Annotated in this window: 49 protein-coding genes (1 of these 49 cut by a window edge); 33 read left to right on the top strand and 16 right to left on the bottom strand. The window is 66.0% G+C overall.

The genetic code is table 11. The annotated features are described in order from the left end of the window. From AC1D0O_RS24190 to ppc, 3 genes are all read right to left on the bottom strand, one after another. Positions 1-8,102 carry the 5' portion of a glycoside hydrolase family 94 protein gene (locus tag AC1D0O_RS24190; protein WP_477656029.1) on the bottom strand. The gene continues 79 nt to the left of window position 1, outside the view, so 8,102 of the gene's 8,181 nt are visible here — the first part of the coding sequence; the start codon lies at positions 8,100-8,102; its stop codon lies off the left edge, out of view. Between the two features lie 4 nt (positions 8,103-8,106). Continuing rightward, positions 8,107-8,334 carry a hypothetical protein gene (locus tag AC1D0O_RS24185; protein ID WP_477656028.1) on the bottom strand — a complete coding sequence of 76 codons (228 nt, stop codon included), beginning with the start codon at positions 8,332-8,334 and terminating at the stop codon, positions 8,107-8,109. 788 nt (positions 8,335-9,122) lie between these two features. Then, positions 9,123-12,008: a phosphoenolpyruvate carboxylase gene (ppc, locus tag AC1D0O_RS24180; protein WP_477656027.1), complete on the bottom strand. Its 2,886-nt coding sequence runs from the start codon at positions 12,006-12,008 to the stop codon at positions 9,123-9,125. Positions 12,009-12,088: 80 nt separating this feature from the next. Between ppc and hemC the strand changes: the two genes are divergently transcribed. The 4 genes from hemC to AC1D0O_RS24160 are packed head-to-tail and all read left to right on the top strand — an operon-like array spanning position 12,089 to position 16,391. Next, positions 12,089-13,081, top strand: coding sequence for a hydroxymethylbilane synthase (gene hemC, locus AC1D0O_RS24175; protein WP_477656026.1), 993 nt, complete (start codon positions 12,089-12,091; stop codon positions 13,079-13,081). Continuing rightward, positions 13,081-13,914: a uroporphyrinogen-III synthase gene (locus AC1D0O_RS24170; RefSeq protein ID WP_477656025.1), complete on the top strand. Its 834-nt coding sequence runs from the start codon at positions 13,081-13,083 to the stop codon at positions 13,912-13,914. The genes hemC and AC1D0O_RS24170 overlap by 1 nt, the downstream gene beginning before the upstream one ends. Further along, positions 13,911-15,077, top strand: coding sequence for a uroporphyrinogen-III C-methyltransferase (locus tag AC1D0O_RS24165; protein ID WP_477656024.1), 1,167 nt, complete (start codon positions 13,911-13,913; stop codon positions 15,075-15,077). Before AC1D0O_RS24170 ends, AC1D0O_RS24165 begins: the two co-directional genes overlap by 4 nt. Positions 15,078-15,101: 24 nt before the next feature. Next, positions 15,102-16,391 carry a heme biosynthesis HemY N-terminal domain-containing protein gene (locus tag AC1D0O_RS24160; protein ID WP_477656023.1) on the top strand — a complete coding sequence of 430 codons (1,290 nt, stop codon included), beginning with the start codon at positions 15,102-15,104 and terminating at the stop codon, positions 16,389-16,391. 33 nt (positions 16,392-16,424) lie between these two features. On the opposite strand, the gene AC1D0O_RS24155 is transcribed toward AC1D0O_RS24160, so the two are convergent. From AC1D0O_RS24155 to AC1D0O_RS24110, 10 genes are all read right to left on the bottom strand, one after another. Next, positions 16,425-16,967: a DUF805 domain-containing protein gene (locus tag AC1D0O_RS24155; protein WP_477656022.1), complete on the bottom strand. Its 543-nt coding sequence runs from the start codon at positions 16,965-16,967 to the stop codon at positions 16,425-16,427. A 406-nt stretch (positions 16,968-17,373) separates the two neighbouring features. Then, positions 17,374-18,741: a DUF58 domain-containing protein gene (locus AC1D0O_RS24150; RefSeq protein ID WP_477656021.1), complete on the bottom strand. Its 1,368-nt coding sequence runs from the start codon at positions 18,739-18,741 to the stop codon at positions 17,374-17,376. A gap of 12 nt (positions 18,742-18,753) precedes the next feature. Continuing rightward, positions 18,754-19,749: an AAA family ATPase gene (locus tag AC1D0O_RS24145; protein WP_477656020.1), complete on the bottom strand. Its 996-nt coding sequence runs from the start codon at positions 19,747-19,749 to the stop codon at positions 18,754-18,756. A gap of 15 nt (positions 19,750-19,764) precedes the next feature. After that, on the bottom strand, positions 19,765-20,991 hold the full coding sequence (locus AC1D0O_RS24140; RefSeq protein ID WP_477656019.1) for a DUF4350 domain-containing protein: 1,227 nt from the start codon (positions 20,989-20,991) through the stop codon (positions 19,765-19,767). Next, complete coding sequence (locus tag AC1D0O_RS24135; RefSeq protein WP_477656018.1) at positions 20,988-21,704, bottom strand: DUF4129 domain-containing protein; 717 nt, start codon at positions 21,702-21,704, stop codon at positions 20,988-20,990. Before AC1D0O_RS24135 ends, AC1D0O_RS24140 begins: the two co-directional genes overlap by 4 nt. Positions 21,705-21,781: 77 nt before the next feature. After that, positions 21,782-22,537: a hypothetical protein gene (locus tag AC1D0O_RS24130; protein WP_477656017.1), complete on the bottom strand. Its 756-nt coding sequence runs from the start codon at positions 22,535-22,537 to the stop codon at positions 21,782-21,784. Further along, on the bottom strand, positions 22,527-23,525 hold the full coding sequence (locus AC1D0O_RS24125; protein ID WP_477656016.1) for a stage II sporulation protein M: 999 nt from the start codon (positions 23,523-23,525) through the stop codon (positions 22,527-22,529). Before AC1D0O_RS24125 ends, AC1D0O_RS24130 begins: the two co-directional genes overlap by 11 nt. Beyond that, entirely contained in the window at positions 23,522-24,238 is a 717-nt protein-coding gene (locus tag AC1D0O_RS24120; RefSeq protein WP_477656015.1) for an RDD family protein, read from the bottom strand. The genes AC1D0O_RS24125 and AC1D0O_RS24120 overlap by 4 nt, the downstream gene beginning before the upstream one ends. Before the next feature lie 11 nt (positions 24,239-24,249). Then, positions 24,250-24,759 carry an RDD family protein gene (locus AC1D0O_RS24115; protein ID WP_477656014.1) on the bottom strand — a complete coding sequence of 170 codons (510 nt, stop codon included), beginning with the start codon at positions 24,757-24,759 and terminating at the stop codon, positions 24,250-24,252. Between the two features lie 121 nt (positions 24,760-24,880). Further along, positions 24,881-28,072, bottom strand: coding sequence for an Rne/Rng family ribonuclease (locus AC1D0O_RS24110; protein WP_477656013.1), 3,192 nt, complete (start codon positions 28,070-28,072; stop codon positions 24,881-24,883). Between the two features lie 625 nt (positions 28,073-28,697). Between AC1D0O_RS24110 and AC1D0O_RS24105 the strand changes: the two genes are divergently transcribed. From AC1D0O_RS24105 to AC1D0O_RS24085, 5 genes are all read left to right on the top strand, one after another. Next, complete coding sequence (locus tag AC1D0O_RS24105) at positions 28,698-29,855, top strand: RluA family pseudouridine synthase (protein ID WP_477656012.1); 1,158 nt, start codon at positions 28,698-28,700, stop codon at positions 29,853-29,855. After that, a complete protein-coding gene (locus AC1D0O_RS24100; protein WP_477656011.1) occupies positions 29,852-30,466 on the top strand; it encodes a hypothetical protein in 615 nt (204 codons plus the stop codon). The genes AC1D0O_RS24105 and AC1D0O_RS24100 overlap by 4 nt, the downstream gene beginning before the upstream one ends. A gap of 64 nt (positions 30,467-30,530) precedes the next feature. Continuing rightward, on the top strand, positions 30,531-31,190 hold the full coding sequence (locus AC1D0O_RS24095) for an HAD family hydrolase (RefSeq protein ID WP_477656010.1): 660 nt from the start codon (positions 30,531-30,533) through the stop codon (positions 31,188-31,190). 17 nt (positions 31,191-31,207) lie between these two features. After that, positions 31,208-31,573 carry a Rieske (2Fe-2S) protein gene (locus AC1D0O_RS24090; protein WP_477656009.1) on the top strand — a complete coding sequence of 122 codons (366 nt, stop codon included), beginning with the start codon at positions 31,208-31,210 and terminating at the stop codon, positions 31,571-31,573. A gap of 21 nt (positions 31,574-31,594) precedes the next feature. Further along, positions 31,595-32,653: a S49 family peptidase gene (locus AC1D0O_RS24085; protein ID WP_477656008.1), complete on the top strand. Its 1,059-nt coding sequence runs from the start codon at positions 31,595-31,597 to the stop codon at positions 32,651-32,653. 63 nt (positions 32,654-32,716) lie between these two features. On the opposite strand, the gene AC1D0O_RS24080 is transcribed toward AC1D0O_RS24085, so the two are convergent. Next, on the bottom strand, positions 32,717-33,484 hold the full coding sequence (locus AC1D0O_RS24080; RefSeq protein ID WP_477656007.1) for an SAM-dependent methyltransferase: 768 nt from the start codon (positions 33,482-33,484) through the stop codon (positions 32,717-32,719). Beyond that, positions 33,481-34,101, bottom strand: a complete 621-nt coding sequence (locus AC1D0O_RS24075; RefSeq protein ID WP_477656006.1) for a Maf family nucleotide pyrophosphatase — start codon at positions 34,099-34,101, stop codon at positions 33,481-33,483. The genes AC1D0O_RS24080 and AC1D0O_RS24075 overlap by 4 nt, the downstream gene beginning before the upstream one ends. A gap of 26 nt (positions 34,102-34,127) precedes the next feature. Between AC1D0O_RS24075 and AC1D0O_RS24070 the strand changes: the two genes are divergently transcribed. The 24 genes from AC1D0O_RS24070 to nagZ all read left to right on the top strand — a co-directional run bounded on the left by AC1D0O_RS24070 (position 34,128) and on the right by nagZ (position 56,118). Beyond that, complete coding sequence (locus AC1D0O_RS24070) at positions 34,128-34,679, top strand: YceD family protein (protein WP_477656005.1); 552 nt, start codon at positions 34,128-34,130, stop codon at positions 34,677-34,679. 239 nt (positions 34,680-34,918) lie between these two features. Continuing rightward, positions 34,919-35,101 (top strand): 50S ribosomal protein L32, encoded by a 183-nt coding sequence (gene rpmF, locus AC1D0O_RS24065; RefSeq protein WP_007873878.1) that lies wholly within the window; start codon positions 34,919-34,921, stop codon positions 35,099-35,101. An 85-nt stretch (positions 35,102-35,186) separates the two neighbouring features. Next, on the top strand, positions 35,187-36,302 hold the full coding sequence (plsX, locus tag AC1D0O_RS24060; RefSeq protein ID WP_477656004.1) for a phosphate acyltransferase PlsX: 1,116 nt from the start codon (positions 35,187-35,189) through the stop codon (positions 36,300-36,302). Further along, positions 36,302-37,279, top strand: coding sequence for a beta-ketoacyl-ACP synthase III (locus AC1D0O_RS24055; RefSeq protein WP_477656003.1), 978 nt, complete (start codon positions 36,302-36,304; stop codon positions 37,277-37,279). The genes plsX and AC1D0O_RS24055 overlap by 1 nt, the downstream gene beginning before the upstream one ends. Before the next feature lie 45 nt (positions 37,280-37,324). After that, positions 37,325-38,668, top strand: a complete 1,344-nt coding sequence (locus AC1D0O_RS24050; RefSeq protein WP_477656002.1) for a sialidase family protein — start codon at positions 37,325-37,327, stop codon at positions 38,666-38,668. Beyond that, entirely contained in the window at positions 38,649-39,290 is a 642-nt protein-coding gene (locus AC1D0O_RS24045) for a hypothetical protein (protein ID WP_477656001.1), read from the top strand. Before AC1D0O_RS24050 ends, AC1D0O_RS24045 begins: the two co-directional genes overlap by 20 nt. A 92-nt stretch (positions 39,291-39,382) precedes the next feature. Next, complete coding sequence (fabD, locus tag AC1D0O_RS24040) at positions 39,383-40,333, top strand: ACP S-malonyltransferase (protein ID WP_477656000.1); 951 nt, start codon at positions 39,383-39,385, stop codon at positions 40,331-40,333. Continuing rightward, complete coding sequence (gene fabG / locus AC1D0O_RS24035) at positions 40,330-41,076, top strand: 3-oxoacyl-ACP reductase FabG (protein WP_477655999.1); 747 nt, start codon at positions 40,330-40,332, stop codon at positions 41,074-41,076. Before fabD ends, fabG begins: the two co-directional genes overlap by 4 nt. A gap of 159 nt (positions 41,077-41,235) precedes the next feature. After that, positions 41,236-41,475 carry an acyl carrier protein gene (gene acpP, locus AC1D0O_RS24030; RefSeq protein ID WP_007873885.1) on the top strand — a complete coding sequence of 80 codons (240 nt, stop codon included), beginning with the start codon at positions 41,236-41,238 and terminating at the stop codon, positions 41,473-41,475. Positions 41,476-41,559: 84 nt separating this feature from the next. After that, entirely contained in the window at positions 41,560-42,804 is a 1,245-nt protein-coding gene (gene fabF / locus AC1D0O_RS24025) for a beta-ketoacyl-ACP synthase II (protein ID WP_477655998.1), read from the top strand. Positions 42,805-42,836: 32 nt separating this feature from the next. Further along, on the top strand, positions 42,837-43,379 hold the full coding sequence (locus AC1D0O_RS24020; RefSeq protein ID WP_477655997.1) for a hypothetical protein: 543 nt from the start codon (positions 42,837-42,839) through the stop codon (positions 43,377-43,379). After that, positions 43,376-44,020, top strand: coding sequence for an RNA polymerase sigma factor RpoE (rpoE, locus tag AC1D0O_RS24015; RefSeq protein WP_477655996.1), 645 nt, complete (start codon positions 43,376-43,378; stop codon positions 44,018-44,020). The genes AC1D0O_RS24020 and rpoE overlap by 4 nt, the downstream gene beginning before the upstream one ends. Positions 44,021-44,160: 140 nt before the next feature. After that, the gene (locus tag AC1D0O_RS24010) at positions 44,161-44,745 is read left to right on the top strand and encodes a sigma-E factor negative regulatory protein (protein WP_477655995.1); all 585 of its coding nucleotides are present in this window, start codon (positions 44,161-44,163) and stop codon (positions 44,743-44,745) included. Positions 44,746-44,781: 36 nt separating this feature from the next. Then, positions 44,782-45,792: a MucB/RseB C-terminal domain-containing protein gene (locus tag AC1D0O_RS24005; RefSeq protein WP_477655994.1), complete on the top strand. Its 1,011-nt coding sequence runs from the start codon at positions 44,782-44,784 to the stop codon at positions 45,790-45,792. A gap of 85 nt (positions 45,793-45,877) precedes the next feature. Beyond that, entirely contained in the window at positions 45,878-47,335 is a 1,458-nt protein-coding gene (locus AC1D0O_RS24000) for a DegQ family serine endoprotease (RefSeq protein WP_477655993.1), read from the top strand. A 572-nt stretch (positions 47,336-47,907) separates the two neighbouring features. Next, positions 47,908-49,719: a translation elongation factor 4 gene (gene lepA / locus AC1D0O_RS23995; RefSeq protein ID WP_477655992.1), complete on the top strand. Its 1,812-nt coding sequence runs from the start codon at positions 47,908-47,910 to the stop codon at positions 49,717-49,719. A gap of 11 nt (positions 49,720-49,730) precedes the next feature. Further along, the gene (gene lepB, locus AC1D0O_RS23990) at positions 49,731-50,705 is read left to right on the top strand and encodes a signal peptidase I (RefSeq protein ID WP_477655991.1); all 975 of its coding nucleotides are present in this window, start codon (positions 49,731-49,733) and stop codon (positions 50,703-50,705) included. 65 nt (positions 50,706-50,770) lie between these two features. After that, entirely contained in the window at positions 50,771-51,112 is a 342-nt protein-coding gene (locus tag AC1D0O_RS23985; protein WP_477655990.1) for a DUF4845 domain-containing protein, read from the top strand. After that, positions 51,113-51,814: a ribonuclease III gene (gene rnc, locus AC1D0O_RS23980; protein ID WP_477655989.1), complete on the top strand. Its 702-nt coding sequence runs from the start codon at positions 51,113-51,115 to the stop codon at positions 51,812-51,814. Positions 51,815-51,987: 173 nt separating this feature from the next. Continuing rightward, positions 51,988-52,932, top strand: a complete 945-nt coding sequence (gene era, locus AC1D0O_RS23975) for a GTPase Era (protein ID WP_477656035.1) — start codon at positions 51,988-51,990, stop codon at positions 52,930-52,932. 16 nt (positions 52,933-52,948) lie between these two features. Next, positions 52,949-53,698 carry a DNA repair protein RecO gene (gene recO / locus AC1D0O_RS23970; RefSeq protein WP_477655988.1) on the top strand — a complete coding sequence of 250 codons (750 nt, stop codon included), beginning with the start codon at positions 52,949-52,951 and terminating at the stop codon, positions 53,696-53,698. A gap of 10 nt (positions 53,699-53,708) precedes the next feature. Beyond that, on the top strand, positions 53,709-54,515 hold the full coding sequence (locus tag AC1D0O_RS23965; protein ID WP_477655987.1) for a pyridoxine 5'-phosphate synthase: 807 nt from the start codon (positions 53,709-53,711) through the stop codon (positions 54,513-54,515). 127 nt (positions 54,516-54,642) lie between these two features. Continuing rightward, positions 54,643-55,038: a holo-ACP synthase gene (gene acpS, locus AC1D0O_RS23960; protein WP_477655986.1), complete on the top strand. Its 396-nt coding sequence runs from the start codon at positions 54,643-54,645 to the stop codon at positions 55,036-55,038. Positions 55,039-55,059: 21 nt separating this feature from the next. Continuing rightward, positions 55,060-56,118 carry a beta-N-acetylhexosaminidase gene (nagZ, locus tag AC1D0O_RS23955; protein WP_477655985.1) on the top strand — a complete coding sequence of 353 codons (1,059 nt, stop codon included), beginning with the start codon at positions 55,060-55,062 and terminating at the stop codon, positions 56,116-56,118. Positions 56,119-56,684: 566 nt separating this feature from the next. On the opposite strand, the gene AC1D0O_RS23950 is transcribed toward nagZ, so the two are convergent. After that, positions 56,685-56,926: transposase (locus tag AC1D0O_RS23950; RefSeq protein WP_477652821.1), on the bottom strand; the 242-nt coding region annotated here is incomplete at its 5' end.

Raw genomic sequence — 56,926 nt, 5'->3', positions numbered from 1 at the left:
CGCACCAGCTGCCCGGGCGCGATCATGCGAGCGTCCTGAAAACCGTCTACCGCCGCCGCGCCTTCGCGCTGCCAGCGAATCGTCAGCGCGCGCTCCTGCACCTTGAGGTCGATCTCAAACGACGACCAATGCGCAGGCACACACGGCGACAGCGACAGTTCACCCTGCTGCACGCGCAGGCCCAGGATGTTTTCGATGGCCGCGCGGTGCAGCCAGGCGGCCGAGCCGGTGTACCAGCTCCAACCGCCGCGACCCACATAAGGTGCGCTGCCATAGATGTCGCCGGCCATCACATAGGGCTCCAGCTCGTAGGCGGGGCCGCGCAGGGGGTGTTCGCTGCGGTGGGCGGGGCTCAGTGCCTGGAAACTCTCCCATGCGGCTTCGGCGTCGCCGGTGGCGGCCTGGGCCATCATGGCCCAGACGGCGGCGTGTGAATACTGGCCGCCGTTCTCGCGCACGCCGGGCGGGTAGGCCTGGATGTAGCCGGGGTTGTTGGGCGAATGCTGCAGCGGCGGGGTGAGCAGGCGCAAGAGGCCGACCTCGGGGTCGACCAGCTGTTCATTCATGGCCTGCATGGCGGGCACCGTGAATTCATCGGTGGAGGCGCCGGACAGCACGGCCCAGGCCTGGGCGATCAGGTCGATGCGGCATTCGCTGTTGGCGGCGGAGCCCAGAGGCGCGCCGTTGTCAAAGAAGGCGCGGCGGAACCAGGCGCCGTCCCAGCCGTCTTTGTGCAAGGCGCTGATCCAGCCCTGGCGCGCGGCCAGCCAGCTGTCGACACGGCTGTCGTTGCGCGCGCGGGCCAGCGGCTCGAAGTCCTGCACCACGCGGCACAAAAACCAGGCCAGCCACACCGATTCGCCGCGGCCTTCATGGCCGACGCGGTTCATGCCGTCGTTCCAGTCGCCGGTGCCCATCAGCGGCAGGCCGTGGGCGCCGGTGGCCAGGCTTTTGTCGATGGTGCGCGCGCAGTGCTCGAACAGCGTGGCGCTTTGCGTGCTGGTTTGCGGCGCGTAATAGGCGTCTTCTGCACCTTCGGGAATCGCCGGGCCGTCGATGAAGGCGACCTCTTCGTCGAGGATGGCGGCGTCGCCGGTCACTGCGACATACCAGGCGCAGGCATAGGGCAGCCACAGCAGGTCGTCGGAAAAATGCGTGCGCACGCCTTCGCCGCCGGGCGCGTGCCACCAGTGCTGCACGTCGCCTTCGGGGAACTGGCGCGAGGCGTTGAGCAGGATCTGCCGGCGCAGGCGATCAGGCTCGATGAGGGCGAAGGCCATGGCATCCTGCAGCTGGTCGCGAAAGCCGAAGGCGCCGCCGGCCTGGTAGAAGCCGGCCTTGGACCACAGGCGGGACGCCAGTGTCTGGTAGAGCAGCCAGCGGTTGGCCAGGGCATCGAACAAAGGGTCGGGCGTGCGCACTTGCAGTTTGGCGAGCAGGCCGGACCACCAAGCCTTGACCTCGTCAAGCGTTTGCGCGGTATCACGTGCCTGCCAGTTGCGGGCCAGTTGCTCGGCGGCTGCCGGATCGGCGGCGTGGCCGAGCATGAAGGTCAAGGTCAGGCTCTGGCCCGGTGCAAGCGTGAAGTGGCCCGCCAGCGCAGCGCAGGGGTCTGCGCCTCCCGTGGCGCTGTGGCCCAGCGCGGCGGGAATCACCAGCCGGCCCGCGGCGTCGAAGAACTCGCTTCGATCGCAGGTCCACTGCAGCGGGCCGGGCAAGCCGGCGACGGACAAAAAGGCCGTATTGCCGCCGAAGCCGGCGCGGCTTTCACGTTGCTTGGCGAGCACGGCCGTGAGGGCCGCGTCGTCGGATTTCCAGGCGCGGACGGTGCGGCGGTCGTGGCGCCCCGCGCCCATTTGCCACTCGACCATGGCGAGCGCGCGCAGCCGGCGCGTTTCGCCGCCCWGGTTGTGCAGTTGCAGTTGCACGAGCTTGACGGGCTCGTTGACGTCGGTGAAATACGTGGTCTCCACCTTCAGCGCGCCGTGCAGGGATTCAAAGGCGGAATAGCCCTGGCCGTGGCGCACGCGGCAAGATGCGCCGCTGTCGGCGCAAGCGCTCAAGGGCAGCAGCGCCTGCGTGTCCAGGTCCTGCAGCAGGTAGTGTTCAAAACAGGGGTCGGCCACCGGGTCGTTGGACCAGGGCGTGAGCTGGTGCAACCGGCTGTTGAGCGCCCAGGTGTAGCCGGCGCCGGCTTCAGAGACCTGGAAGCCGAAGGCGGAATTGGCGATGACGTTGACCCAGGGGCGGGGCGGGCGATGGGCTTCGTCCACCACAAACTGGAATTCGCCGGTGGCGGCATCAAAGTGGCCTTGCGGCGCTTGCGCGGCACCGGCGGCGTGGGGCGCGGGCAGCAGGGCCCTGGCGGGCGCGCCGGAGCGCTGCGGGCTGCCGATGGCCTGAAGTGCCGCGGCCTGCTGCCCCAGCGGCCGGCCGTCGGCCACGAGGATGACCCGCGCCAGGCCCGTGAGGGCGGCTTTCTCGGAGGGCACGATCTCCTGCTCGCGCAACAGGAAAAAGCCGCCGGCGTCCCGGCCCGGAAAGCTGTTTTCAGCCTGCTGCAGCGTGCGGTCGCGCAGGGCGAGGATGTCGCGCTGCAGCGGCATCAGGTAGGAGTTGGCCTCGCTGTTGAGAATCACCACGTCGGCGGCCAGGCCGCAAAAACTCCACCAGGGCTGGGCCTGCAGCAGGGAATGCACCAGCGCCATGCCGTTGCTGGAGTGGATGAGCACCAGCACGATGGGCTTGTCGCCGGACAGGCCGAAGCGCCAGAGCTGGCGCTGGTCCACCAGGCCGCGCTCGCCCACCGGGCGGGTGCAGCTGTACATCAGCGCGGTGTTGAGGTCCTGCAGCGCGGCGTTTTCCTCGGGGTCCACACCGAGGTCGCGCAGCCGCACCTGGGCCAGCGTGGCGGCCATGCGGGTGGCGCGTTCCACGTGCATGGGCTGCAGGTATTTGTCAATGCGGGCGGCCAGTTCGTCGGTGTTGGGCGCGGCGGCGGTGGCAAAGCTGAGCCTTGCCATGCCGCCGGCCGGGATGCGGATGCGCACGCGCAGCCCGGCGACCGGGTCCAGTCCGTTGATGGGCGCGCCGCCTTCGCCGTGGATCTGCGTTTGCAGCGCGGGCTCCGCGGGGCCGCGGTTGCGCCCCAGGAAGGCACGGCGGTCCGCGATGAAGTCGATGGACCGCACGTTGGCCTCGGAGTCCGCCAGGAAGTGCGCCACCGCCATGGCCGGGTCGCCTTGCAGCCGGGCCTTGCGCGCCAGCAGCAGGGCGCGCCACTCGGCATGCCACTGGGTCTCGATGAACAGATTGGAGAACGCCGGATGGGCTTCGTCGGCGCGCGGGTCGGTCAGCACGGCCTCAAAACATGACACGACGTCCAGCGTGATATCGGCGCTGGAGACGTTGTGCAGCGTGACGGTGCGTATTTCGGTGTCGTCTTCGGGGCTGACCAGCACGGTGGTACGCATTTCCAGCTGGTCCGATGCCGCATCAAACTGCACGCGGTCGGCCAGGAAGGTGGCCTTGTAGCGCCAGTCCGGGTGCGGCGCGGGATGCAGCGTGAGGGATGAGAGCCGGTCTTGCCCCGCCGGGCGCAGGTAAATGAAGGTGCCGCAGGCATCGCGCAACAGGTCGTCGCGCCAGCGGGAAATGTTCCAGGTCTTGTCGCCACTGCGCCAGCGGCTGACGCCGGCGCCGTTGGCGCGCAGGGCCACGCTGTAGCGCCCGTTCGACAGCAGTTGGGTGGGCTGCCATCCGGGCGCGGCGGGGTCCAGCTCGCGCGAGTGGTAAAGCTGGGCCCGGGCCGCGTCGTCCGGCTCGGGCAGGGCGCGGGGATCGGCGCTTTCAATGATCTGGCGCGGCGTCTTTTCATGCAGCAGCGATTCAAAGGCCTGCATCAGCGGCGCCGAGGAGAACCAGCGCCGCGGTGCTTCATCGCACAGCACGTTGCACAGCGCCACGAGCGACATGCCCTGGTGGTGCGCCATGAAGGTGTTGACCAGGCTCAGGGCCTGCGCGCCGGGTTGCCGCGCGACGGTGAAGTCCAGCGCGTCGGCAAACCCGTATTCGCCGCGCGCCCCCCATTGGTCGAGCTGGCGCAGGTTGGCCACCGCCTGCTGCGGATCAAACTGGGTGGCCATCACGCTGGCATAGGGTGCGACCACGCGGTCCGTGGGCGGCGTGCGGCGCAGGGCCAGGCGCGGCACGCCGAAGGGCGAGTACTGGAAGGCCAGCGTGTGGTCCTGGGCGAAATAGGCCGATTCCGAGACGCCCCAGGGCAGGCCCTGGGATTCGCCGTAGGCCTGCTGCTCCTTGACCGCGGCCAGGCCGGAGACATGCAGCAGGCCTTCGTCGGGCTCCATCATCACCAGCGAGGGCATGAGGTATTCAAACATGGAGCCCGACCAGGATTTGAGGCCGGGCGTGACGCCGACCGTGAGGAAGGCGCGGCCCAGCGCCTGCCAGTGGCGCCGGGGCACGTCGCCTTTGGCGATCGCCAGGAAGCTGGTGAGGCGCGACTCCGATGCCATCAGGTCGTAAAAGCTCGCGTCCAGCGCCTGCTCATGCACGCGCAGGCCGATGTGAAAGAGGTGGCGCTTGGTGCTGTAAAGGCCGCTGAAGTCCATGGCCATGCACAGTTTTTCGCAGCGCTCGCCGAGCGCCATCAAGCGGGCGGCTTCAGCCGGCCCGGTGCCCGCCTGGGCCGCCAGCTGGCGAAGGGACTGCGCCACCGCCAGCAGGTGGCCGGCGAGGTTGCCGCTGTCTACGGTGGAGACATAGGCCGGCAGCAGCACCTGCAGCGTGCGCGTTTCATACCAGTTGAAGAGATGGCCGTTGTGCTTGGGCAGGGCTTCCACCGTGTCCAGCGTAGCGGCCAGCCGCCTGGCCATTTCGGTGCCGGTGATCCAGCCGAATTCGCGCGCGCAGGCCACGGCCATCAGGTACAGGCCGATGTTGGTGGGCGAGGTGCGGTGGGCCAGCGTGGGCTCGGGCTCCATCTGCAGGTTGTCGGGCGGCAGGTGCTGGTCTTCGGGGCCGACCACGTGCTCGAAGAAGCGCCAGGTCTGGCGCGCGAGCTTGAGCAGGTAGTCGCGGTCGGCGGCGTTCAGCGCGCCGTGCGGCGCGGGCGCGGCCGGCTTGCTGCCCCACCAGGCGACCACGGGCGCCAGTGCCCACAACAGGAAGAGCGCGGGGCCGGCTACCGGATGGGGGCTCCAGGCCGCTGCCACGGCGAGCGCGGCGCAGGCGGCGGATACGGCGGCGTGGCCGCGCACAAAGGTGCCCAGTGTGTATTGCGCCGAGGCCTGCGCCTGGGCGGCGGTGGTCCACTGCAGCAGGCGCCGGCGGCTGAAGGCCATGCGCCAGAGGGCCCTCGCCACGGCGTCAGCCATGAGGGCGGCCTGCACCGCCAGCTGGCTGAACTGCCAGGCCGCCTGCGCCAGGGCGCGCCCCACATCGCGCATGCCGACGTCAAAAAAGTGCAGCCAGGCGATGCCGCGGCGCGTGGGAATCAACCCCGCCAGTGCGCCCATCAGCGGGCCGGCCAGGAAGGCCAGGAAACTCAGGGCCAAGGCGGTGCCCAGCGGCAGCGCGCCGGTGAAGACCACCCAGGCCAGCAGGGCCAGGCACGCCGGCGCGATCAGCGAGCGGCGCAGGTTGTCGGCCATGCGCCACAAGCCCAGGGCATCTATGCCGAAGGCGGCGGGGCGCAGCATCAGCGGCAGCAGCTGCCAGTCGCCGCGCGTCCAGCGATGCGCGCGCGAGGCCGCCACGCCGGCGTGGTGCGGGTGGTCTTCCATCAGCACCACGTCGCCCGCATAGCCGCAGCGCGCGACGCTGCCTTCGAGCAGGTCGTGGCTCAGGACGGCGCCTTCGGGCAGCCGGCGGTCCAGCACGGCGTGCACGGCCTCGACATGCAGCAGGCCTTTGCCGGTGAAATTGCCCATGCCGAACACGTCCTGGTAGAGGTCTGAGGTGCCGCTGCTGTAAGGGTCCAGCCCGCGCTGGCCGGCAAAGAGGGTATGGAATACCGACCGCTCGTGGTGCGCCGACAGCGGCGTGGCCACGCGGGGCTGCAGGATGCCGTAGCCGGCGGTCACACGCCGGGTTTTGCGGTCGATATGCGGGGTGTTGAGCGGATGCGCGGCAATTGACACGAGTTCGCGCAGCGACCCCGCGGGCAGGGTGGTGTCGCTGTCCAGTGTGACCACGTAGCGTGTGCCTTCGGCCAGCCGCGTGTCGGCGCCGACGGGCAGGAAGCCGGGGCCGGAGCGCTGCGCCAGGTGGCGCAGCAGCATCTCGAGCTTGCCGCGCTTGCGCTCCCAGCCAATCCAGCGGCGCTCGCCGGCCGACCAGGTGCGCGGGCGGTGCAGCAGCACAAAACGGGCGGGCGCGCCCTGGGCCACGGGGTAGGCCGTGTTCAGGGCACGCAGCCTGGCCAGCGCGTCATCCAGCAGGGGCTGGTCACCAGGTGTGCGTTCGGTGTCGGCGTCGGCCCAGTCGGTGAGCAGGGCGAATTGCGCGTTGGCCTCCCGGCTGGCCAGCCAGTGCAGATGCAGGCGGTGCGCCAGTTCGCCGTTGGCTTCAATCGACGACAGCATGGAAGGGATCACCACCAGCACGCGGTGCTCGGGCGGAATGCCGGCGCTGAAGTCCAGGCGCGCCAGCGGCTGTATGCGGGTGGATTCGGCAATCAGGCGATGCATCAGCGCGACGACGGCTTCGGAGGTCGGCCAGGCCATGAGGAAAACCGCCACCCAGGCGGGCCAGGGCAGCAGCAGCACGGTCAGCGGATGAAGCGCCCAGGTGAGCAGCGCGGCGGTGCCGGCGGCCCAGGCGGCCGCGAACAGGGGCAGGCGCCAGGCGCGCGGCGTTTCGGAGGCGGGCAAAGCCTTGCGCGGGCCGGCCGCGGGGCGCAGTGCGGCTTCAAGCAGCGGGCGGCCCGGGCCTATCAGGTAGTAGCCCGCGGTGCGCGCGACCATGGAGTTGTTGGGCTGGCGTGCCGCGGCCAGAACGGCTTCGGCGACGGCGCGCTCGGATTTTCCGCTTTGTTGCGCCAGCCGCTCCATGGCGCGTGTGATCTGCTGGCGCGTCATCTCGCTTTCGCGTGAGAAGCTGGGCAAACGGCGCAGTACCTGCAGGGAATGGCTGACGGGCTCGATCAGCTCGACCCATTCGACCTGTCCGATCAGCCGCAGGGTGGTGATGATGTTGCTGACGGTCAGGTTGGCTGCCACCTGCACGGTTTGCCCGTCGCCGATCATGCCCAGGGCGTCGGTGCAGTGCCGTTCCGTCCAGCGGACCAGCAGGAGTGCCGGATGCAATTCGGGTTCGGTGCGCTCGACGGGCATGCGCTGCCACAGCTGGGTGAGGTAGCTGCGCTCCAGGCCGTGGGCCTGCATGAGCGCCAGCAGCTCGTCGAGGTCGCGCAGGCTCAGCGCGTCGGCTTTGTCCCAGGCGGCGTGGGCCACCTCGCGCGCGACCTTGTTCCAGGCGATACGGTCGGCCATGCGGCGCAGGTTCTCCAGCAGCACCACGCGCAGGGTGGTGGGCAGGGCCCAGAGTTCGCCGAGGTTGAGCTCGCTGACCTCCTGGTAGGCGTGCAGGAAGGCGGTGAACAGCACCGGGTCCAGCACGCTGTCGGTGTGCGCCACGTAGGCCCAGGCGATGCCGTAGACGCGCGGCAGGCCCTGCAGGGGTTTGTCCGCCAGCTTGGGCAGGTCGGCGTAATAGCGATGCGGCACGCCCTCCTGGATCTGCTGCAGCTGCGCCTCGACCAGGTGGAAGTTGTCGAGCAGCCATTCGGCCGCGGGCGTGACGTAATGGCCGCTGAGCGAGGTCAGCGCGATGTAGTCGTAGGCCAGGCGTATGGCGGCGATGTTCTCCTGCACGCGCGGGAAGAACGGCGGGCCGCTGTGCTCGCTGCCGGCGGGCAGCACGGGCTGCGCGGCGGCCAGGCTGCGGCCGTGCTCTTCAAAACGCTGGGCGCCGAACAGTTCGGCGCGTATGGGCTGCTGTATGTCACTGCGGCGCGTGGCAAGAAGTTGCCGGGCGTAGGCGCTTAAGGTGTCCAGCCGTTCGAGGACAGCCGTAGTCACTCGCTCAGGCTATGGCAAAAAGGCCGAGGCAGAGCGCCACGATGAGCGCGACCGTCACGATGCGCGGCGACATCACGGAATGCGCGGATTGCAGGCCGGTCTGGAGCGTGAAGAAACGGCCGCGCGAATGCGCGCACTGGTCCATGTGCGACGCCAGGTCGGCGGCGTCGGTGGAAACAAAATCGGTGTGAAGGGCCGACGGCCTGTCGGCCATGATCTCCAGGGTGGTCATGATTTTGCGCTCCGGGGTGGGGAGCACGGCGACGCGGGATGCCGCATCGCGCCGTGCTGTCTCCATCCTAGGGAGCGCGGCCCGGCGGCGCCATCGGAAGAGGCTGGAGTTGGTCTAGGACAAAGCCTACAGTGGGGGTTTTTGGGCGCCTTTGCGGCCCGCCAACCCGGTGCGCCCTTTGCTGAATCCTGCTGGCCGGGGGTTGCCCGGCGGCAAGTAACTTTCTTTTGCTTCGCCAAAAGAAAGTCACCAAAGAAAAGGCGACCCGCAGTCTGGGTCCCTACGCTTCGCTTCGGGCAACCTGCGGTGCTCGAGCCAAGCGGGGTCCGGCTAAACTCGCCTTCGGCTCAAACAACGCCGGCCCTGATCCGCTTGTCTCTGCGCTCCTCGGCCCAGCCAGGACGGGGCAATCGGGAGCGGGAGCGGGGATAAAAATACAAAGAACAAACCAAGACAAACAAGGACTCGCCGTGGCGAGTCCTTGTTTCTTCAGGTATTCGGTATTTGGATTTGGTATTCCTTCCCCACCCCTTGTGGATGCGCCGAGGAGCGGAGGTCCAGACGGATCAGGGATCGCGTTGTTTGAGCCGAAGGCGAGTTTAGCGAGACCCCGTCTGGACCGAGCACCGCAGGTTGCCCGCAGCGAAGCGCAGGGACGCAGCAACCAGGGTCGCCTTTTCTTTTGCTTACTTTTCTTTTGGCGAAGCAAAAGAAAAGTGAGTAGCCGCCGGGCTACCCCCGGCCAGCAACACTCAGCAGTGAGCACACCGCCGGAGCAAGACCGGCCCTTACCCCGTATTCCGCAAGCCGGCCGCAATGCCATTAATCGAAATATGAATCCCCGTCTGTACCCGCTGGTCAGCCTGACCAGCCCGATACCGCCGCACCAACTCAACCTGCAAATGGTGCAACGGATCGATGTAGGGAAAGCGATGGCGGATCGATCGCTGTAGCGCGGCGTTGCCGGCCAGGCGCTGCTTTTCGCCGGTGATCAGGCCCAGCGCTTCGGCCGTGAGGTGCCATTCGGCCTCGATGGCGCTGAAGATTTTTTTGCGCAGGCGCGCGTCGCCCACCAGTTCGGAATAGCGCGAGGCCAGCGCCAGGTCGCTCTTGGCCAGCACCATGTCCATGTTGCTGAGCAGGGTGCGAAAGAAGGGCCACTGCTTGTACATCTTCTGCAGCAGGGCCAGCGCTTCCTTGCGCGCGGCGGGTGTGCCGCCTTCGTTCAGCATCTGCGCGATGGCCGAGCCGAAGCCGTACCAGCCGGGCAGGGTGAGGCGGCACTGGCCCCAGCTGAAACCCCAGGGAATGGCGCGCAGGTCTTCGATCTTTTGCGAGGCCTTGCGCGAGGCCGGGCGCGAGCCGATGTTGAGCTCTGCGATTTCGCGTATCGGCGTGGCGCTGAAGAAATATTCGGTGAAGCCGGGGGTGTCGTAAACCAGCGCGCGGTAGGCCGCCATGCTGGCTTCCGACAAACCGGCCGCGGCCTGCAAAAAGGCCTTGGTCGCCGGTTTGGTCGGCTGCAGCAGCGTGGCTTCCAGCGTGGCGGCGACCAGGGTTTCCAGGTTGCGCCGGCCGATCTCGGGATTCGCGTATTTGGAGCCTATGACCTCGCCCTGTTCGGTCAGGCGTATCTGCCCGCGCACCGTGCCGGGCGGCTGGGCCAGGATGGCCTGGTAGCTGGGGCCGCCGCCGCGGCCTACCGTGCCGCCGCGGCCGTGGAACATGCGCAGCTGGATGTTGTGCGAGTTGGCCAGCACGTCGAACAGTTCGACCAGCGCGATCTCGGCGCGGTAGAGCTCCCAGTTGCTGGTGAAAATGCCGCCGTCCTTGTTGCTGTCGGAGTAGCCGAGCATGATGTCCTGCTCGGCGCCGCTGCGCTTGACCAGCTGGGCGATGCCGGGCAGCGCGTAGAACTCGCGCATGATGGGCGCGGCATTGCGCAGGTCTTCGATGGTTTCGAACAGCGGCACCACGATCAGATCGTTGGTGGCGTTGCCGTCGAGGGTGCCGTGCATCAGGCCGACTTCTTTTTGCAGCAGCAGCACCTCGAGCAAATCGCTCACGGTTTCGGTGTGGCTGATGATGTAGTGGCGTATCGCCTCCTTGCCGAAACGCGCGCGCGCCGTGCGGGCGGCTTCGAAAATCGCCAGTTCGCTTTGCGCGTGGGCCGAGTAGTCGCTGCCGACCACGCGCAGCGGCCGCGCGTCGTTGAGCAGGCCCACCAGCAGCACGCGCTTGGCGGCTTCATCGAGCTTGGCATAGTGCGCTTCGATGCGCGCGACGGCCAGCAATTCGGCCACCACTTCCTCGTGCTTGTCGGAGCTCTGGCGCAGATCGACGGTGGCCAGGTGAAAGCCGAAGACCTCGACCGCGCGTATCAGCGGGTGCAGGCGCTGGGCGACGATGGCTTCGCCGTGGTGGGCCCGGAGCGAGGTTTCTACTGTGCGCAAATCGGCCAGGAAGTCCTCGGACTTCAGGTAGGCGTTTTGCGGCGCGACGGCATGGCGCGCGGCCTCGCCGCCGGTCAGGTCTTTCAGGGTCGCGGCCAGTCGGGCGTAGACGCCGGTCAGCGCGCGGCGGTAGGGTTCGTCCTTGCGGTGCTCGCTGGTGTCGGGCGAGCTTTCGGCGAGGGCGCGCATTTCGGGGCTGAAGTCGACCAGCATGGCCGACTGCGAGAGTTCGCCGCCCAGGAAGTGGACCTCGGTCAGGTAGTGGCGCAGCGCCACTTCGGCTTGCCGGCCCAGCGCGTAGTTGAGGGTCTCGGCGCTGACGTTGGGGTTGCCGTCGCGGTCGCCGCCTATCCACTGGCCCATGCGCAAAAAGCTGTGCACCGGCTGGTTGCCGAGTTCACGCTCGAGGTTGGCGTAGAGCTTGGGGATCTCACGCAGGAAGGTGGCTTCGTAATAGCTCAGCGCGTTCTCGATTTCGTCGGCCACGGTGAGCTTGGAAAAACGCAGCAGCCGGGTTTGCCACAGCTGCATCACGCGGGCGCGCAGCTGCGCCTCGTTGGCGGCCAGCTCGCGCGGCGTGAGGGCGTCCTTGGCGGCGTTGTGGGCCAGCGCCAGGGCCTTGATGTCGTCGCGCGCGGTCAGCAGCTGGGCGATGTCGCGCTCGGCGTCGAGGATGCTTTTGCGCTGCACTTCGGTGGGGTGGGCGGTGAGCACCGGCGAGACGAAGCTGTGCGCCAGCGTGTTGGAGATCGTGCGGGTCGAGATGCCGGCCCAGCGCAGCCGGGCCAGCGCGACCTCGATGCTGCCTTCCTGGGTGTCGCCGGCGCGCTCGTGCACGGCGCGGCGGCGTATGTGGTGGCGGTCTTCGGCCAGGTTGGCCAGGTGGCTGAAGTAGGTGAAGGCGCGGATCACGCTGACGGTCTGGTCGCCCGACAGGCCCTTGAGCAGCTTCTTGAGCGCCTTGTCGGCTTCGGGGTCGGCATCGCGCCGGAAGGTGACCGACAGTTTGCGCACCTGCTCGATCAGCTCGTAGGCGGCGACGCCTTCCTGTTCGCGGATCACATCGCCGAGGATGCGGCCCAGCAGGCGAATATCTTCAACCAGCGGGCGCTCGTTGTCCCGTGAACGGGTAGAGGCCTTGGGAACGGCGGTGGCTGCGCCGTCCCTGGCGCCCTCACCGGCGTGTTGTTGTAGCTTCTTGGCGCGCGCGGAAGTGACCATCTCTACCCTCTAGTTCTTGATCCTCGCATGCTAGCATTCACTTCCCCCCAAGTATTACCAGCAGGTTACGAGTGTCCGCAGTGTCTGAATCCAAGTCCCCTGATATCAAGAAGGTGGTCATCGCCACGCGCGAGAGCCGCCTGGCCCTGTGGCAGGCCGAGCATGTGAAGGCGCTGCTGCAGGCGCGCCTGGGCTGGCAGGTCGAACTGCTGGGCATGACGACCCAGGGCGACCAGATCCTGGATCGCTCGCTGAGCAAGGTCGGCGGCAAGGGCCTGTTCGTCAAGGAACTCGAGGTGGCGCTCAGCGAAGGCCGGGCCGACATCGCCGTGCATTCGCTGAAAGACGTGCCCATGGACCTGCCAGAGGGCTTTGCGCTGGCCTGCGTGCTGGAGCGCGAGGACCCGCGCGATGCTTTTGTCTCTAATCAATTCGCCACGCTGGCCGATCTGCCGCAGGGCGCGGTGGTGGGCACCTCCAGCCTGCGCCGGCTGGTGCTGCTCAAGGCCTTGCGGCCCGACCTGGTGATACAGCCGCTGCGCGGCAACCTCGATACGCGCCTGCGCAAGCTCGACGAAGGCCAGTACCACGCCATCGTGCTGGCGGCCGCGGGCCTCAAGCGCCTGGGCCTGGAATCGCGCATACGCGCCACTTTTGAACCGGCCCAGATGCTGCCCGCCGCGGGCCAGGGCGCATTGGGCATTGAAGTGCGCGCCGACCGTGCCGACCTGCTGGCCTCGCTGGCCGCGCTGGCGCATATGCCGACCTGGCTGGCCGTGACGGCCGAGCGCACGGTGTCGCGCGCCATGGGCGGCAGCTGCTCCATGCCGCTGGCGGCCTTCACGCCGGGCGCGGCGGCGGGCGATGCGATGCAGCTCAATGCCGCCTGGGGCGACCCGGCCACAGCCGAGGCGCCCACCCAGGCCGGCGCCGGCCCGCTGGCGCCGCTGGTGCAGGTGAATCGGACCGCCCAGGTGCGCAATTTCGCCGAGGCCGAGGCCCTGGGTGAAGCCGTGGCGGCGCAATTGCGCGCGGGCGGCGCCGTGTGGGCCGGCAAGGGCCCGGACGCCTGATGCCGCGGATGCCGGCGCCTGCGGCCGGTGCGGCCCCCGTCATCGTGACGCGGCCGGCGGCCGATGCGCAACACTGGGTGGAGCAACTGCGGCAGGAGGGCTTCGCGGCCGAAGCCCTGCCGCTCATAGCCATCGCCCCTGCATCCGACAGCGCCGCGCTGGCCCAGGCGCGGCAGGCGCTGGGCGGCTATGCGGCCTGCATGTTCGTCAGCGGCAATGCGGTCGAGTATTTTTTCAAAGTCCCTCTGGCAAGTGCTGAAGGCCTGCCGCCCTCCCTGCGGCTGATGGCGCCCGGGCCGGGCACCGTGGCGGCCCTGCTGGCGGCGGGCGTGCCAGCCGCGCAGGTCGATGCGCCGGACGATTCCGCCGGGCAGTTTGACTCTGAAGCCCTGTGGGCTGTGGTCGGTGAGCGTGACTGGCGGGGCCGGCGTGTGCTGGTGGTGCGCGGCGAAAGCCCCGATGCCGCGGGCGGCGCGGTATCGTCGGGACGCGACTGGATCGCCCGCCAGTGGGAAGCCGCTGGCGCGCAGGTGGATTTTGTCGGCGTGTACCAGCGCAGAGCCCCTCAACTCAGCGACCGGCAGATTGAGCGCGCGCGCGCCGCCAGCGCGGACGGCTCGGTCTGGCTGTTCAGCAGTTCGGAAGCGCTGGCCAACCTCATGCGCCTGCCGGCGCTGGCCGGCGTCGACTGGCGCAAGGCCCGCGCGGTGGCCACGCATCCGCGGATTGAGGAGGCCGTGCGGGCCGCCGGCTGGGGTGTTGTTGTGGCGTCACGTCCCGCCCTGAAGGACATCAGGGACACATTGGCCTCGATAGAATCCCTTTATCCATGAGCGATCCCCACACAGCCCAGCCCAGCCCCTCCACGCCCGACAACCAGCCTGTGCTGGAGCGCGCGCTGGTCGTGGCTGAACCGCCGATCGTGGCCCCCGACGTCTGGCTGGTGCCCCGCAAGTGGGCGCTGGGGGTAGGCGTGCTGGCGGCCGGCGGCCTGCTGGTCAGCGGCCTGCTGTGGCAAAAGCTCGGCAATATCCAGGAAGAACTGGCGCGCCGCAGCATGGATTCGGGCACGCAGTCCATCGAAGCGCGCGCCCTGGCGCGCCAGGCCCAGGAAGCCGCCCGCGAGCTCTCGGCGCGGCTGGCGATCCAGGAAACCCGCATCAGCGAGGTCAGCCTGCAGCGCACCCAGCTTGAAGAATTGATGCAGAGCCTGTCGCGCTCGCGCGACGAAAACCTGGTGGTGGACGTCGAGTCCGCGCTGCGCCTGGCGCAGCAGCAGGCCCAGCTCACGGGCAGCGCCGAGCCGCTGCTGGCAGCCCTCAAGTCGGCCGACCAGCGCCTGGCGCGCGCCGCCCAGCCGCGCCTGAACCCTTTGCAGCGCGCCATCGCCCGCGACATGGACCGCATCAAGGCCGCGACGCTGACCGACGTGCCGGTGCTGATGCTCAAGCTCGACGAACTCGCCCGCATGGCCGACGAGCTGCCGGTGGCCAATGCCATGGTGGCCAACAATTCCCTGCGTGCGGCGCCGGCCCTGAGCGCGCCGGTACACGCCCCCGCCGTGCGCCCTGGTGCCAGCGCCCCGGCGGCCGACAAGCCTTCGATGGGCCTGTTCGACAAAGTTTCGTTCGACGCCTGGTCGCAGCGCACGCTGGACAACCTGCGCGAAGAGGGGCGCAAGCTGCTGCGCGTGAGCCGCATCGAGCAGCCCGAGGCGGCGCTGCTGTCGCCCGAGCAGTCTTTCTTCCTGCGCGAAAACCTCAAGCTGCGCCTGCTCAATGCGCGCCTGGCACTGCTGTCGCGCCAGACCGATTCGGTGCGCGCCGACCTTGCCAGCGCCGGCGCCTGGCTGGGCAAGTATTTCGACCCCAGCTCGCGCAAGACACAGGCCGCGGCCCAGTTGCTGGCCCAGGTGCAGGGGCAGCTCAAGACCAGTGAGCTGCCGCGCCTTGACGAAACCATGGCCGCGCTGGCCACGGCGGCCGCGGGCCGCTGATTTCCCTAAAGGCAGGACACACGCATGCGCGCCGCTCTCTGGCTACTGGCCCTTTTTGGCGTGGCGGTTGCCGTGGCGCTGTTCGCGGGCAACAACCAGGCGGTGGTGACCATTTTCTGGCCGCCGCACCGGGTCGACATTTCCTTCAATCTGATGGTGCTGCTGCTGGCCGGCCTTTTCTTCGTGCTGTACCTGGCGTTGCGCGCGGTGTCGGCGGTGTTCTCGCTGCCGGCCGAGGCGCGGCGCTGGCGCGCCCAGCAAAAAGAGCGCGCGATGTACGGTGCCCTGATGGATTCGCTGGCCCACCTGCTGGCCGGGCGCTACATACGCTCCACAAAATCGGCGCAAAACGCGCTGGCGCAGGAAAAAAGCCTGCGCCCGCTGGCCGACCACTACGGCCACGTGACAGGCCACAGCGCCAGCCGCGGCAGCCAGCTGCGCGCGCTGGCCCACCTGCTGGTGGCCGAGGCCGCGCAGTCCCTGCAGAACAAGGGCCTGCGCGACCAGCACCTGCACCAGGCACTGCAAAGCTCGGCCCCGCGCCACGCGCAGGAAGTGCGCGAGGGCGTGCAGTTCCGCGCGGCGCGCTGGGCGCTGGACGACCGCGATGCCGGCGCCGCGCTCGACTGGCTGGCCCAGCTGCCGCAGGGCGCATCGCGCCGCACACTGGCCCTGCGCATGAAGCTGCGCGCCTCGCGGCATGCGCGGCGGACTTCGCAGGCGCTGGAAACGGCGCGCCTGCTGGCCAAGCACCGCGCGTTTTCGCAGGCGGCGGCGCAAAGCATCGTCCGCGGCCTGGCGCTGGAGTTGCTCAACGACGCGCACGACCCGGCGCAGCTGCAGCAGGCCTGGTTCTCACTCGACGAGGGTGAGCGGGCCATGCCCGAGCTGGTGGTGCATGCCGCGTCGCGCCTGATGGCGCTGCACGGCGAGCCGGAACTGGCGCGCGCCTGGCTGCTTCAGGTCTGGGACGCGATGATGCAGCCGCGCTCGGATATCGGCGACAACCTGCGCATCAAGCTGATCAGCGTGCTGGAAGCCGGCCTGGATTCGCTGGATGCGGCCTGGCTGGCGCGCATCGAGGCGGCGCAGCTGAGCCGCCCGCGCGACGCCAACCTGCAGTACCTGGCGGGCATGGCCTGCCTGAACCGCCAGCTCTGGGGCAAGGCCCGGCAACTGCTGTCGCAGGCCGCCCCGGCCCTGCAGGACGTCACGCTGCACCGCAATGCCTGGCGTGCGCTGGCCTTGCTGGCCGAGCAGCGCGAAGACGAAGCCGCGGCCGCCCAGGCCTACAAGCGCGCCGCGCAGATCTGAAAACAGTTTCCGGCGCGCGCGCTTGCGGCAGGTTTAAGGCTTGACCACCTGGGCCGCCTTGGCCCGCTGCGTGTAACCCTGGTAAGCCGGCAAGGCAACGGCGGCGATGATGCCGACCACCATGATGACGGGGAAGGCCAGACCGCCGATCTTGACCATCGTGGTGTTGGGCGGCGGGGGGGCGCCGAAGCGGTTGCCGCCCTTGGTGCCCGGGTTCAAAAGCCAGATCAGTCCCACAAAGGGAATCAGGGCCAGGATCGCCGTCCAGCCGGTCCATCCCATGTCGTGGCTGCGCTGTATCGTCATCAGCACGATGAAGATGAAATAGGGGATGACCGCCAGCATGCCGAGCACGACGGCTGCCTTGGGGAAACCGAGGGCGCCGGCGATAAAGCCCAGCACGGCGGCGGCCGCTACCATGAGAATGTAGCTGCCCAGGTTGTAGGCCAGGTAGCGCAGCCGGCCGACCCGCCCCTTGGCGGAAAACAGCTTGACGGGCTGCACGCCCGCTTCATCGTCATAAACGTCCGCCACCACGGCCTTGGGCGCTGCATACGGGTTCACTGCTTCAGACATCTCATCCCTCCTGTTGTTAAGACCCGAAGGATAACCGTTGCCGGGGTTGTAGTGGCCTCAGTGGAAGCCCTCAGAACCTGTTCACGGCCTAAACGAGGCCGCGCAAGCCCCTTCTCGGGATGGGATGCAAGGCGCGGTGCGCCAGCCCATAGCACGGCTATGGGCAAGCGCCGCAACGCCGCAGACCGCCCGAGAAGGCACTTGCCCTCCGGGTTGGGGTGACGCAAACGCGGTCGCGTTTGCATCCCCGTTGGGGCAGCCGCACGACGCCCAGCCGGCCGGCTGGGCGGTCGGGCGATTGAGCCACCCAGGCCCTTGCATGGGCATTAGCCCATGCGGCGTTCCCGGTCGGCTCACTCATCCCGATTGCACCCCAACGCGGCCCCGTTTAGGCCGTGAACAGGTTCTATAGCAGCCCGGCGCGCTTGACCGCGTGGTAGCGGTTGACCAGCGAAACGGCCAGTTGCGCCGGCTCCACATCCATGGAGAGCGGGTCCTGGCCGACCACGCGCGCGAAGGCGTCGCGCCGCGACTGCGCGAACAGGTGGGCGGCCGCCACGTCCACCGCGTCCGCGGGGGTGGACAGGGCCTGGCCGGCGATGCGGCCCAGCACGCGCTCGCGCAGGCTGGCCACCAGCACCAGGTGCTGGCGGCGCAGCAGCTTGATCGCGGGGCGCAGTTCAGCCGCGTCCTCGTCGCGGAAGTTGGTGAGCACTATGACCAGCGCGCGCCGGCGCTGTACGCGCAGCAGTTCCTGCGCGGCCAGCAGGTAGTCCGAATGCATGGCGCCGGGCTGGATATCGTGCAGGCGGTTCATGAGGGCGTTGAGTGTGGCCGCGCCCTTGCGCGGCGCGAAGTCGCGGCGCTGCCCGGGCACGCCGCCGAAGGTCATCGCGCCGACCTCGTCGCCCTCCTTGAGGGCGACATAGCTCAGCAGCATCAGCGCGTTGAGGGCCTCGTCGAAATGGCTGCTGCCCTGGCCGTCCTGCTCGGGCCCGCCTTCATCGGCGCGCATGCGGCGGCCGCAGTCGAGCAGGAAGAACACACACTGGTCGCGGTCGTCCTGGAATTCGCGCACGATGGGCCGCTGGTGGCGCAGCGTGGCTTTCCAGTCGATGTGGCGCAGCGAATCGCCGGTCTTGTAGTCGGCCAGCTGGCGGAAATCGGTGCCCAGCCCGCGCTGCACATAGGTCTTGATGCCGATCTGGGCCAGACGCCGGTCGCCGGAAAGCCAGGCGTAGCGCGCCAACGCGGCGAAGTTGGGATACACGCGCAGCTTGCCGGGCTGGCCCAGCGGCTGCTGCACTTCAAAGCAGCCGCCGCGGCTGCGCCAGCGCAGCTGGGTGATGCCGAACAGGGCCACGCCGCGTTCGCGCGCGGTCACCGTGTAGCGAAGTTCGGCGCGCGAGGCCGGCGGGATGCGCAGGGACTGCGGCAGGCCCTCGAAGGCAAAGCGCGGGTCAACCTCGTCGAACACGGTGACGGCCCAGGCGCGCGGGCCTTCGTTGACCAGCACCAGCGTGAGCACGGTCGGCACGCCCAGCGAAAAAGCCCCGGGCAAGGTGCGCTCTATGCGCAGCGGCGCCTGCCGCCACAGGCGCAGGCTGCGCCAGAGGTCGAACAAGGCCCAGGCCAGCGCCGGCAGCAGCACGGCGCCGGCCAGCATGGCCACCGTGCCCACCGGCAGGCCGGCAAGCAGGGCCAGGGAAGCGGCCACGGCGGCGCCGGCCAGCGCCTGGACCGTGCCTGCCGTGGGAATCACCAGCCAGCGCATGCGATGCGGCCTTTAGAGGCGGGGCGCCTGCACGCTGCCCTGGGCGCTGCGCAGCAGGTCGTCCACGCTGAGGCCTTCGAGCTGCGCGTCGGGCGAGATCATCACGCGATGGCGCAGCGCCGGCAGGGTCTGGCGCGCCACGTCGTCGGGCGTGATGAAGTCGCGCCCGGCCATCAGCGCGCCGGCGCGCGCGGCGCGCACCAGCGCCATGGTGCCGCGCGGCCCCGCGCCGGACGAGAGGCCGGGCCAGTCGCGCGTGGCGCGGGCGATGCGGACCGCGTAGTCGATCACCTGTTCATGCGCCTGCACCAGGCTGGCCAGGCGCTGCAGTTCCAGCACCTGCACGTCGTCCAGGCAAGGCCTGACGGCGTCCAGCGGCAGCTGGTTGCCGGCGCGCTGGCCGGTGGTGAGCTGCACCACGGCTTTTTCTTCGGCATGGCTGGGAAAGGCGATGTTGATCTTGAGCAGGAAACGATCCAGCTGCGCCTCGGGCAGGGGGTAGGTGCCTTCGGTGTCTATCGGGTTTTGCGTGGCCATCACCATGAAGGGGCGCGGCAGCGGCATGGCCCGGCCTTCCAGCGTGACCTGGTATTCCTGCATCACCTCAAGCAGCGCGCTCTGCGTCTTGGCCGGCGCGCGGTTGATTTCATCGGCCAGCAGCAGGTGGGTGAAGACCGGCCCCTGGTGCACGCGCAGCGTGCCTATGCCGGATTCGCCGCGGGTCGACGGGTCCAGCACCGAATGGCCGGTGATGTCCGAGGGCATCAGGTCGGGCGTGAACTGCACGCGCGCATAACGCAGGCTCATGGCCTGCGCGAGTGCGCGCGCCAGCAGCGTCTTGCCGAGCCCGGGCACGCCCTCGATCAGCACGTGGCCGGACGCGACCAGCGCCACCAAGGTCTGGTCGACGGCTTCCTTCTGGCCGACCACGGCCTTGCCGACTTCGTGGCGCAGGGTCTGCAGCCATTCGGCCGCGCGTATCAGTTCTTCGTTGGGAATTGATGACATGGTGGTTTCTCGGGTTCAGGGTGAAGAGGCGGATGAAGAAGCGGATGAAGGAGCCGGTGATGCGGCGGGTTCGCGCGCATCGAGCCGCCGGCGGGCGGTTTCTATCAGTTCGAGGTCGGCGGCCAGCGCGCCGCGGTTGCGCGCCCTGTCGGCCTGCGCGCGTTCCAGCACCTGCGCGTCCAGGCCGGTGGCGCGCGCGATCTCCTGGGTGCGGCGCGCCGGGTCCAGCTGCGAAAAGCGCGGCAGCTGCCGCGCGGCCGACGCGTGCAGCGCGCGGAGCTGGGCCGCATGCAGGGCTTTGGGCCCGTGCATATGCAGGAAGCGCGCTGTGCCGCGCACCTGCTCGGCCATGGAGCGCCGGTGGGCGGGGGCCGAAGGCGCCAGCGGGCCGAAGCGCACGCCGGCGCGCCACAGGGCCAGCGCCAGGGCCAGCAGGCCCAGCAGCAACGCCGCCCAGGCCTGGTGCCAGAGCCAGGGCGCGAAGGGCTCCCTGGCCTCTTCGGCGACAAACCAGAACTCGGCACCGGGGCGCGCCTGCAGCGCCGCGGCCGCCAGCAGGGCGTTGTCGGCGCGCAGCAGGTTGCTGTTGTTCAGCAGGCCCCAGCCGCCGAGTACGGTGACCGTGCCCTGGCCGACCTGCACGCGCACGGCCTCGGTGCCGGCCATGCCCTGGAGCGCCCACAGCGGCGCGGCCTGCCGGTTCACCGGCAGGTACTGGGAGCTGAAGTAAGCGCCGCAGGCGCGAAACACCCGGCTGTCGCCGTAACTGGACGTGACGTCGGCGGGTTCCTCGAGCGCGCGGCAATCCGTGTCCTTGGCGGGCTTGCCCAAGGGGCGCGGCGGCATCGCGGGCGGCTCAAACTTGAGGGGGCGTTGCTCCGTAACGGGCAGCCAGCCCTTCAGCGATTCGTGGCCGGCCAGGAAGCCGGGGATCACCAGGTGTCCACCTTGCGCCACCCATGCGCGCAGGCGCTGGCTGCGCTCGGGAAACAGGTCCCAGTTGCGCGACACCAGCACCAGCCGCGCCTGCGGCGGCGGCATGGCGTCCAGGCTTGTGCGCCGCACGACTTTCGCCCCCAGGGCGCCCAGCAGTTTTTCGGTGGCGTACAGCGAGTTGGTGAGGGCCTCACCCTTGGCCGGCGTGGGGACGTCGACGTCGATCCATTCGGTGGCCGACATCAGCCAGACGCCGCCGGCCAGCAGCAGCACGCCGAGCAGGATGAGGATCAGCCGGTCCCTCATGGCGCCGCCTTCGCCGGCCCGGCCGGTGCGCCCAGCCGCGCGTCAAATTCGTCGCACAGCGCCAGCACGCCGGCGGTGGGCGGCAGGCGGCCGCCGTAGGCCGCCAGCTGCCAGGCAGCCACCAGCCGCGAAAAGAATTCCAGCGACATGGGTGCCAGCCGCCCCTGGCTGAGCGCCACGCATTCGCCCTCGGTGCTGGCATGGCGTATGGGCACCTCGTGCAGATGCACCAGGCGCGACAGCGCACCGCGGTACAGCAGCGACAGCGCGGGCCGCCGCTGGCCGCGCTGCCAGAGCGAGGCGACTTCGGATCCCACGTCGTCGGGCAGGCTTTCGGGGCGTATGTCCAGGCTGCCGATGTGGCTGGGCAGGGGCGCCATGCGGTGGCGGCCGCCGCCGGCCCGCACCTTCACCCAGCGCCGTATGCCCACCACCAGCCAGGCTAGAGCCAGCGCGCCCAGCGCCCACACCAGCAGGCGCGCGCCTTCGGACACCGTGGTCACAAAATCCTTGAGCCAGCCGAAGCTGTCGCGCTCCTTCTTTTTGTCTTCGGGCTTTTTCTCCCGGTCCTTGAAGCTCAAGGTTTTTTCTTTCTTGCTGCCGGGCAGATTGGGATCGGCGCGAACCCGGTCGGCGGCCGACTGCACCTGCTGGCGCGAGGGCGCTTCGCCCGGCGCCGCGGCGGGTGGATTGGCCCACGAGGGCATGCCCATGGCACAGCCCGCCAGCACGGCGCAGGCTGCGGCCCGCCGCCAGAGGGCGCATCTTGCGGCAGCGTGACGCGCGGCAGTCAAGGGCTGCCCCCGGCCGGCGCGGGCGTGAAGGCGCGGCGAAATTCCTGCTCGATGTCCCAGGCTTCGAGTTCGACGCGGCGGTTCAGGTACATCGCGAAGCCGGCCGCCACGAAGAAGGGCTCGACCAGGCCGACGGCGAAGGCGTAGACCAGGGCGAGGCTGAGGCTTTGCAGTGTGGACTCGGAAGCGATCAGCCAACGCCAGAGTTCAGAGAGGGTGCCTTCGGGCGCGAACCAGAACAGGATGGAGAGAAGGGCGAACTCCAGCGCGATCTCGACGTTGGAAAAAATCAGCTGCATGCCGGCGCCCGCACCGCGCCGCCCGCGCAGCAGCTGGTCGCGCCGCTTGCGCCTGGCGCCGCCGCGCTGGCCTTCGAGCTGGTCCACGGCCTGCGTGTAGGAGCGCCAGGGCGACAGCCGCCGCCACAGCAGCGTGCGCAGCAATTGCCCGCCCCACACCTGGGCGCGTTGCTCCCAGAGGTCTTTCCAGCGCGTGGACTGGCCGAACACCGCGCGCGACAGGATGAACAGCAGGCTGCGGTCGAACCAGGGCTTGAGGCAGAAGATCAACAGGCCGGGCAGCCAGTAGGCGAACTCGATGGTGCACAGCACCAGCGCGATGACCACCACATACATGGGCAGGAAGGTGCGCCAGATGGAGCCGGCGTGGCGGCGCACCAGCGCGACGCCGAGGTCGGCGGCCTCGGCCATGGGCCGCGGCCGCAGCGCGACGGCCAGCGCATCAACCTGCATGGCGCTGCCCTTCGCCCGCGGGCGCGGCGCCTGCGCGCGGCCGTCCCTGCCAGCCCAGGTAGGCGAACACCAGGGCCCAGCAGGCCGCGCCGGCGCCGTATTTCACGGCGGGGGTGACCCAGCGCGCCGAGGACCAGAAGGCTTCGACGGCGGCGGCGATCAGCAGCAGGCCGATGACACCGTAGACCACCACGATGGCGTGGCGGGCGGCCAGCCGCAGCGCCTCGAGCCGCGTGTGCCGGCCCGGCGCGATCAGCGCATAGCCCAGGCGCAGCCCCGCCGCGCCGGCGAGCACGATGGCGGTCAGCTCGAAGGCGCCGTGGGTGACGACGAAGGAGCAGAAGTTTTGCCCGTGGCCGGAGGCGATCAGGTAGCCGCCGACGGCGCCTATCTGCACGCCGTTGAACAGCAGCACGGCGGCGCTGCCGACGCCGCCGAAGATGCCGGCCGCAAAGCAGCGAAAGCCGATGCCGATGTTGTGCATGACGTAAAAGCCGAACATCTGCCAGTCGCCGCTGGCGTCCCGGTTGCGCCCGAAGGACTTGGCGCTGTCGCTGTACATGCTGTCGAAGTTCTGCACCTGGGCCGCGTCCAGCAGGTGCAGGATGAAGCCCGGATCGCGATAGGTGGCCAGGCCCGCGGCGAGCAGCGGCACCACGAACAGCAGGGCCGACACCAGCAGGTAGGCCCGGTGCGCGCGCACCGCCTGCGGGAAGTCGACCAGCACCAGCCACCCGAGGCGCGCCAGGCCGTAGTCGTGGCGCCGGTAGATCAGCCGGTGGGCGCTTTGCGTCAGGGTCTCCAGCCGTTGCGTCAGGTGCACGGGATAGGCGCGGGCCTGCGCCAGCGCCAGGTGTTCGCAGACGCGGCGGTAAAGCGTGGCCAGCCGCGCGCCGTCGAACTTGCGCTCGGTTTCGGCGACGCCGATGACGGTTTCGAGTTCAGTCCAGAGCGGCGCATAGGCCGCTTCAAATTGCAGAGGTGTCATCGCTTCGCGTCCCCTTCGCGACGGCCCATCAGCCATTGCGCCACGCCCAGCAGGCGTTGCGTGGCGCTGCTGCCCGGCACGCCTGTGCCCAACACCGGCTCGGCCAGGGCGGCAAGCTCGCCGAGGCGCTCGGGCGTCAGTCGCGTGGCGCGGCCAGCCCAGGCGAGCACCGAGGCCTGCTCGGCGGCGGACAGCGGCCGCGCGGGCGCCTGCGGCGGCGACAAGGGCACCTCGCCGTGCAGCTTGACGGCATCGGTGAAAACAACCAGCGTGCCGGCGGCCAGGTCGCCCAGGCGTTTGCTGTCATTGCGCCAGAGCATGGACACCAGGCCGGCGCCGAACAGCGCGGGCATGAAATCGGCGGCACGCAACAGGTTGCGGGTCAGCGAAGCGGCGGGCGTCACCGGCAGGCCCGAATCCATCACCACGCGCAGTCCCATGGCCCGCTTGCCGGGGGTGGCGGCCGCGCGGGTTAGCTCGAACACCACGGGATAAAACCATTCGAGGCCAAAGTACGCGAGCAGCAGCACTGCCACCCCGGCCTTGCCCATCACGCCGACCGTGATGGCCACGGCGATGAACAGGCAGCCGCGTATGGCCAGGTCGATCAGGTAGGCCAGCCCGCGCGCGACGATGCCGGCGGGCCGCAGGGACAGGGTGATGCCCTCCGGCGTTTCGGCCGTGTAAAGCGTGTCAAGGCGCGCGGTGGCCACAGGCTGGGGTCTCAGGCCTTGATGACGATGGTGTCGGCGATCTCGTCGTGCAGGCAGCGGCGGGACTTGCGAAAGATCATCAGGCAGTCGATCAGCGAATAAATCCAGACCACGACCATGATGAGGGTGGCCACGAAGCCCGCGCCGTAGCGCAGGGCCAGGCGTGTAGGGGAAACGGCTTCGCCCGAAGGCCTGGTAATGCGTATCTTGAGCAGGACCTTGCCAATCGTCTGGCCGCGCGTCGCGAGCAGGTAGCCGTTGAGCAACAGGAAGACCAGGGTGCCGACGGCCATGCTCAACGGGTTGAAGGACCACGCGCCGACTCCTTGCATGGCCCAGGGGTTGTACGGGGTCATCAGCGACACCAGCCAGAGCACCAGGCTCTGGAAGAGCGTGTCGAGGATCACGGCGCCAAGCCGTTCAACGCGGCTGGCCAGCTGCGGGCCCTGGTTCGCGTCGGCCACGTCTTCCACCACGGCCTGCGGCGGTGCGTAGCGCGCATCGTGCGTTGGGTTGTCCATCGTCTTCCCCCCTTTGTCGTTTTGTTGGACTGATTCTAGGGCCAGTTTCGGGGCATAAAAAAAGCCCGCATGCGCGGGCTTTTTCAGGGGGTGGCCGCCGAGGCGGCCGGGGTCGGGGCGTTTACTGGCCCGCCGACTTTTCGAAGGGCAGGGACATCGCGCCCAGGTCGCGTTTGGTCTCGACCAGCACCAGCGGGCCTTCGTCGGCCACAACCAGCGGCGGGCGCTCGCGCGGCACGTGCACGGCCTTGGTTTCGGCGGCGATGGCGGCCTTGACCTCGGCGATCTTGGCCGCGTCGGAATTCACCCACTGCAGGCCTGAGGACTGGGCCACCTGGGCCAGCTCATCCAGGGGAAGCGCATAGGACTGGACCTTGGGCAGGCTGATGCCAGCGGGCGTTGGTGCCGGTGCCGCGGCCTGGACCGGTGCGGGCGCCGGGGCGGCCACGACAGGTGCTGGCGCGGGCGCCGGTACGGCAACGGCCACGGGTGCCATGTAGGCGGGGGCCGGTGCCGTTGCGGGCACAAAGGGCGCTGCAGGCGTCACCGCGGCTGCGGGTGCCGCATAGTCGGCGGCTGCCGGGGCGCGCTCTTCAGGAGCCTGGGGCTGCTGGCGGGGCTGGGAAAAACCGGCCGGGGCTGCGTCCACGCCGCCTTCGGCGGGCTGCTGCTCGGTGCGCTCGCCGTTTTCACCGCGTTCGCGGCGATCCCGGTCGCGGCCGTAGCGGTCGCGGCTGCGGCGCTCGCGCGGCTGGCGCTGTTCGTCGCCCTGGCCGTTGGCCGCGGGGGCGATCACATTGCCGGCTTCATCGAGCAGAGGTGCTGCTGCGGGCGCGTCGGGGTTGAAGCCTGCCGCGCCTTCGGCGGGGGCGTTCTGGCCTTCGGCGCCTTCGGGGCGGTCTGCGCCGCGGCGCTCGCCACGGCGGCCGTTGCGGTCACCGCGTTCACGGCGGCCTTCACCACGTTCTCCGCGGTCAGCACGCGGCTCGCGGTTGCCCTGGCGCTCGCCGTCCTGGGGTGCGCGTTCCTGGCGTGCTTCGCCGATGTCACCTCCCATGGCGGCTGCCATGGCGGCCTGGTTGGCCAGTGCGAGGTCCTGCTCGACGGCGTCGCGCTGGATGCGTTCACCGCGCTCACCACGTTCGCCGCTGCGTTCACCGCCGCGCTCGCCGCGTTCACGGCGGTTGCGGCCGCCTTCGCGGCCTTCACGGTTGGGGGTGTCGCCGCGCGGCTGGTCGGCTGCGCCCTCGGCGCGGGCTTCACCGGCTGGGCGTTCCTGGCGGCCTTCGGCATTGCGCTCACGGCGCTCGCCGCCGCGGCCTTCACCACGTTCGCCACGGCCTTCGGGGCGTGCTTCGCGGCCTTCGCTACGGCCTTCAGCGCCGCGGCCCTCGCCACGTCCTTCGCTGCGGCCGCGGCCACCGCGCCGGCCGTCACGGCCGCCGCGCTCGCCACCACGGTCCGAACGCTCGCCGCGCTCGCCGCCGCGGCCTTCAGCGCCACGGCCTTCGCGCCGGCCTTCGCCGCGCTCGTCTTTTTTCACTTCCTTGGCCGCAGGCGCCGGTGCTTCGGCGCCGCCGAACAGGCCCTTGATCCAGCCGAAGAAGCCTTTTTCAGCAGGCGCTGCCGGAGCCACGGGTGCGGGGCGGGCGGCGGCCTTGGGCGCCGCGTGCGGCACGGCTTCGGGCTTGGGCGGGGCCACGGGGGCGGGCGCATCGGGCAACACGCCCTTGATGATGGGCTCCTGCTTGTTGTGCTTTTCCTGGCTGCGGCGCGTGACGGTGGTCGGGTCCTCAATTTCGTCGGCCATCTTGTAGCTGGCGGCGATGTTGTCCAGGCGCGGGTCGTCGTGCTTCAGGCGTTCCAGGCGGTAGTTGGGGGTTTCCAGCGTCTTGTTGGGCACCAGCAGCACGTTGATGCGCTGCTTGACCTCGATCTTGGCGATTTCGGAGCGCTTTTCGTTGAGCAGGAAGGAGGCCACGTCGACCGGGACCTGGCACAGCACCGAGGCCGTGCTGTCCTTGAGGGACTCTTCCTGGATGATGCGCAGGATCTGCAGCGCCGAGCTCTCGGTGTCGCGGATGTGGCCGGAGCCGCCGCAACGCGGGCAGGGGATCGATGCGCCTTCGGACAGGGCCGGGCGCAGGCGCTGGCGGCTCATTTCCATGAGGCCGAACTTGCTGATGGTGCCGAACTGCACGCGGGCGCGATCCTGTCGCAGCGCGTCGCGCAGGCGGTTTTCGACGTCGCGGCGGTTGCGCGACTCTTCCATGTCGATAAAGTCGATGACGATCAGGCCGCCAAGGTCGCGCAAGCGCATCTGGCGCGCGACTTCATCGGCGGCTTCCAGGTTGGTGCGGGTGGCGGTTTCCTCGATGTCGCCGCCCTTGATGGCGCGGGCCGAGTTGACGTCGACCGAGACCAGGGCCTCGGTGTGGTCGATCACGATGGCGCCGCCGGACGGCAGCTGCACGGTGCGGGCATAGGCCGATTCGATCTGGTGCTCGATCTGGAAGCGGCTGAACAGCGGCGCGTCGTCGCGGTAGCGTTTGACGCGGTGCTCGTGCTCGGGCATCACGTGGGCCATGAACTGCTTGGCCTGCTCGTAGACGTCGTCGGTGTCGAACAGGATGTCGCCGATGTCGCTGTTGAAGTAGTCGCGAATGGCGCGGATCACGAGGCTGGATTCCTGGTAAATCAGGTAAGCGCCCTTGCCGCCCTTGCCGGCGCCGTCAATGGCGGTCCAGAGCTTGAGCAGGTAGTTCAGGTCCCACTGGAGTTCAGGCGCGCTGCGGCCGATGCCGGCGGTGCGGGCGATGATGCTCATGCCGTTGGGGTACTCGAGCTGGTCCATCGCTTCTTTGAGCTCGGCCCGATCGTCGCCCTCGATGCGCCGGCTCACGCCGCCGCCGCGCGGGTTGTTGGGCATCAGGACCACATAGCGGCCGGCCAGGGAGACGAAGGTGGTGAGGGCCGCGCCCTTGTTGCCGCGTTCTTCCTTTTCGACCTGGACCAGCAGTTCCTGGCCTTCCTTGATGACGTCGTTGATGCGCGCCTGGCTGACCGGCACGCCCTGGGCGAAGTACTGCTTGGAGATTTCCTTGAACGGCAGGAAGCCGTGGCGGTCTTCGCCGTAGTCGACGAAGCAGGCTTCCAGCGAGGGCTCGACGCGCGTGACGACGGCCTTGTAGATGTTGCCCTTGCGCTGTTCGCGCCCTTCGATTTCAATTTCGTAGTCGAGGAGTTTTTGTCCGTCGACGATCGCCAGGCGGCGTTCTTCAGCCTGAGTGGCGTTTACCAGCATCCGTTTCATGGGTAGCCTTCCTTATCGTTCTTCGTTTTGATGTCATGTCTGAAACATCAATCACATGCCCAAAATGGGCCAACGACGCCGGAGGGACGCAGTGCGAACGTGGAGGAATTGCCGGAGAGCTTTTGACAGCGCGCGGCCGACCGAAATGAATCGGTCAGCGACGTGGTCTGGGCGTAGGCGCGTGGATGGAGCGAGCAGGGGTCAAACGGGTGGGTGCCGCGCAAAACGCGGCTGCTTGCGCCCACTGGACAAGGGCCGGCGGCTGATTCATGCCGAATGCGGGGCTCACGAATGTCGTGAGGCGCCGCAGGCATATATAAATCAGACTGACCAGTGTTGTCATCAGAGGGCTACCCGTTAAAGGACTTGTTCTCGGCTGGATCCGCGTGCAGCCTGTTGTTCGTGACTTGGGCTGCACACATGGTATTCCGTAGTTGTGTTCGCAAAACGTCGACTCGTCTACCGTGCAAAGACGCTCGCCGCGAGGTGCCTGGCACTCGTCGCTTGCGGGCAATTGCCGGCGTGGGCATCGACCTTCCAGCGAGGCTGCTTGTTCGCCTTTTCAGGGCCGGGGACTTGCGTGGACTAAACTCCAGGCAAATCAACCACTTACAGCGCATCGCTAGTGAAACACATTATAGGGTCAGCAAAGGGCTTGGCAAGGAAACCCGGGAAAACACCGGTATGGGCGTCCGCGGCCATGTCTGCACCTGCCACCCCGGCGGCGCCCATTCCCCGGGCAGCAGCCCCGGCAGCGCCCCAGGCCACGCTGGTGACCGTGGACGAGGACTACGCTGGCCAGCGGCTGGACAATTTCCTGATCCGCCAGCTCAAGGGCGTGCCCAAAACCCATGTCTACCGCATCATCCGCAGCGGCGAGGTCCGGGTGAACAAGGGAAGGGCGCAGGCCGATACGCGTGTGGAAGCCGGCGACGTGGTGCGCCTGCCGCCGGTGCGCACCTCGGAGCGGGCCGGGCAGAAGGCCGAGGCCATGGCGCAGGAAATTGCCCGCCACGGCGCCAGTTCCACCACGGGCGGCTATGCGCCGTCCCGCGAATTCCCCATCCTGTTTGAAGACGACTTCGTGCTGGCCATCGACAAACCGGCCGGCGTGGCGGTGCACGGCGGCAGCGGCGTGAGTTTCGGCGTGATCGAACAGCTGCGCATGGCGCGGCCGGAGGCCGACTTCCTGGAGCTGGTGCACCGGCTGGACCGCGAAACCAGCGGTATTTTGCTGGTCGCCAAGCGGCGCATGGCGCTCAAGCTGCTGCAGGAGCAGTTCCGCGAGCGCGAAACCGACAAGGTCTACCTGGCACTGGCCGGCGGCGCCTGGCCGGCCAACCACCGTGTGATCGACAAGGCGCTGCACAAGTATTTACTGCCTGATGGCGAGCGGCGCGTGAAGGTGGTGGACAACGACCATCCCGACGGCATGCGCTCGGTGACGCTGGTCAAGGTCAAGGCGGCGGTTCCGGCCAGCCCGCTGGCCCCCGCCACGCCCTTCACCTTGCTGGAGGTGACCATCAAGACCGGCCGCACGCACCAGATCCGCGTGCACCTGGCCAATGAAGGCCACCCGATCGCCGGCGACGACAAATACGGCGATTTTGAGCTGAACCGGGCGCTGCAGAAAACCGCGGCCGGCGCGGTGCCGCTCAAACGCATGTTCCTGCATGCCTGGAGCCTGAAGTTCAACCATCCCAAGCTGCGCAAGGTGGTGCACCTGCAGGCGCCCCTGCCGCCCGAGCTGCAGCAGTTTTTGCCGGCGCCGGTTTCCACATGATTCACGATGCTCCTGAAGCGCTTGATTCAAAGAGTGCGGCCAGGCTTACCAAGGGGAAGTTCAGCGGCCTGGCCGGGACGGTGCTGATGTTCGTCCTTGCCGGTCCCGCTCTGTACGGTGTGGCCTATTACCTGGTGGCGGGTGGCTTGGGGCGCGGCGAGTTCCGCTGGAGTGAGGCGCCCTCGCTGATGTTCTGGCCGCTTCTGATGGAGTTCCTGTTTTTGGTGTCGTTCGGGAATCTTGAATCCTTGTTCCAGATTTCGCTCCCTACCGTGTTGGCCGCCGTGGCTTTCTGGCTGCTGAACAAGAAGCTGATGCCTTCCTTGAGCGCCATGTCGGCCTTCCGTTTTGTTTTGTCCAGGTCGGCGGCCTGCCTGGTGGTGTGTGTGTGCGCGTTTGTGGCCTTGAATCCGTCGACAGTGACGCAAGGGTGGGACGCGCTGTATTTTTACAATCCCCGTGTCCGGTCTCCGTACGACGACTCGGAATGGGGATTTCTTGACAGCTATGGGCCGCTTTTCCACCTGACCTTGCTCGGCTTGGCAGGCACCCTGCTCGGTGCAATTTACGGGCTCTCGTCGTGGTGCTTCCGTAAACGTCAGGACAACTGAGGCAGGCATCCCCATGTTTGTCCATGCGCGCGCATAGGCCGGCCTTCCCTAAGACAATATCCCCATGCAAACCCGAAATTTCGACCTGATCGCCTTTGACTGGGACGGCACGCTGTTTGATTCGACCAGCATCATCGTGCGCTGCATCCAGGCCGCGGTGCGCGACGTGGGCGGCACGGTGCCGACCGACAAGGAGGCCGGTTACGTCATAGGCCTGGGCCTGATGCAGGCCCTGGCCCATGCCGCGCCCGACGTGCCGCCAGAAAAGTACCCGCAGCTCGGCGAGCGTTACCGCCACCATTACGCCGCGCACTACGACGACCTGAGCCTGTTTGGCGGCGTGCTGCCCCTGCTCGACGCGCTGAAGGCGCGCGGCCACCTGCTCGCGGTGGCCACCGGCAAGTCGCGCCGCGGCCTCGACGAGGTGCTGCGCACGGTGGAACTCAAGGGCATGTTCGACGGTTCCCGCACCGCCGACGAGACGGCCGGCAAACCCGACCCGTTGATGCTGCATGAGTTGATGGCGGAATTCGGTGTCGCGCCCGAGCGCGTGCTCATGGTGGGCGACACCACCCACGACCTGCAGATGGCGCTCAATGCAGGCTGCCCCAGCGTGGGCGTGAGCTACGGCGCGCATGAGCCCGACACCTTCGCGGTGCTGGCGCCGCGCCATGTGGCGCATTCGGTGCCGGAACTGCACGACTGGTTGCTGGCCCATGGTTGATCTCGGGCGTTAAGGCCATGGACGAACGGCTAGCCCTGTGCAACAGCCGGGACCTGCTCGAAGGCGGGCTGGCGGTTCCCTTCGATGTGGTCTACGCGGGACAGACCTGCCGCGCTTTCGCCGTGCGTTTTGAAGGCATGGTCCATGCCTACCTCAACCGCTGCAGCCACGTCGCGATGGAGTTGGACTGGCAGCCCAACCGCGTGTTCGACGACCAGGGCCAGTGGCTGCTGTGCGCCAGCCACGGCGCCGCCTACCGTCCCGACACCGGCCAATGCGCGGGCGGGCCCTGCCAGGGCGGCCTGATCAAAATACAGCTTTCCGAGGCGGAGGGGGTTGTTTATTGGCATTCTGCTTACAACCTTAAACCGCTACAGTTCTAATACCTCTCTAAACTAACGCCCATGAACGACCCCCATCGCCCCGACCCTCCCATGGACTCTGATTCGCTGCGCGAGTCGGATTTCCGGCCCAACCAGCCGGAGTCCGTTCCGCCTTACGCCCAAACCAAAAAATCCGCCGCCGACCCTTCCGCCACTCCCGGCTGGGAACGCGCCACACTGGAAAAATTGGCTTTCGCCGCGCTCAACGAGCAAAAGGCCACGCGCCGCTGGAAGACTTTTGTGCGCCTGGCCTGGCTGGCTTTCTTTGTCGCGCTGGTCTGGATGGCACTGCACCGCGGCACGCCCGCCAGCGACGCGACGGTTCCGCACACCGCCGTGGTGGAAATCAAGGGCGAGATCGCCGCTGGCGCCGACGCCAGCGCCGAGTTCGTCAATGCGGCCTTGCGCGCGGCCTTTGAAGACGAAGGCGCCAAGGCCGTCGTGCTGCTGATCAATTCCCCCGGCGGCAGCCCCGTGCAGGCCGGCATGATGAACGACGAAATCCTGCGCCTGAAGGCCAAGCACAAGAAGCCGGTCTATGCCGTGGTCGAAGAGACCTGCGCTTCCGCAGCCTATTACATCGCCGTTTCGGCCGACAAGATCTATGTCGACAAGGCCAGCATCGTCGGCAGCATAGGCGTGCTGATGGACGGCTTCGGCTTCACCGGCCTGATGGACAAGCTGGGCGTGGAGCGCCGCCTGCTGACCGCCGGCGAGAACAAGGGCTTTCTGGACCCGTTCAGCCCGCAAAATGAAAAGCAGCGCGTGTTTGCCCAGGCCATGCTGGACCAGATCCACCAGCAGTTCATCGCGGTGGTGAAGGCCGGCCGCGGCAAGCGCCTGAAAGAAACGCCTGAAATGTTCAGCGGCCTGTTCTGGAGCGGCCAGCAGGCCGTGGAACTGGGCCTGGCCGACCAGCTCGGCAACCTCGACTACGTCGCGCGCGAAGTGGTCAAGACCGACGAGATCATCGACTACACGCGCCGCGACAACGTCGCCGAGCGCCTGGCCAAGAAGTTCGGCGCCGCCATGGGCGAGGGCGCGATGAAGGCCTTCAAGGCGATTCCTGCACTGCGCTGAGCCATCGAAACCCCGTTAAAAAGCCCGCATTACGCGGGCTTTTTGATTGGCGAGAGGCTCTTTTTAACGGCCTATGCCGAACACGGTCGGCAAGTCCAGCGGCGCCTGGGGTTTGTCGCGCTTCCAGGCGCTGACCTGCGCGCTGCGCGACCAGCCGGCGCCCAGGGTCAGGCCACAGCTCAGTGCCAGCCGGGTGTTGCCCTGCAAAGTTTGCAGCAGCGACTGGAGCAGGGCGGCGTTGCGATAAGGTGTCTCGATGAAGAGTTGGGTCTGGCCGGATTTCAGGGCCAGCGACTCCAGCTCGCGTATGCGCTGCACGCGCTCGGCCGGCGTTTGCGGCACATAGCCGGCAAAGGCAAAGCTCTGGCCGTTGAGGCCGCTGGCGGCCAGCGCCAGCATCAGCGACATCGGGCCCGTGAGCGGCACGACTTCCAGTCCCAGGTCATGCGCGGCGCGCACCACCGACGATCCCGGGTCGGCGATTGCCGGCATGCCGGCTTCGCTGACGAGGCCCATGTCGCGGCCGTCCAGGGCGGCCGCCAGCAGCGGGCGCGCGTCGAAGTTGCCACTGTGGTCGCCTTTTTTATGCACCTCGCGCGGCAGTTCCTGGATCTGCTGCGACTGCAGCGGCGCGCTGAGCGGCTGCAGCGCGTCGATGCGCTTGAGGTAGGCGCGCGTGCTTTTGGCGTTCTCGCAGATCCAGCAGGTCAGTTGAGATGCTCTCTGCAGCGTCTGCAACGGCATGACGTCCTGCAGCGGCGCCTGCGTGTCGCAGCCGAAATCGAGCGGCGCGGGCACCAGGTAGAGCTTGCCCTTTGCTGCGGCGCTCATGGCCGGCCTCCCGACAGCAGCTTGACGCCGGCCGCCTGGATCATTCGGCAGGTGCGTATCAGCGGCAGGCCGACCAGGGCCGTCGGGTCGTCGTTGTCGATGGACTCCAGCAGCGCGATGCCCAGTCCCTCGCTCTTGGCGCTACCCGCGCAGTCGTAAGGCTGCTCGATGCGCAGGTAGTTTTCGATCTCCTCGTCGCTCAGGTCGCGGAACTTGACCTTCACGGGGGCCAGGCTTTGCGCCTCATAGCCGCTTTCGAGGCACACCACGGCCACGGCGGTCTGGAAAATCACGGTGCGCCCGCGCATGCGGCGCAGTTGTTCGACGGCATTTTCATGGGTACCCGGTTTGCCCAGCGGCTCGCCGGCCAGGTCGGCCACCTGGTCAGAGCCGATGACGACGGCGCCCGGGAAGGCTGCTGCTACCGCGCGGGCCTTGGCCAGGGCCAGGCGCTCGGCCAGCGCGCTCGGCGCTTCACCGGGCTGCGGGGTTTCGTCCACGTCGGGCGCGGCGACTTCAAACGGGATGTGCAGCCGCTCCAGCAATTCGCGGCGGTAGCGTGAGGTGGAACCGAGGACGAGAGGGCGGTTTGTGGCGGGAGCGGAGGCAAGGGTCATGCCTCGATTCTCTTACACTGCATCCTATGTCCAGATCCCTTCAGCCCAGCCGGCTCAACATGAAAGCGTTCGCCCAGGAGGGCGTGGCGCTCACTGAAACCACTCCGCTACAAAATATGGAGCGCCTTGCCGAGGAAACGCAAGGGCTGCAGGCCGATTCGACGGTGCAGTGGGAGGCGCTCGGCGAGTTGCGCCCGCGCACCGGCGCGGACGACGAGGTGTGGCTGCACCTGCAGGCCCGAGCCACCGTCCCGCTGACCTGCCAGCGCTGCATGGGCGTTGTGGAGACGCCGGTGGAGGTCGACCAGTGGTACCGTTTTGTCGCCAGCGAAGATATTGCCATGGCCGAAGACGACCAGTCCGAAGAGGATTTGCTGGTGATGGAGCCCCAGTTCAACCTGCTCGCCGTGCTGGAGGACGAGTTGCTGATGGCCTTGCCCCTGGTGCCCATGCACGAGGAATGCCCGGTCGCGCCAAAGCTGAAGGCGGGTGACATTGCGGAGCCGGATGAAGCCGGCGAGCCCGAGAAAAAGCCCAACCCGTTTGCCGTACTGGCGCAGCTTAAAACCAAAAAATAGTAATTTGGTATTACATATTCGGGCGACAAACCCCTTGAATAGGCCGACATTTCACGCGCAGCAAGGTGGTGTAGTGAAAATGACGCCGCATCAAGCTATAATCAAAGGCTTCGCGTACCAATGCGGTGAATACGGTGACATGGCGCCCAGGCTGCCATCGACCGATATTCAGGTCCAGCTGTCTGAACTCGGAATTTGGTGCGTAATTTACCAACCTTACACCCCATCAGGAGCGGATCATGGCCGTCCAGCAAAACAAAAAGTCACCTTCCAAGCGCGGTATGCACCGTTCGCACAACGCACTCACCGTGCCAGGCATTGCCGTGGAATCCACCACCGGCGAAACCCACCTGCGCCACCACATCAGCCCCACCGGTTTCTACCGTGGCCGCAAGGTGCTGAAAACCAAATCCGAAGCGTAATTTCACGCTTTGAGCATGGGCCCGCACTCATCCTGCGGGCCTTTCTTTTGTCTGAACTCCTCATTTTGACTGCACCGGTCGCCTCATGATCAGGATCGCTGTCGATGCCATGGGCGGCGATATCGGCCCCGCCGTGACGCTACCAGCCAGCCTGGCGTTTCTGGACGACCACCCGGATGCCGCCGTGGTGCTGGTGGGCCAGCCTGAAACCCTCGCGACGCACCCGCTGCACGCGCGGCTCCAGGCTCATCCACGCTGCCAGATCGTCCCGGCCAGCGAGATCGTCACCATGGACGATCCGATCGAGATCGCTCTTCGGCGCAAGAAGAATTCCTCGATGCGGGTCGCAATCAACCAGGTCAAGGAAGGCGCGGCTCAGGCGGCGGTGTCGGCCGGCAATACCGGCGCCCTGATGGCGATTGCCCGCTACGTCCTCAAGACCCTGGAAGGCATAGACCGCCCTGCCATCGCCACCCAGTTGCCCAATGCCCTGGGCGGCGCCACCACGGTGCTGGACCTGGGTGCCAATGTCGATTGCACCGAAGAGCACCTGCTGCAATTTGCAGTGATGGGCTCTGCCCTGGTAGCCGCCATCACCACCAATCCCACGCCTAGCGTCGGGCTGCTCAATATCGGCGAAGAGGCGATAAAGGGCAGCGAAATGATTAAAAAAGCCGGTGAATTGCTGCGATCTGCTTCGAATTCCGGTGATCTGAATTTTTATGGGAATGTCGAGGGCAACGATATTTTCAAGGGAACGACGGATATTGTTGTCTGTGATGGCTTTGTCGGCAATGTGGCCCTCAAGGCCAGTGAGGGCCTGGCCAGCATGATTGGCGGCTTCATGAAGATCGAGTTCTCCCGCAATATCTTCACCAAAATTTCGGCCATCATCGCTTATCCGGTTCTAAATGCCTTTAAAAACCGAGTTGACCACAGGCGCTACAACGGTGCGGCGCTACTCGGCCTGCAAGGCCTGGTCTTCAAGAGCCACGGCTCGGCCGATGCCTTCGCGTTCGAGAGGGCGCTGAATCGGGCTTATGATGCGGCTCGGAACAATTTGCTTGAGAGAGTCCGCGAACGTATTGCCCATGCGGCCCCTTTGCTGGCTGCGGCGCAGGCGGCACCTTCCGCCGATACGCCGACCGAGGCCTTCTCAATGCCAGTTGACTCAGCAGTTTCAACATCGGCCACTCATTAATGACCCGTTATTCACGCATCACCGGCACCGGTAGTTATTTGCCGCCGCGCCGACTGACCAACGCCGAACTGGCCGCCGATCTGGCCACCCGAGGCGTGGAAACTTCCGACGAATGGATTGTGGAGCGCACCGGCATCCGGGCCCGCCACTTCGCCGCGCCCGACGTGACCAGCAGCGACCTAGGCGTCGAAGCGGCAAAAAATGCCCTGCAGGCCGCCGGCCTTCAAGCATCCGACATCGACCTCATCATCGTGGCCACTTCGACGCCCGACATGGTGTTTCCGTCCGCCGCCTGCATTTTGCAGAACAAGCTCGGCATTGCCGGCTGCGCGGCCTTTGATGTGCAGGCCGTGTGCAGCGGCTTTGTTTATGCACTGACGGTGGCCGACGCCATGATACGCACCGGTTCGGCCAGCAAGGCCCTGGTGATAGGCGCGGAAGTGTTCTCGCGCATCCTGGATTTTTCGGACCGCACCACCTGCGTGCTGTTCGGCGACGGCGCCGGCGCCGTGGTGCTCGAAGCTTCGGAGACACCCGGCATTCTCGCCAGCGACCTGCATGCAGACGGCAAGCACGTCGGCATCCTCTGCGTGCCCGGCAATGTCTCGGGTGGCCAGATCCTCGGCGACCCCCTGCTCAAGATGGACGGCCAGGCCGTGTTCAAGCTGGCCGTGGGCGTGCTCGAAAGCGCGGCGCGCGCCACGCTGGCCAAGGCCAACATGACCGACACCGACATCGACTGGCTGATTCCGCACCAGGCCAATATCCGCATCATGCAGAGCACGGCCAAAAAACTGAAGATGCCGCTTGAGAAACTGGTGGTCACCGTCGACCAGCACGGCAACACCTCCGCCGCCTCCATCCCGCTCGCGCTGGATGCGGCGGTGCGCAGCGGCAAGATCCAAAAAGGCGACACCCTCATGCTCGAAGGCGTGGGCGGTGGCTTTACCTGGGGTGCGGTGCTTCTCAACTACTGAGCGGCTCCGCTCCCTATCCGCCAGCTTCAAAGACAGGGTGGGCAATTGAATTTCAAATCGTCCGATATATTGGAGCGCCTCGCAGCCGCCTTGCTGGTGCTGGCTTTCGCCTTAGCCGGATGGAAAATCCTGCAGCGGCCGCCGGCTTCTCCGTTTGTGTCGGTTTCCGCGATTAAGGCTCCACCACGCACAGTCCCGCCGGCGCAGCAGCGCTCGCCGGACGGCCGTTTCCGTTTTGATGCGCAGTTCGTTTCATCTTCCCCCGGCAAGGCCGTGCATGCGGCGTCCCTCGTGGAACTGAGCGACGGGCGCTTGCGGGCGGTCTGGTTCTCGGGCTCGCGTGAAGGCGCCGGGGACGTCACCATCCAGAGCGCTGTCACGGACGCAACCGGTTTGCGCTGGAGCGCGGAGAGCACCCTGTTTGACCGGAAAACCCTCCAGCAAGGCCTGTGGCGCTATGTCAAGAAGCTGGGCAACCCAGTGATCGCCCGCGCGCCCGACGGCTCGCTAACGTTGTGGATGGTCAATGTTTCTTTGGGCGGGTGGGCCGGCAGTTCCATTACCTGGGCGCGCTCCACTGACGAAGGTTCGACCTGGAGCTCGCCGCGTCGTCTGGTGACCTCGCCCTTCCTGAATATCAGCACGCTGGTCAAGGGTGCGCCCATCAGCTTCGAAAACGGCGAAACCGGCTTACCTGTGTACCACGAGTTCCTCACCAAATTAGGCGAAGTCCTGCGTGTCAATGCCATGGGGCAAGTGATCGACAAAATTCGCATTCCCGGCAGCCATACCAGCCTGCAGCCGGTTATTCTGGTTTCAGGGCCGCAAAAGGCGCAGGTCTATATGCGCTCGGGCAATGCCAGAGCGATGACTTCAGACACCATCGATGCTGGCAAGACTTGGTCGTCAACCCATGCCAGCGCCTGGCCCAACCCCGACTCCGCTTTGGCTGGCGTCGTGACGAACACCGGAACGCAATGGCTGGCTCTGAACCCGCTACCCCGGAACCGCGAAATCCTGGCCTTGCTCCAAACGGGGACAGGTGGCTCGTTTGACGGCGTGGCGCCATGGGTCGTGGAGTCGTCCATCAATCCAGAGGTTCGCATGTCTATTGGTGACTACGAGCGCCTGCTGACACAGGAACTTAAGGCCCGCGGCGCCCGGGATGATGAAGCCCAGGCTTATGTGGCCAGCGCCCGGCGCCAGGAGTGCTGGGGCCAAAGCTGCTCCCAGGAGTTTTCCTATCCCTACATGCTGCAAAGCCGCGACGGCTACCTGCACCTGATCTACACCTGGCACCGTACGCGTATCAAGCATGTGCGGCTGGATCCCCTGCAAACCCTTGAGTCCGCGCAAGCGGCGCCCGGCCATGTTCCCTCCGGCAAATGATCTGATCGCCTTGCTCGGCATCAACCTGGTGCTCAGCGCCGGCTGCCTGCGCCTGCTGAGCTGGCGGCGTGGCGTTACGCCGTGGACCAAAGTTGTGACCGCAGCGGTGTTTGTGCTGCTATGGTGCCCGGTGGGGCCCGCTCGTTTGCCGCTTGTGGCCTATGTACGCGGCATCAGCTCGGACTTGAGCGTTTCCCTGGTGGCCATCGCCTGCCTGGGCATGTACCAGCGGCTGCGCGGTCTCCCACTGGTGGCTCGCCGCGAGCGCTTGGCGGTAAGTTTTGTTTTCGCTGCCGCCGCTTTGTTCCTGTATCCCCTGGCTCTGGGCTGGGGCGACTGGGATGCCTACCGGCTGGGCTGGGGCTCGTGGGCGCTATGGGCGGCGCTCCTGGTCTTGTCGCTGGCGTGCTGGGTCCAAGGTTTTCGGCTGTTGCCCGCGCTGTTGGCCCTGGCACTGCTGGCCTGGGTGGCTGGTGCGATGGAGTCGACCAACCTGTGGGATTACCTTATGGACCCCTGGCTGGCCGTTGCGGCGATTCACCAGTGCGTCAAGTCGGCGATTGGCTGGGGGCTTGCGCGGCTGCGGGGTACGAACCGCGGCGCCATGGCGTCCTCAGCCTGATCCGCTGCACTTCAAAAAATGGCTGCTCATCTTCTTAAAATGCGGGCGGATGCTTTTCAGCGATCCAAGAATTCGACCCATGGAGTAATCATTTGAAATCGTTTGCTATTGTTTTTCCCGGCCAGGGCTCGCAGTCGGTCGGCATGTTGGACGCCTGGGGCGACCATCCTGTGGTCGCACAGACGCTGGCCGAAGCCTCCGAGGCGCTGGGCGAGGATGTCGGCCGGCTGACCAAGGAAGGCCCCAAGGAGGCGCTGGCGCTGACCACCAACACGCAGCCCGTGATGCTGGTCGCCGGGGTGGCGGCTTACCGCGCCTGGATGGCCGAGACCGGTGCCGCGCCGGCGGCCGTGGCGGGCCACTCGCTGGGCGAATACTCCGCGCTGGTGGCCTCCGGCGTGCTGACGCTCGCGCAGGCCGCGCCGCTGGTGCGCTTTCGCGCGCAGGCCATGCAAGACGCCGTGCCTGTCGGCGTGGGCGCGATGGCTGCCATCCTGGGCATGGAAGCCTCCAAAGTGATCGAGGGCTGCGCCGAGGCCGCGCGCAGCTTCGGCGCCAACACCTCCGAAGTGGTGGAAGCCGTCAATTTCAACGATCCGATGCAGACCGTCATCGCGGGCAGCAAGGCCGCGGTCGAGAAAGCCTGCGAGGTGCTCAAGGCCAACGGCGCCAAGCGCGCCTTGCCTCTGCCGGTGTCGGCGCCTTTCCATTCCAGCCTGATGAAGCCCGCGGCCGAGAAGCTGCGCGAGAAGCTGGCCGCCGTCGATTTCGCGGCGCCGCAAATCCCGGTCATCAACAACATCGAAGTGGCCGTCGAGACCGACGCGGAGCGCATTCGCGCGGCGCTCTACGGTCAGGCCTTCGGTCCGGTGCGCTGGGTGGAGTGCGTGCAGGCCATCAAGGCGCGCGGCCTCACGACGCTGGTCGAATGCGGGCCGGGCAAGGTGCTGGCCGGCATGGCCAAAAGAATCGATCCCGAGTTGACGGGTGTCGCCCTGTTTGATCCCGCCTCGCTGGCGGAAGTGAAGGAGTTACTGGCATGAGTGAAGTCAAGTTTGAAGGCCAGGTCGCGCTGGTCACCGGTGCCTCGCGTGGAATCGGTGCAGCCATCGCACTCGAATTGGCCCAGAAAGGCCTCAAGGTCATAGGCACCGCGACCAGCGACGAAGGGGCGGCCAAGATCGGCCAGGCCCTCGCGGCCTTTCCGGGCTGCGCCGGCAAAAACCTGAACGTGAACGACGTTACCGCCGCCGAAGCGCTGATCGAGGCCATCGTCAAGGAGCACGGCGGCCTGCAGGTGCTGGTCAACAACGCCGGCATCACGCGCGACATGCTCGCGATGCGCCTCAAGGACGACGATTGGGACGCGGTGCTGGATACCAATCTCAAGGCTGTGTTCCGCATGAGCCGCGCGGTGATGCGCACCATGATGAAGCAGCGCTACGGCCGCATCATCAGCATCACCTCGGTGGTCGGCGCCTCGGGCAACGCGGGCCAGTCCAATTACGCGGCCGCCAAGGCCGGCGTGGCCGGCATGACGCGCGCGCTGGCGCGCGAACTGGGTTCGCGCAACATCACCGTCAATTGCGTGGCGCCCGGCTTTATCGAGACCGACATGACGGCCGGCCTGCCCGAAGAACAGCAAAAAGCGCTGCTGGGGCAGATTCCGCTGGGCCATCTCGGCAAGCCGCAAGACATTGCGCACGCTGTGGCCTTTGTGGCCAGCCCGCAGGCGGCTTACATTACCGGCCAGGAGATTCACGTCAACGGCGGTATGTATATGTAGCCCTTGGAGCCGTCAACCTGGGGTTTCATGAAAACCGCGGGTTGACAGTGGTAAAACACGGGAAATCGAAGCCGGTTTTTATCCGTCCGGCGCGGTGCTTAGGGAAACGACTCTAACGCGGTAAAATCACGGATTAATTTACAACCCTCAGAGGGAACTATGAGCGATATCGAAGCACGTGTTAAGAAAATCATTGCCGAACAACTCGGCGTGGAAGAAGGCCAGGTCACCAATGAAAAAGCCTTTGTGGCCGACTTGGGCGCAGACTCCCTTGACACCGTAGAACTGGTTATGGCTCTGGAAGACGAGTTCGGCATTGAGATTCCCGACGAAGACGCCGAGAAGATCACCACCGTCCAGAACGCGATTGACTACGCGAACACCCATCAAAAGGCCTGAGGCCGCAGGTTTTCGCCTGTGACTCTGCCGTCATCAAGCCTGAAAAGCCACAGGGCCTTTTCAGGTTCTTTTCAGGATTTCTGAATGAGCCGTCGTCGTGTCGTCGTGACAGGTCTGGGTTGCGTCAGCCCGGTAGGTAATACCGTGGCCGAGTCCTGGGCCAATCTTCTTGCCGGGAATCCCGGCATTGATCTGGTCACCGGGTTTGATGCCAGCAACCTCGCCTGCAAATTCGCCGGCGAGGTCAAGGGTTTCAACATCGCGGATTACATCCCCGAAAAAGAAGCCCGGCACATGGACCGCTTCATCCACCTGGGACTGGCCGCGGCCTTCCAGGCGGTGGCCGACAGCGGTTTGCCGACCGGCGAAGCGCTGGGCGACGAAATGGCCACGCGCATCGGCTGCAATATCGGCTCGGGCATTGGCGGTCTGCCCATGATCGAGCAGATGCATACCGAGCTGGTCAACCGCGGTCCGCGCCGGATTTCACCGTTTTTTGTACCTGCCTCGATCATCAACATGATCTCCGGGCATGTGTCCATCAAGTTCGGATTCAAGGGCCCCAACATCGCGGTCGTCACGGCCTGCACCACCGGCCTTCACGCGATCGGCCTGTCGGCCCGCATGATCGAATACGGTGATTGCGACGTGATGGTGGCCGGTGGCGCGGAGTCCTGCGTGTCTCCCCTGGGCATAGGCGGCTTCGCGGCCGCCCGCGCCCTGTCCACCCGCAACGAAGACCCGAAAACAGCCTCGCGCCCTTGGGATAAAGACCGTGATGGTTTTGTGCTGGGCGAGGGCGGCGGCGTGCTGGTGCTCGAAGAGTACGAACACGCCAAGGCGCGCGGCGCCAGAATTTACGCCGAGCTGACCGGCTTCGGCATGAGCGCCGACGCGTACCACATGACCGCCCCCGACGTCGACGGCCCGCGCCGCTCGATGGTGATGGCCTTGAAGAACGCCGGTGTCAACGCCGACGACGTCCAGTACCTCAACGCGCATGGCACGTCCACGCCACTGGGGGACCTGAACGAAACCAATGCCATCAAGGCAGCCTTCGGCGGTCACGCCAAGGACCTGGTGGTCAGTTCTACCAAGTCCATGACCGGCCACCTGCTGGGTGGGGCGGGCGGCATCGAATCGGTGTTTACCGTGCTCTCGCTGTATCACCAGAAGATCCCGCCGACCATCAACATCTTCAACCAGGATCCCGAGTGCGATCTCGATTACTGCGCCAATACCGCGCGTGACGCCAAGATAGAGCTCGCCGTCAAAAACAACTTCGGTTTTGGCGGTACCAACGGCACGCTGGTTTTCAAGCGCGCCTGATTTCCCGCACGCCTCGCAAGCCAAGCAAGCCCTTGACCACACACAACGCCCCTCCGGTTGTTTATCCGTTGGGGCGTTCGCGTTTCCTGGGCGCGCTTTTGCTGTGCCTGTGGCTTTGCGGCCTGTTCCTGACACTGGCCTGGTTTCTCCAGGGTGGCAGGCCACTCGATTGGCGTATCGCGCTGGCGCTTGTTTTTGTGCTTGGCGCCGGCGCCGCGGCCTATACCGGCTGGCGCAACGCTCCGGCGGGCCAACTCGCCTGGGACGGCGAGGTCTGGCGCTGGGAAAGTCCGGGCTACCAGGCCGGCGTCGCCGAGTACCGGCTGTCGGTGCTGGCTGATTTCCAGCATGCCATGCTGCTGCGGCTCGAAAACCAGGCCCATGCCTGTTTGTGGCTCTGGATGGAGCGGCGCAGCATGCCCGAGCGCTGGCTGGACCTGCGCAGGGCGGTTTTTTCGCCGCACAAGGCGGCCGCTATGCCTTGGCAGCACGATTCACTGCGAATGGATGGGGCACCGGCTGTGGCAGTATCGGGGGCTATGCACTCCATTGACGGCACGCCAAACCTTCCATGAGCGCTGACCTGCCACCATTGCCGGCGGAGCAAGCCATCGACAGCGACGCCATGCTGGTCGAGCGCACCGTCGCGGGTGACCAGAAAGCCTATGAGCTCCTGGTCATCAAATACCAGCGGCGCATCCAGCGCCTGATAGGACGCATGGTTCGCGACGTGGACCTGGTGGAAGACATCGCCCAGGAGACGTTTATCCGGGCCTACCGGGCCCTGGCGCAATTCAGGGGCGAGGCCCAGTTTTACACTTGGCTGTACCGGATCGCCGTGAATACCGCGAAAAAAGCCCTGATGGACCTCAAACGGGATCCGACCGTTTCCGAAAATTCCTTCAAATCGGGCCAAAGCGAGGAAAGCGATGAAACTTCCCCGCTGGAAAACGAACTAACAAGCTCGGAAACGCCGGAAGCCGTGCTGGCCAGCAAGGAAATCGCCGAAATTATCAATGCCGCCATGGAAGCCTTGCCGGAGGAACTCCGCCAGGCCATCACCCTGCGTGAAATCGAAGGCTTGAGCTACGAAGAGATTTCCGAGGCCATGGATTGCCCCATAGGCACGGTGCGGTCCCGGATTTTCAGGGCGCGTGAAGCGATTTCGCAGAAGGTGAAACCCCTGCTGGAAAACCAGAGCGGCAAGCGCTGGTGAGGCCGCAGCACCCAGGAGCCAACCATGAAGCCACGAAGCAAACCAGGTATTTTCAGCCCGTCACCACGGCAGCCCCGCTACCCCCGAGCACCACGGACACCACGAACATCATGAAACCGTCTATGCAAACCAGCGAACTCATGTCCGCACTGGCCGATGGCCAGCTGGACGGGGAAGACTTTGCGGCCGCGCTGCATGCCAGCCGGCACGATGATTCGGCCGTGGCCTGCTGGGATACCTATCACCTGATCGGCGATGCGTTGCGATCCCCTTCGCAGGGCCTGCGCGGCGTGGATACGGCATTTTTGAGTCGCCTGAACCAGCGCCTGGCGCAAGAAGCCTCGCCGGGTGCACCGTCCCGTCCGTCCCAGCCGGCCGTCCACGATGTGCCTTTGGTACTGCCTCCTCACCGCAGCCAGGCTTCCAACGACGGGGAATTCCGCTGGAAGCTGGTGGCGGGTTTCGCATCGCTCGCGGCGGTGTCCGCCATAGCGTGGAACGCCGCCGGCCTGCTGTCGCCCCCCGCCGCGCCGCAACTGGCCCAGGCCCCCGCCTCCTCCCAGCAGGTGGTGGTCGCTTCGCCGCAAGGCCTCATGGTTCGCGATGCGCGGCTTGAAGAACTGCTGGCCGCGCACAAGCAACTGGGCGGCACCTCGGCCCTGCAGGAGCCCTCGGGCTTCCTGCGCAATGCCACTTTTGAGACCCCTCGCAATGCCGGGCGCTGAACGCGCGCTGCGCCGCGACCGGGCTTTGGCGACACCATGAACCTCAAGCTTCTTCGTCTTCTCGCCCTGGCAGGATTTACGCTGCCGGCCATGGGGCACGTGGCGGCGCAGGCCTCGCCTCCCGCGGCATCGGCCGTGGAATCCCGCAGCATCAACGACTGGCTGATGCGCATGCACGAGGCCTCCAGGAAGCGTTCCTATATCGGCACCTTTGTGGTCTCGTCGGGCGGCGCCATGTCCAGCGCCAAGATCTGGCATGTCTGCGAAGGCGACCAGCAGATGGAACGGGTCGAAACGCTGACCGGCGCGCCGCGCTCCATCTTCCGCCACAACGACCAGGTGGTCACCTTCATGCCCGACCACAAGGTGGTCCGCAGTGAAAAGCGCGAGTCGCTGGGCATGTTTCCGCAACTGCTGCAATCGACCGACAGCCGCATCGCCGATTTCTACAAGGTCAAGCAGGAGGGCACCGATCGCGTGGCCGGCGTCGAAGCCGACATCGTGCTGCTGGTGCCCAAGGACAGCATGCGCTTCGGCTACCGTGTCTGGACCGAGCAGAAAAAAGGCCTGGTCGTGAAGCTGCAGACGCTGGACACCGACGGCAAGGTGCTGGAGCAGGCGGCGTTTTCCGAGTTGCAGCTCGATGCCCCGGTCAAGATGGACAAGCTGCTCCAGATGATGGGCAAGGTCGAGGGCTACCGCGTGGAAAAACCGGTCCTGGTGAAGACCTCCGCGAGTGCCGAGGGCTGGGTGCTGAAGGCGCCGGTGGCGGGTTTCAAGCCCATGAGCTGCTACAAGCGGCCGGTGACGGCCAGCCCGGCGCCCGGCGAGGAGCCCCTGCAATGGATTTTTTCCGACGGCCTGGCCTCGGTCTCCATTTTTGTGGAGCCCTTCGACCGGCAACGCCATGAGCGCGAATCCAGCTTGTCGATGGGTGCCACCCAGACCATCACCCGGCAGCTGGATGCCTACTGGATCACCGTCATGGGCGAAGTCCCCATGGCCACCCTGAAGCTCTTTGCCAACGGCCTGGAGCGCAGGAAATAATATGCCCCTGGCGCTCCTCCGGCGGCCGGCTCTTTCCGGCGGCGGCCTGGAGGCCTGATGACCAATATTTTTGACGAGGCTGACAATGCTTGAACTGAACTGGAAACCCCTGCGCTCCTGCCTGACTGCCGGCCTGGTGGCCGCCGCTGCCGTCGCCACGCTGGTGCCGGCAGCCCCTGCATGGGCGCAAAACCGCACATTGCCCGACTTCACGGATTTGGTGGAGCAGGTAGGCCCGTCGGTGGTCAACATCCGCACCCTGGAAAAGGCCAAGCCTTCCGCCGGCGGAAGCGCCGACGAGCAGATGCTGGAGTTCTTCAAGCGCTTCGGCATTCCGGTTCCGCCCAACATGCCGCGCGCGCCCCGGCCCGACCGCGGCCAGCCCGACGAAGACCAGCCGCGCGGCGTGGGCTCCGGCTTCATCCTGACGGCGGACGGCTTCGTCATGACCAATGCCCACGTGGTGGAAGGTGCCGACGAGGTCCTCGTCACCCTGACGGACAAGCGTGAATTCAAGGCCAAGATCATCGGCGCCGACAAGCGCAGCGACGTGGCCGTGGTCAAGATCGAGGCGACAGGCCTGCCGGCCGTCAAGATCGGCGACATCAACCGCCTCAAGGTGGGTGAATGGGTGATGGCCATCGGCTCGCCCTTCGGCCTTGAAAACACCGTGACCGCGGGCATCGTGAGCGCCAAGCAGCGCGACACCGGCGACTACCTTCCCTTCATCCAGACCGACGTGGCCATCAACCCCGGCAATTCCGGCGGCCCCCTGATCAACATGCGCGGTGAGGTCGTCGGCATCAACAGCCAGATCTATTCGCGCTCCGGTGGCTTCCAGGGCATTTCCTTTTCCATCCCCATCGACGAAGCCGCGCGCGTGTCCGACCAGCTGCGCAGCACCGGCAAGGTGACGCGGGGCCGTATCGGCGTGCAGATCGACCAGGTCACCAAGGAGGTGGCGGAATCCATAGGCCTGGGCAAGGCGCAAGGCGCTCTGGTCCGCGGCGTTGAAGGCGGCGCACCTGCGGAAAAAGCCGGCATCGAGGCCGGCGACATCATCATCAAGTTCGACGGCAAGGCCATCGAGAAATCCAGCGACCTGCCGCGCATGGTCGGCAATGTGAAGCCCGGCACCAAGGCCGTGGTGACCGTCTTCAGGCGCGGCGCGAGCAAGGACCTCTCGGTCACTATCGGCGAAGTCGAGCCTGAAAAACCGGCCAAAAAAGCGTCGGGCCCCGAGCCCAAGCCCCCGGTCGCCGGCGCCGCCCAGGCCCTGGGCCTGGTGGTCAGCGAAGTGAACGACGCGCAGAAGAAGGAACTCAAGATCAAGGGCGGCGTCAAGGTGGACACTGCGGAAGCCGCGGCCTCACGCGCCGGGCTGAAGGAGGGCGACGTGATCGTGGCGATCGCCAATTCCGAAGTCACCAGCGTCAAGGAATTTGAGGCTGCGCTCGCGAAAATCGACAAGACCAAGGCCATCAACGTGCTGTTCCGCCGCGGCGAATGGGCGCAGTACGCTTTGATCCGGCCCTCACGCTAAACCGCAAGCAAACCTGGATGAGGCCCGGCAAAGGCGTCGGGGAGGTCGATGCGGGTCTTCAAGGCCCCCATACCCTGCTGGGATTTGTGGGTTTTGCCGGGGTCCCCAGTCTTTTTTGGGCCTCCAAAAAATATATTTTTGAGAGGGCTCGCTCCTGCTTTTTGTTGGTGACCACTAACAACAAAACGAGGCAAGGACGGTTTTCGGTAGAATATCGGCTTGCCTCTGCGTCTTTTGGATATATCGGGAAGCCCAAAATCCCACTTTCGATCTTAATTTTGGGTAATACCCATCGCTCCACAGATCACCCACAAGTTGTCCAGAGACAAGCAGTTTAAAATTGTGAATAAGTTGTGTATAAGATTCCTGTTGCTAGCCTGCAACGACAAAAATATGGCGATTTCGGGACTGTTCGGCTCTGGCTTTTTGCCTACAATGAAGTTCCAACTATCGCAGTTGCCATAGATTGTTGGTTCAGGGCGCGTCGCAATCGACGCGCCCTTTTTTATGGCCCCTCGCGAATTGAGTCCAATCTCTTCGCAATACTTTCAAGTACTTAGGCGTTCTCGTTGATGAATCACATCAGAAATTTTTCGATCATTGCGCACATCGATCACGGCAAGTCCACCTTGGCCGATCGGCTCATCCAGCGCTGCGGTGGTTTGCAGGACCGCGAGATGAGCGCGCAGGTTCTGGATTCGATGGACATCGAAAAAGAGCGTGGGATAACCATCAAGGCGCAGACCGCCGCGCTCAAATACAAGGCACTCAACGGCGAGGTTTACAACCTCAACCTGATCGACACGCCGGGCCACGTCGACTTCTCATATGAAGTGAGCCGCTCGCTGTCCGCATGCGAGGGCGCGCTGCTGGTGGTGGACGCGAGCCAGGGCGTGGAAGCGCAGACCGTCGCCAACTGCTACACCGCGCTGGACCTCGGCGTCGAAGTCGTGCCGGTGCTCAACAAGATGGACTTGCCGCAGGCCGACCCCGAGAACGCCAAGCAGGAAATCGAGGAAGTGATCGGCATCGACGCGACCGACGCGATTCCCTGCAGCGCCAAGACCGGCATGGGCATCGATGAAATCCTGGAGGCCGTCGTCGCCAGGATTCCGCCGCCCAAGGGAAACCCCGACGGCCCGTTGCGCGCCATGATCATCGACAGCTGGTACGACGCCTACGTGGGTGTGGTCATGCTGGTGCGCGTGGTGGACGGCCGGCTCGCCAAGGGCGACCGTATCAAGCTGATGGCCAGCGAGGCCATGTACAACGCCGAGCAGCTGGGGGTCTTCACCCCGCACACCGAGCCGCGCCAGGCGCTGGAGTCCGGCGAAGTGGGCTTTGTGATTGCCGGCATCAAGGAGCTGCAGGCCGCCCGCGTGGGCGATACCGTCACGCTGATCAAGCCCGGCACGGGCGGCGCGGCTTTCACCGCCGCCGAGGCACTGCCCGGTTTCAAGGAGATCCAGCCCGCCGTGTTTGCCGGCCTGTACCCGTCCGAGGCCAGCGAGTACGAGTCCCTGCGCGACGCGCTCGAAAAGCTCAAGCTCAACGATGCCTCCCTGCACTATGAACCGGAAGTCAGCGAAGCCCTGGGTTTCGGCTTTCGCTGCGGCTTCCTGGGCCTGCTGCACATGGAGATCGTCCAGGAGCGGCTGGAACGGGAGTTTGACCAGGACCTGATCACCACGGCGCCCAGCGTTGTCTATGAGGTGCTCAAGTCCGACGGCGAGACCATCAAGGTCGAGAACCCGTCCAAAATCCCGGACGCCGGGAAAGTCAACGAGATCCGCGAGCCCATCGTCACCGTGCACTTATATATGCCGCAGGACTACGTGGGCGCCGTCATGACGCTGGCCAACCAGAAGCGCGGCATCCAGCTGAACATGGCCTACCACGGCAAGCAGGTCATGCTGACCTATGAGATGCCGCTGGGCGAGATCGTCCTGGACTTTTTCGACAAGCTCAAATCCGTCTCCCGTGGCTACGCGTCCATGGACTACGAATTCAAGGAATTCCGGGCCTCCGACGTGGTGAAGGTCGATATCCTGCTCAACGGCGAAAAGGTGGATGCGCTGTCCATCATCGTCCACCGCAGCCAGTCGGCCTACCGCGGGCGGGCGGTGGTGGCCAAGATGCGCGAGATCATTTCGCGCCAGCAGTTCGACGTCGCGATCCAGGCGGCCATCGGGGCCAACATTATTGCGCGTGAGACAATCAAGGCACTGCGCAAAAACGTGATCGCCAAGTGCTACGGCGGCGATATTTCACGCAAGCGCAAACTCCTAGAGAAACAAAAAGCGGGTAAAAAACGCATGAAACAAATCGGTTCCGTTGAAGTACCCCAGGAAGCTTTCCTGGCCATTTTGCAGGTGGAAGACTGATGCGCGGCGCAATGAGCACGATCACGGCCGTGGTGCTGGCGGCCTTTGTGGGCTACGGCGCCGCCTGGTACTTCGGCGCCGTCGAAGGCAATTTCTCCCTGCTGCTGTTCCTGGCCTCCGTGGTCACCGGCATTTACTGGCTGGCCGAACGCTTTTATTTCCTGCCGCAGCGCTACAAGGCCGCCGCGGCGCTCGAGGAAAGCGCCGCCAGCCGGCAGGCCGAACTGGCCAAAAAAGGCATTACCCAGGTCGACAACATCAACTTCGGCGAGGCCCGGGCCCGGCTCATCATGCAGCCCTGGTGGCTGGACTGGACGGCGGGCCTCTTCCCGGTGATCGTGGTGGTCTTCCTGCTGCGCTCCTTCCTGTTCGAGCCCTTCAAGATCCCATCGGGCTCGATGATCCCGACCCTGCTCGTCAACGACCTGATCCTGGTCAACAAATTCCACTACGGCGTGCGCCTGCCGGTGCTGAACATCAAGGTCATCAACAACCAGAGCCCGCAGCGCGGCGACGTGATGGTGTTCCGCTACCCACCCAAACCCAGCCTGGACTACATCAAGCGCGTGGTCGGCGTGCCGGGGGACGAGGTGGCCTACATCAACAAGAAGCTGACCATCAACGGCAAGCCCTTGCCCAAGACGCCGCTGCCGGATTTCTTCGATGAAGACGTGCTGCGCTACGCCAAGCAGTTCGAGGAGGTCAACGGCGCCCGCAAGTACCGGTTGCTGAATGACGACACACGGCGCGCCGGACTGGATGAGCGTGAGGTCATGGACTTTCCTTTCAAGCAAAATTGCCGTTACAGTAGCGAGGGCATGGTCTGCAAGGTGCCTGAGGGGCAGTACTTCATGATGGGCGACAACCGCGATAATTCGCAGGATTCGCGCTATTGGGGCTTTGTCCCGGAGGCCAATATCGTGGGCAAGGCCTTTTTTGTCTGGATGAATTTCGGCAACCTCAAACGTATCGGCTCTTTCGAATAAGGTCACGGGCGGCGGCGCCGTCCCGATGGTGAGCCGGAAGATTTTTTAGTCGGAGCGGAGAAAAAATGAAACATCAGCAACGCGGCCTTTCCTTCATCGGCCTTCTGTTTTTCTGCGTCATCCTGGTCTGCGCGGGTATTCTGGCCGCCCAGGTTTTCCCGACCCTGGTGGAGCTCCAAGCCATCACCAAGGCCGCCAACAAGGCCAGGGACGGCAGTACCGTCGCCGAAGTCCGGACCATCTTCGACAAGGCGGCCCAGATTGACGACATCAAATCGATCACTGGCAAGGACCTGGAAGTGACCAAGGACGGCGATAAAACCGTGGTGGCTTTCGCCTACACCAAGGAAATCCACATGGCCGGCCCCGCCTTCTTGCTGCTCAAGTACAGCGGCAAATCCAAATAAGTGCGAGCCAGCGCCACATCGAGCCCGGGCCTGCCAGCGCTGCAAAAGCGCCTGGAGCATGAGTTCTCCAATCCCAAACTGCTGTTGCAGGCGCTGACGCATCGCAGTTTTTCGTCCGACCATAACGAGCGCATCGAGTTCCTGGGCGATTCCGTCCTGAACCTTGCTGTGGCCGGCCTGCTCTATGAACAGCTGAGCGAGCTGCCCGAAGGCGACCTGTCCCGCGTGCGCGCCAACCTGGTCAAGCAGGACACCCTGCACAAGCTGGCGGTGGTGCTGGGCCTGCCCGACATGGTGCGCCTGGGCGAAGGCGAAGCCAAGTCCGGCGGCCACAAGCGGCCTTCCATCCTCGCCGACGCGCTGGAGGCCGTGATTGGCGCGGTATACCTCGATGCAGGCTTTGAAACCGCCAATCAGCTGGTGCGCCGCCTTTTCAGGGACGTCGAGATCAACCCCCAGATGCAGGCCATCGGCAAGGATCCCAAGACCGAATTGCAGGAGTGGCTGCAAGGGCGCAAAATGAACCTGCCCATCTACCGCGTGGTGGGCACCATGGGCGCCGCCCACAAGCAGACATTCGACGTCGAATGCGAAATCGCCGAATTCGGGCGGGCCGAGCGCGGCATAGGCGGTTCGCGCCGCGCCGGCGAGCAGGCCGCCGCTGCGGCCATGCTGATGTTTGTCAAGACGCTGGAATCCTGACTCCGCGCCCGCGGCCGCCCAGAGACGCAGGCCAACACACCAAGATTATGAGTACAGGTAAAAAAGAACCCAAGAAACCCGCGACGGCCTCGGCCGCCGCCCCGGCCGCCAAGCCCAAAGCGCGGCAGGCCAAAGCGCTGGACGCTGCGCAGCCGCCCGACGCGCTCGAAGCCATGCTGGCGCAAGCCCTGTCCTCGCGCGGCGCGGCCGTGCCCGCCCCCGGCACACCGCTCGCCGGCGAGCAGCGCTGCGGCCTGATCGCCATTGTCGGCAAGCCCAACGTAGGCAAATCCACCCTGCTCAATGCTTTGGTGGGGCAAAAAATCAGCATCACCTCGCGCAAAGCCCAGACCACGCGCCACCGCATCACCGGCATGCGCACGGTCAAGGCGACACAGTATGTATTCGTGGACACGCCGGGTTTCCAGACCCGGCACGGCAACGCGCTGAACCGCTCGCTGAACCGCACCGTGGTGGGCGCCGTCAACGACGTGGACCTGATTGTCTTTGTGGTCGAAGCCGGGCAGTTCAACCAGGCCGACGCCAGGGTGCTGGCCCTGCTGCCTGAAAAAACGCCCGCGATCCTGCTGGCCAACAAATTCGACCTGATACACCGGCGCGCCGAGATCGCCCCCTGGCTCAAGGAAATGCAGGAGCGGCACAATTTCGCCGAATTCGTGCCCATGTCGGCCAACAACGCCAAGGACATCGAGCGCCTGTTCGGCATTTGCGAAAAATACCTGCCGGCCCAGCCCTGGATGTACGGCGCCGACGAGCTGACTGACCGCAGCGACCGCTTCATGGCCGCTGAAATCATCCGCGAAAAGCTGTTCCGCCTGACCGGCGACGAGCTGCCCTACACCTCCACCGTCATCATCGACCAGTACGAGGAGGAGGGCGCCCTGCGCAAGATCGCCGCCACCATCGTGGTCGAGCGCGACGGCCACAAGGGCATGATCATTGGCGAGAAGGGCGAAAAGCTCAAACGCATAGGCACCGAAGCCCGGCATGAGCTTGAGACCCTCACGGGCGGCAAGGTCTTCCTGGAGATCTGGGTCAAGGTCCGCTCCGGCTGGGCAGATGACGAGGCCAGGGTCAAGACATTCGGCTACGAGTAAGCGGAGTTGCTCCGCCATGGCCACTAAACGCATTGGCGACGAGCCTGCTTACGTTCTCCACCGCTACGACTGGAGCGAGTCCAGCCTGATTCTCGAAGTGTTCACCCGCAAGTATGGCCGGGTGGCACTGGTGGCGCGGGGGGCCAAGAAGCCGAGTTCCAGTTTCCGGCCGATCTTGCTGCCTTTGCAGCCGCTGCACATCGCTTTTGGCGGCGATGCCGAAATCCGCACCCTCAAGAGCGCCGAATGGCAGGGCGGCCACGTGATGCCGACCGGCGATGCGCTGCTGTCGGGTTATTACCTGAATGAGCTCCTCATGCGCCTGATGGCCCGTGACGACCCGCACCCCGTGCTGTTTGACGCCTATGCGGCCACGGTGCAGCTGATCGCCGCGCAGAGCGCCGAAACCCTGCAACTGGCGCTGCGCGCGTTTGAGTTGCGCTTGCTGCGCGACATCGGGCTTTTGCCCCTGCTGGACGCTGAAACCGCCACGCTGGCGCCGCTGGACCCGGAAACCCGCTACGTGCTGGTGCCCGAAGCGGGCCTGCGCCAGGCGCATGACGACGACCGTGTCAGCCTGCCCGGCGGGCAATGGCAGGCGCTGCAGCAGGCGCTGGGCGACGAGGCCTTGTTCTCCGACACCGTGCGGGCCTGTATCCCCGGCTTCAATGAGCTTAAAACCCAGTTGCGCGCCCTGCTGCACTACCATTGCGGCGTGAAGGTTCTGAAAACCCGCCAGATGATGATGGACCTGCAAGCTTTTTAACGAGCCACCCATGAAACTCCTCTCGCCCGTTCCCATCGTGTCCCATGCGTACGGCAAGACCGCACTGTCGGTCAACGTTAATAAGGTCGCGCTGCTGCGCAACACCCGCCACCTGGACATTCCCAGCGTGCGCCGCGCCGCCGAGCTGTGCCTGGAGGCCGGCGCCCAGGGCATCACGGTGCACCCGCGGCCCGACGAGCGCCATATTCGCCCTGACGACGTTTTTGAGCTCGCGGCACTGATGAAAGACTGGCCGGATCGCGAATTCAACATCGAAGGCAACCCCTTCCAAAACCTCATGGGTTTTGTGCATGACCTGGCCGCCCGCGGCCTGCCGCTGCACCAGTGCACCTTTGTGCCCGACAGCGAAGACCAGTTCACCAGCGACCACGGCTGGAATTTCCCCGAAGATGCCGAGCGCCTGCGGCCCCTGATCCAGCAGGTGCATGACCGCCGCGTCCGCGTCAGCCTCTTCATGGACCCGGTGCCGGAAGCCATGGCAGCCGCCAAAGCCGTGGGCGCCGACCGCGTGGAGTTTTATACGGAAACCTATGCGCGCGCCTGGGCGGGCCCTGAAAAAGCGCAAGTCCTGGCCCGTTTCACCGAGGCAGGCCACGCCGCCGCCGCCGCCGGCCTGGGCATCAACGCCGGCCACGACCTGAACCGCGACAACCTCATGGAGTTTGTGCGCGAAGTGCCCGGCGTGCTGGAAGTGTCCATAGGCCACGCCCTGGTCGCCGACGCGCTGGAGCTGGGTTATGCCGCCACTGTCAGGGGCTATCTAGCTTGCATAGACCGGGCGTTTGCACCGGCATGATTTCCCGCTGCCGTGAAACGACCCTGAAGTACCAGCCTGAGCCGCGGAACCGGCTTTGCCGGGCCGCAGGCGGGCGGCCCCCTCGGGGGGCAGGAAGCCACACGCAGTGGGCGACCGTGGGGGCTCCATGATCTACGGCATCGGTACGGACATCTGCGACGTGCGCCGCATTCGCGCCAGCCTTGAAAAGCATGGCGAGCGTTTTGCCAAAAAAATCCTGGCCGACGGCGAGCTGGCCACCTGGAAAGAGCGCAGCGCGCGCTGGCCGGACCGCGGTGTCAGCTACCTGGCCACGCGCTTTTCCGCGAAGGAGGCCTTCAGCAAGGCGATCGGCATGGGCATGCGCATGCCCATGACCTGGCGCTCTTGTGAAATCGCCAAGGCCCCCAGCGGCAAACCCGAAATCGTGCTGCACGGCGCGCTCAAGGCCTGGTTCGAGTCGCGCGAGCTCACGGCCCATGTCACCGTGACCGACGAGACCGATTACGCCGCCAGCTTCTGTGTGGTGGAAAAACGCACTTGACCTCAACCTCCGGATTTCCTTATGACCCAGCACGCCCCCCTCATCATCGACATCGACGGTCTATCGCTCACCAAAGCCGACCGCCGGCGCCTCAAACACCCGCTGACCGGCGGCATTATTTTGTTTGCCCGCAACTGGAAAGACCGCCGGCAGTTGTCCGACCTGTGCACCGAGATCAAGGACATCCGCGAGGATCTGCTGATCTGCGTCGACCACGAAGGCGGCCGCGTGCAGCGCTTCAAGACCGATGGCTTCACCCATCTGCCGCCCATGCGCGAACTGGGCCTGCTGTGGATGAAGGACCAGTTGGTCGCCACCAATGCCGCAACCGCCTGCGGTTATGTGTTGGGCGCGGAGTTGCGTGCCTGCGGCGTCGATTTCAGCTTCACACCGGTGCTGGACCTCGATTACGGCGAAAGCGGCGTGATCGGCGACCGTGCCTTCGGCCGCGACCCGCGCGTCGTCACGCTGCTGGCCAAAAGCCTGATGCACGGCCTGCTGCAGGCCGGCGTCGCCAACTGCGGCAAACACTTCCCCGGCCATGGCTTCGTCAAGGCCGACTCCCACACCGACATCCCCGTTGACAAGCGCAGCCTCAAAGCCATCCTGGCCGACGACGCCGCGCCTTACGGCTGGCTCAACACCACGCTCAGCAGCGTCATGCCCGCCCATGTGATCTACCCCAAGGTCGACGCCCGGCCGGCTGGATTTTCCAGCCAGTGGCTCAACTTCATCCTGCGCAGCCAGCTGGGCTTCGGCGGCGCGATCTTCAGCGACGACCTCAGCATGGCCGGCGCACGCCTGATAGACGGCAAAGAGGTGAGCTATACCGAAGCCGCCGTGACGGCGCTCAACGCCGGCTGCGACATGGTGCTGCTGTGCAACCAGTCAGTGGGCGAGGGCCAACCCGTCGACGAACTCCTCGACGGCATGGCCGAAGCCCTGCTCAAAGGCCAGTGGGAAGCCATGGAGGCCAGCGAGTTGCGGCGGCTGGCGCTGTTGCCGCAGGGGAAGGGGTTTGGGTGGGATGAGTTGATGGTGCAGCCGGCGTATATGCATGCTTTAGGGTTGATTCCTTAGGCCGTTTCCTGTTCTAGCGTTTTGCCCTCTGCTGAGGGTTGCTGGCCGGGGGTAGCCCGGCGGCAACTCACTTTTCTTTTGCTTCGCCAAAAGAAAAGTAAGCAAAAGAAAAGGCGACCCTGGTTGCTGCGTCCCTTCGCTTCGCTGCGGGCAACCTGCGGTGCTCGGTCCAGACGGGGTCTCGCTAAACTCGCTTCGCTCAGACAACGCGATCCCTGATCCGTCTGGACCTCCGCTCCTCGGCGCATCCACAAGGGGTGGGAACGGGGAGAAGAAATACCAAATAGCCGAAGACAGAAAACCGAATACTGAAGAAACAAGGACTCGCCATGGCGAGTCCTTGTTTGTCTTGGTTTGTTCTTTGTATTTCTGTCTTCTGTTCCCGCTTCCGCTCCCGCTTGCCCCGTCCTGGCTGGGCCGAGGAGCGCAGAGACAAGCGGATCAGGGCCGGCGTTGTCTGAGCGAAGCGAGTTTAGCCGGACCCCGCTTGGCTCGAGCACCGCAGGTTGCCCGAAGCGAAGCGCAGGGACCCAGACTGCGGGTCGCCTTTTCTTTGGTGGGCGGATTCAAACCCCAAGTGCAACAGTCGGAATAAGGCCAGCATCTTTCATGGCCTTGTTGTTAAAGAAGACCTCGGCGGGGCTTTTCCAGCCAAGAGTCTTGCGTGGCCTGATGTTGAGCTCCCAGGCCATGAGATCAAGCTCGTGCTGCGAGTACACGCTCAGGTCCGTGCCCTTGGGAAGATACTGGCGCAGTAGGCCATTGGTGTTCTCATTGATGCCGCGCTGCCAGGGGCTGCGGGGGTCGC

Source organism: Polaromonas sp. P1_F2 (assembly GCF_056405735.1).
This window is presented reverse-complemented; position numbering and strand designations above follow the sequence as displayed.

What these genes read in the sequence shown, in the direction of transcription:
- AC1D0O_RS24185 (WP_477656028.1), bottom strand. Translation starts at nt 8,334, where the DNA reads ATGACCACCCTGGAGATCATGGCCGACAGGCCGTCGGCCCTTCACACC.
- ppc (WP_477656027.1), bottom strand. Translation starts at nt 12,008, where the DNA reads ATGGTCACTTCCGCGCGCGCCAAGAAGCTACAACAACACGCCGGTGAG.
- AC1D0O_RS24170 (WP_477656025.1), top strand. Translation starts at nt 13,081, where the DNA reads ATGCCGCGGATGCCGGCGCCTGCGGCCGGTGCGGCCCCCGTCATCGTG.
- AC1D0O_RS24165 (WP_477656024.1), top strand. Translation starts at nt 13,911, where the DNA reads ATGAGCGATCCCCACACAGCCCAGCCCAGCCCCTCCACGCCCGACAAC.
- AC1D0O_RS24160 (WP_477656023.1), top strand. Translation starts at nt 15,102, where the DNA reads ATGCGCGCCGCTCTCTGGCTACTGGCCCTTTTTGGCGTGGCGGTTGCC.
- AC1D0O_RS24155 (WP_477656022.1), bottom strand. Translation starts at nt 16,967, where the DNA reads ATGTCTGAAGCAGTGAACCCGTATGCAGCGCCCAAGGCCGTGGTGGCG.
- AC1D0O_RS24150 (WP_477656021.1), bottom strand. Translation starts at nt 18,741, where the DNA reads ATGCGCTGGCTGGTGATTCCCACGGCAGGCACGGTCCAGGCGCTGGCC.
- AC1D0O_RS24145 (WP_477656020.1), bottom strand. Translation starts at nt 19,749, where the DNA reads ATGTCATCAATTCCCAACGAAGAACTGATACGCGCGGCCGAATGGCTG.
- AC1D0O_RS24140 (WP_477656019.1), bottom strand. Translation starts at nt 20,991, where the DNA reads ATGAGGGACCGGCTGATCCTCATCCTGCTCGGCGTGCTGCTGCTGGCC.
- AC1D0O_RS24135 (WP_477656018.1), bottom strand. Translation starts at nt 21,704, where the DNA reads ATGGGCATGCCCTCGTGGGCCAATCCACCCGCCGCGGCGCCGGGCGAA.
- AC1D0O_RS24130 (WP_477656017.1), bottom strand. Translation starts at nt 22,537, where the DNA reads ATGCAGGTTGATGCGCTGGCCGTCGCGCTGCGGCCGCGGCCCATGGCC.
- AC1D0O_RS24125 (WP_477656016.1), bottom strand. Translation starts at nt 23,525, where the DNA reads ATGACACCTCTGCAATTTGAAGCGGCCTATGCGCCGCTCTGGACTGAA.
- AC1D0O_RS24115 (WP_477656014.1), bottom strand. Translation starts at nt 24,759, where the DNA reads ATGGACAACCCAACGCACGATGCGCGCTACGCACCGCCGCAGGCCGTG.
- AC1D0O_RS24110 (WP_477656013.1), bottom strand. Translation starts at nt 28,072, where the DNA reads ATGAAACGGATGCTGGTAAACGCCACTCAGGCTGAAGAACGCCGCCTG.
- AC1D0O_RS24100 (WP_477656011.1), top strand. Translation starts at nt 29,852, where the DNA reads ATGATTCACGATGCTCCTGAAGCGCTTGATTCAAAGAGTGCGGCCAGG.
- AC1D0O_RS24095 (WP_477656010.1), top strand. Translation starts at nt 30,531, where the DNA reads ATGCAAACCCGAAATTTCGACCTGATCGCCTTTGACTGGGACGGCACG.
- AC1D0O_RS24090 (WP_477656009.1), top strand. Translation starts at nt 31,208, where the DNA reads ATGGACGAACGGCTAGCCCTGTGCAACAGCCGGGACCTGCTCGAAGGC.
- AC1D0O_RS24085 (WP_477656008.1), top strand. Translation starts at nt 31,595, where the DNA reads ATGAACGACCCCCATCGCCCCGACCCTCCCATGGACTCTGATTCGCTG.
- AC1D0O_RS24080 (WP_477656007.1), bottom strand. Translation starts at nt 33,484, where the DNA reads ATGAGCGCCGCAGCAAAGGGCAAGCTCTACCTGGTGCCCGCGCCGCTC.
- AC1D0O_RS24075 (WP_477656006.1), bottom strand. Translation starts at nt 34,101, where the DNA reads ATGACCCTTGCCTCCGCTCCCGCCACAAACCGCCCTCTCGTCCTCGGT.
- AC1D0O_RS24070 (WP_477656005.1), top strand. Translation starts at nt 34,128, where the DNA reads ATGTCCAGATCCCTTCAGCCCAGCCGGCTCAACATGAAAGCGTTCGCC.
- rpmF (WP_007873878.1), top strand. Translation starts at nt 34,919, where the DNA reads ATGGCCGTCCAGCAAAACAAAAAGTCACCTTCCAAGCGCGGTATGCAC.
- plsX (WP_477656004.1), top strand. Translation starts at nt 35,187, where the DNA reads ATGATCAGGATCGCTGTCGATGCCATGGGCGGCGATATCGGCCCCGCC.
- AC1D0O_RS24055 (WP_477656003.1), top strand. Translation starts at nt 36,302, where the DNA reads ATGACCCGTTATTCACGCATCACCGGCACCGGTAGTTATTTGCCGCCG.
- AC1D0O_RS24045 (WP_477656001.1), top strand. Translation starts at nt 38,649, where the DNA reads ATGTTCCCTCCGGCAAATGATCTGATCGCCTTGCTCGGCATCAACCTG.
- fabG (WP_477655999.1), top strand. Translation starts at nt 40,330, where the DNA reads ATGAGTGAAGTCAAGTTTGAAGGCCAGGTCGCGCTGGTCACCGGTGCC.
- acpP (WP_007873885.1), top strand. Translation starts at nt 41,236, where the DNA reads ATGAGCGATATCGAAGCACGTGTTAAGAAAATCATTGCCGAACAACTC.
- fabF (WP_477655998.1), top strand. Translation starts at nt 41,560, where the DNA reads ATGAGCCGTCGTCGTGTCGTCGTGACAGGTCTGGGTTGCGTCAGCCCG.
- rpoE (WP_477655996.1), top strand. Translation starts at nt 43,376, where the DNA reads ATGAGCGCTGACCTGCCACCATTGCCGGCGGAGCAAGCCATCGACAGC.
- AC1D0O_RS24010 (WP_477655995.1), top strand. Translation starts at nt 44,161, where the DNA reads ATGTCCGCACTGGCCGATGGCCAGCTGGACGGGGAAGACTTTGCGGCC.
- AC1D0O_RS24005 (WP_477655994.1), top strand. Translation starts at nt 44,782, where the DNA reads ATGAACCTCAAGCTTCTTCGTCTTCTCGCCCTGGCAGGATTTACGCTG.
- AC1D0O_RS24000 (WP_477655993.1), top strand. Translation starts at nt 45,878, where the DNA reads ATGCTTGAACTGAACTGGAAACCCCTGCGCTCCTGCCTGACTGCCGGC.
- lepA (WP_477655992.1), top strand. Translation starts at nt 47,908, where the DNA reads ATGAATCACATCAGAAATTTTTCGATCATTGCGCACATCGATCACGGC.
- lepB (WP_477655991.1), top strand. Translation starts at nt 49,731, where the DNA reads ATGAGCACGATCACGGCCGTGGTGCTGGCGGCCTTTGTGGGCTACGGC.
- AC1D0O_RS23985 (WP_477655990.1), top strand. Translation starts at nt 50,771, where the DNA reads ATGAAACATCAGCAACGCGGCCTTTCCTTCATCGGCCTTCTGTTTTTC.
- era (WP_477656035.1), top strand. Translation starts at nt 51,988, where the DNA reads ATGCTGGCGCAAGCCCTGTCCTCGCGCGGCGCGGCCGTGCCCGCCCCC.
- recO (WP_477655988.1), top strand. Translation starts at nt 52,949, where the DNA reads ATGGCCACTAAACGCATTGGCGACGAGCCTGCTTACGTTCTCCACCGC.
- AC1D0O_RS23965 (WP_477655987.1), top strand. Translation starts at nt 53,709, where the DNA reads ATGAAACTCCTCTCGCCCGTTCCCATCGTGTCCCATGCGTACGGCAAG.
- acpS (WP_477655986.1), top strand. Translation starts at nt 54,643, where the DNA reads ATGATCTACGGCATCGGTACGGACATCTGCGACGTGCGCCGCATTCGC.
- nagZ (WP_477655985.1), top strand. Translation starts at nt 55,060, where the DNA reads ATGACCCAGCACGCCCCCCTCATCATCGACATCGACGGTCTATCGCTC.